Source organism: Marinobacter sp. LQ44 (assembly GCF_001447155.2).
Taxonomy (GTDB): domain Bacteria; phylum Pseudomonadota; class Gammaproteobacteria; order Pseudomonadales; family Oleiphilaceae; genus Marinobacter.
Map to the genome: position 1 here is coordinate 2,345,564 of NZ_CP014754.1, position 57,671 is coordinate 2,403,234.

The 57,671-nt window shown below is 57.7% G+C and carries 49 protein-coding genes and 1 riboswitch (1 of these 50 cut by a window edge); of the genes, 36 read left to right on the plus strand and 13 right to left on the minus strand.

Annotation, left to right across the window (positions count from 1 at the left end):
- Positions 1 to 562: 562 nt before the first annotated feature.
- The 6 genes from rpmH (at position 563) to ASQ50_RS10855 (ending at position 5,414) form a co-directional block, all read left to right on the plus strand.
- Positions 563 to 697: a 50S ribosomal protein L34 gene (gene rpmH, locus ASQ50_RS20515; protein WP_008172542.1), complete on the plus strand. Its 135-nt coding sequence runs from the start codon at positions 563 to 565 to the stop codon at positions 695 to 697.
- A gap of 15 nt (positions 698 to 712) precedes the next feature.
- Positions 713 to 1,111, plus strand: a complete 399-nt coding sequence (gene rnpA, locus ASQ50_RS20520) for a ribonuclease P protein component (RefSeq protein ID WP_076657213.1) — start codon at positions 713 to 715, stop codon at positions 1,109 to 1,111.
- A complete protein-coding gene (yidD, locus tag ASQ50_RS10840; RefSeq protein WP_058090922.1) occupies positions 1,111 to 1,365 on the plus strand; it encodes a membrane protein insertion efficiency factor YidD in 255 nt (84 codons plus the stop codon). Before rnpA ends, yidD begins: the two co-directional genes overlap by 1 nt.
- A gap of 5 nt (positions 1,366 to 1,370) precedes the next feature.
- On the plus strand, positions 1,371 to 3,065 hold the full coding sequence (gene yidC, locus ASQ50_RS10845) for a membrane protein insertase YidC (RefSeq protein ID WP_058090921.1): 1,695 nt from the start codon (positions 1,371 to 1,373) through the stop codon (positions 3,063 to 3,065).
- A gap of 73 nt (positions 3,066 to 3,138) precedes the next feature.
- Entirely contained in the window at positions 3,139 to 4,509 is a 1,371-nt protein-coding gene (mnmE, locus tag ASQ50_RS10850; RefSeq protein WP_058090920.1) for a tRNA uridine-5-carboxymethylaminomethyl(34) synthesis GTPase MnmE, read from the plus strand.
- A gap of 155 nt (positions 4,510 to 4,664) precedes the next feature.
- Entirely contained in the window at positions 4,665 to 5,414 is a 750-nt protein-coding gene (locus tag ASQ50_RS10855; protein ID WP_058090919.1) for a substrate-binding periplasmic protein, read from the plus strand.
- A 63-nt stretch (positions 5,415 to 5,477) separates the two neighbouring features.
- On the opposite strand, the gene thpD is transcribed toward ASQ50_RS10855, so the two are convergent.
- Positions 5,478 to 6,413 (minus strand): ectoine hydroxylase, encoded by a 936-nt coding sequence (gene thpD / locus ASQ50_RS10860; protein ID WP_058090918.1) that lies wholly within the window; start codon positions 6,411 to 6,413, stop codon positions 5,478 to 5,480.
- Positions 6,414 to 6,623: 210 nt separating this feature from the next.
- The gene (locus tag ASQ50_RS10865) at positions 6,624 to 8,444 is read right to left on the minus strand and encodes an acyl-CoA dehydrogenase C-terminal domain-containing protein (RefSeq protein WP_058090917.1); all 1,821 of its coding nucleotides are present in this window, start codon (positions 8,442 to 8,444) and stop codon (positions 6,624 to 6,626) included.
- A 298-nt stretch (positions 8,445 to 8,742) separates the two neighbouring features.
- On the opposite strand from ASQ50_RS10865, the gene ASQ50_RS10870 reads away from it, so the two are divergent.
- From ASQ50_RS10870 to ASQ50_RS10880, 3 genes are read left to right on the plus strand one after another with little or no spacing between them, the layout of a single operon-like run.
- The gene (locus ASQ50_RS10870; RefSeq protein WP_412535740.1) at positions 8,743 to 9,258 is read left to right on the plus strand and encodes a DUF3833 domain-containing protein; all 516 of its coding nucleotides are present in this window, start codon (positions 8,743 to 8,745) and stop codon (positions 9,256 to 9,258) included.
- A 29-nt stretch (positions 9,259 to 9,287) separates the two neighbouring features.
- Positions 9,288 to 10,382, plus strand: coding sequence for an efflux RND transporter periplasmic adaptor subunit (locus tag ASQ50_RS10875; RefSeq protein WP_058090915.1), 1,095 nt, complete (start codon positions 9,288 to 9,290; stop codon positions 10,380 to 10,382).
- 3 nt (positions 10,383 to 10,385) lie between these two features.
- Positions 10,386 to 13,532, plus strand: coding sequence for an efflux RND transporter permease subunit (locus ASQ50_RS10880; protein ID WP_058090914.1), 3,147 nt, complete (start codon positions 10,386 to 10,388; stop codon positions 13,530 to 13,532).
- A gap of 25 nt (positions 13,533 to 13,557) precedes the next feature.
- On the opposite strand, the gene ASQ50_RS10885 is transcribed toward ASQ50_RS10880, so the two are convergent.
- Entirely contained in the window at positions 13,558 to 14,823 is a 1,266-nt protein-coding gene (locus ASQ50_RS10885) for an EAL domain-containing protein (protein WP_058090913.1), read from the minus strand.
- Between the two features lie 222 nt (positions 14,824 to 15,045).
- Here ASQ50_RS10885 and ASQ50_RS10890 point away from each other — a divergent pair, with 222 nt between their 5' ends.
- The 16 genes from ASQ50_RS10890 to glmS all read left to right on the plus strand — a co-directional run bounded on the left by ASQ50_RS10890 (position 15,046) and on the right by glmS (position 31,696).
- Entirely contained in the window at positions 15,046 to 16,341 is a 1,296-nt protein-coding gene (locus tag ASQ50_RS10890) for an MFS transporter (protein WP_058090912.1), read from the plus strand.
- 350 nt (positions 16,342 to 16,691) lie between these two features.
- The gene (gene mnmG / locus ASQ50_RS10895) at positions 16,692 to 18,578 is read left to right on the plus strand and encodes a tRNA uridine-5-carboxymethylaminomethyl(34) synthesis enzyme MnmG (RefSeq protein WP_058090911.1); all 1,887 of its coding nucleotides are present in this window, start codon (positions 16,692 to 16,694) and stop codon (positions 18,576 to 18,578) included.
- Between the two features lies 1 nt (position 18,579).
- Entirely contained in the window at positions 18,580 to 19,215 is a 636-nt protein-coding gene (rsmG, locus tag ASQ50_RS10900) for a 16S rRNA (guanine(527)-N(7))-methyltransferase RsmG (RefSeq protein ID WP_058090910.1), read from the plus strand.
- 31 nt (positions 19,216 to 19,246) lie between these two features.
- Positions 19,247 to 20,041: a ParA family protein gene (locus ASQ50_RS10905; protein ID WP_058090909.1), complete on the plus strand. Its 795-nt coding sequence runs from the start codon at positions 19,247 to 19,249 to the stop codon at positions 20,039 to 20,041.
- Between the two features lie 60 nt (positions 20,042 to 20,101).
- Complete coding sequence (locus ASQ50_RS10910) at positions 20,102 to 20,977, plus strand: ParB/RepB/Spo0J family partition protein (RefSeq protein WP_058090954.1); 876 nt, start codon at positions 20,102 to 20,104, stop codon at positions 20,975 to 20,977.
- Positions 20,978 to 21,180: 203 nt separating this feature from the next.
- Positions 21,181 to 21,588, plus strand: a complete 408-nt coding sequence (locus ASQ50_RS10915) for an ATP synthase subunit I (RefSeq protein WP_082888475.1) — start codon at positions 21,181 to 21,183, stop codon at positions 21,586 to 21,588.
- 18 nt (positions 21,589 to 21,606) lie between these two features.
- Positions 21,607 to 22,476: a F0F1 ATP synthase subunit A gene (gene atpB, locus ASQ50_RS10920; protein ID WP_058090907.1), complete on the plus strand. Its 870-nt coding sequence runs from the start codon at positions 21,607 to 21,609 to the stop codon at positions 22,474 to 22,476.
- Between the two features lie 85 nt (positions 22,477 to 22,561).
- Positions 22,562 to 22,789 carry a F0F1 ATP synthase subunit C gene (gene atpE / locus ASQ50_RS10925; protein WP_058090906.1) on the plus strand — a complete coding sequence of 76 codons (228 nt, stop codon included), beginning with the start codon at positions 22,562 to 22,564 and terminating at the stop codon, positions 22,787 to 22,789.
- Between the two features lie 96 nt (positions 22,790 to 22,885).
- On the plus strand, positions 22,886 to 23,356 hold the full coding sequence (locus tag ASQ50_RS10930; RefSeq protein ID WP_058090905.1) for a F0F1 ATP synthase subunit B: 471 nt from the start codon (positions 22,886 to 22,888) through the stop codon (positions 23,354 to 23,356).
- A gap of 12 nt (positions 23,357 to 23,368) precedes the next feature.
- A complete protein-coding gene (locus ASQ50_RS10935; protein ID WP_058090904.1) occupies positions 23,369 to 23,905 on the plus strand; it encodes a F0F1 ATP synthase subunit delta in 537 nt (178 codons plus the stop codon).
- Between the two features lie 28 nt (positions 23,906 to 23,933).
- Positions 23,934 to 25,478 carry a F0F1 ATP synthase subunit alpha gene (gene atpA, locus ASQ50_RS10940; RefSeq protein WP_058090903.1) on the plus strand — a complete coding sequence of 515 codons (1,545 nt, stop codon included), beginning with the start codon at positions 23,934 to 23,936 and terminating at the stop codon, positions 25,476 to 25,478.
- 70 nt (positions 25,479 to 25,548) lie between these two features.
- A complete protein-coding gene (gene atpG, locus ASQ50_RS10945) occupies positions 25,549 to 26,409 on the plus strand; it encodes a F0F1 ATP synthase subunit gamma (RefSeq protein WP_058090902.1) in 861 nt (286 codons plus the stop codon).
- A 54-nt stretch (positions 26,410 to 26,463) separates the two neighbouring features.
- Positions 26,464 to 27,858 carry a F0F1 ATP synthase subunit beta gene (gene atpD / locus ASQ50_RS10950; protein ID WP_058090901.1) on the plus strand — a complete coding sequence of 465 codons (1,395 nt, stop codon included), beginning with the start codon at positions 26,464 to 26,466 and terminating at the stop codon, positions 27,856 to 27,858.
- A gap of 38 nt (positions 27,859 to 27,896) precedes the next feature.
- Positions 27,897 to 28,319: a F0F1 ATP synthase subunit epsilon gene (locus tag ASQ50_RS10955; RefSeq protein ID WP_058090900.1), complete on the plus strand. Its 423-nt coding sequence runs from the start codon at positions 27,897 to 27,899 to the stop codon at positions 28,317 to 28,319.
- Positions 28,320 to 28,469: 150 nt separating this feature from the next.
- Positions 28,470 to 29,834 carry a bifunctional UDP-N-acetylglucosamine diphosphorylase/glucosamine-1-phosphate N-acetyltransferase GlmU gene (gene glmU, locus ASQ50_RS10960; protein WP_058090899.1) on the plus strand — a complete coding sequence of 455 codons (1,365 nt, stop codon included), beginning with the start codon at positions 28,470 to 28,472 and terminating at the stop codon, positions 29,832 to 29,834.
- 29 nt (positions 29,835 to 29,863) lie between these two features.
- Positions 29,864 to 31,696 carry a glutamine--fructose-6-phosphate transaminase (isomerizing) gene (gene glmS, locus ASQ50_RS10965; RefSeq protein ID WP_058090898.1) on the plus strand — a complete coding sequence of 611 codons (1,833 nt, stop codon included), beginning with the start codon at positions 29,864 to 29,866 and terminating at the stop codon, positions 31,694 to 31,696.
- Positions 31,697 to 31,793: 97 nt separating this feature from the next.
- Here the strand turns inward: glmS and ASQ50_RS10970 are convergent, their stop codons facing one another.
- The 8 genes from ASQ50_RS10970 to ASQ50_RS11005 all read right to left on the minus strand — a co-directional run bounded on the left by ASQ50_RS10970 (position 31,794) and on the right by ASQ50_RS11005 (position 41,105).
- The gene (locus ASQ50_RS10970; protein WP_058090897.1) at positions 31,794 to 33,005 is read right to left on the minus strand and encodes an alginate export family protein; all 1,212 of its coding nucleotides are present in this window, start codon (positions 33,003 to 33,005) and stop codon (positions 31,794 to 31,796) included.
- An 82-nt stretch (positions 33,006 to 33,087) separates the two neighbouring features.
- On the minus strand, positions 33,088 to 34,443 hold the full coding sequence (locus tag ASQ50_RS10975; protein ID WP_058090896.1) for an FAD-dependent oxidoreductase: 1,356 nt from the start codon (positions 34,441 to 34,443) through the stop codon (positions 33,088 to 33,090).
- The gene (locus tag ASQ50_RS10980) at positions 34,440 to 35,579 is read right to left on the minus strand and encodes an acyl-CoA dehydrogenase family protein (protein ID WP_058090895.1); all 1,140 of its coding nucleotides are present in this window, start codon (positions 35,577 to 35,579) and stop codon (positions 34,440 to 34,442) included. Before ASQ50_RS10980 ends, ASQ50_RS10975 begins: the two co-directional genes overlap by 4 nt.
- Positions 35,580 to 35,607: 28 nt before the next feature.
- Positions 35,608 to 36,162 carry an OsmC family protein gene (locus ASQ50_RS10985; protein ID WP_058090894.1) on the minus strand — a complete coding sequence of 185 codons (555 nt, stop codon included), beginning with the start codon at positions 36,160 to 36,162 and terminating at the stop codon, positions 35,608 to 35,610.
- A 197-nt stretch (positions 36,163 to 36,359) separates the two neighbouring features.
- Positions 36,360 to 38,033: a sigma-54 interaction domain-containing protein gene (locus ASQ50_RS10990; protein ID WP_156510002.1), complete on the minus strand. Its 1,674-nt coding sequence runs from the start codon at positions 38,031 to 38,033 to the stop codon at positions 36,360 to 36,362.
- 140 nt (positions 38,034 to 38,173) lie between these two features.
- Positions 38,174 to 39,004 (minus strand): ABC transporter permease, encoded by an 831-nt coding sequence (locus ASQ50_RS10995; RefSeq protein WP_058090893.1) that lies wholly within the window; start codon positions 39,002 to 39,004, stop codon positions 38,174 to 38,176.
- The gene (locus ASQ50_RS11000; RefSeq protein ID WP_058090892.1) at positions 39,001 to 40,263 is read right to left on the minus strand and encodes an ABC transporter substrate-binding protein; all 1,263 of its coding nucleotides are present in this window, start codon (positions 40,261 to 40,263) and stop codon (positions 39,001 to 39,003) included. The genes ASQ50_RS10995 and ASQ50_RS11000 overlap by 4 nt, the downstream gene beginning before the upstream one ends.
- Positions 40,264 to 40,292: 29 nt before the next feature.
- Positions 40,293 to 41,105: an ABC transporter ATP-binding protein gene (locus ASQ50_RS11005; RefSeq protein WP_058090891.1), complete on the minus strand. Its 813-nt coding sequence runs from the start codon at positions 41,103 to 41,105 to the stop codon at positions 40,293 to 40,295.
- A 456-nt stretch (positions 41,106 to 41,561) separates the two neighbouring features.
- Between ASQ50_RS11005 and nhaB the strand changes: the two genes are divergently transcribed.
- Together nhaB and ASQ50_RS11015 are read left to right on the plus strand one after the other, a co-directional pair.
- A complete protein-coding gene (gene nhaB, locus ASQ50_RS11010) occupies positions 41,562 to 43,067 on the plus strand; it encodes a sodium/proton antiporter NhaB (RefSeq protein WP_058090890.1) in 1,506 nt (501 codons plus the stop codon).
- 83 nt (positions 43,068 to 43,150) lie between these two features.
- On the plus strand, positions 43,151 to 43,987 hold the full coding sequence (locus ASQ50_RS11015) for a substrate-binding periplasmic protein (protein ID WP_058090889.1): 837 nt from the start codon (positions 43,151 to 43,153) through the stop codon (positions 43,985 to 43,987).
- A 17-nt stretch (positions 43,988 to 44,004) separates the two neighbouring features.
- Here the strand turns inward: ASQ50_RS11015 and ASQ50_RS11020 are convergent, their stop codons facing one another.
- Positions 44,005 to 44,910 (minus strand): response regulator, encoded by a 906-nt coding sequence (locus ASQ50_RS11020; protein ID WP_058090888.1) that lies wholly within the window; start codon positions 44,908 to 44,910, stop codon positions 44,005 to 44,007.
- The gene (locus ASQ50_RS11025; RefSeq protein WP_058090887.1) at positions 44,897 to 48,280 is read right to left on the minus strand and encodes an ATP-binding protein; all 3,384 of its coding nucleotides are present in this window, start codon (positions 48,278 to 48,280) and stop codon (positions 44,897 to 44,899) included. The genes ASQ50_RS11020 and ASQ50_RS11025 overlap by 14 nt, the downstream gene beginning before the upstream one ends.
- Positions 48,281 to 48,590: 310 nt before the next feature.
- Here ASQ50_RS11025 and urtA point away from each other — a divergent pair, with 310 nt between their 5' ends.
- From urtA to ASQ50_RS11070, 9 genes are all read left to right on the plus strand, one after another.
- Positions 48,591 to 49,859, plus strand: coding sequence for an urea ABC transporter substrate-binding protein (gene urtA / locus ASQ50_RS11030; RefSeq protein WP_058090886.1), 1,269 nt, complete (start codon positions 48,591 to 48,593; stop codon positions 49,857 to 49,859).
- 80 nt (positions 49,860 to 49,939) lie between these two features.
- Entirely contained in the window at positions 49,940 to 50,866 is a 927-nt protein-coding gene (urtB, locus tag ASQ50_RS11035) for an urea ABC transporter permease subunit UrtB (protein WP_058090885.1), read from the plus strand.
- A gap of 9 nt (positions 50,867 to 50,875) precedes the next feature.
- On the plus strand, positions 50,876 to 52,081 hold the full coding sequence (gene urtC, locus ASQ50_RS11040; RefSeq protein WP_058090884.1) for an urea ABC transporter permease subunit UrtC: 1,206 nt from the start codon (positions 50,876 to 50,878) through the stop codon (positions 52,079 to 52,081).
- Positions 52,081 to 52,839: an urea ABC transporter ATP-binding protein UrtD gene (urtD, locus tag ASQ50_RS11045; RefSeq protein WP_068351485.1), complete on the plus strand. Its 759-nt coding sequence runs from the start codon at positions 52,081 to 52,083 to the stop codon at positions 52,837 to 52,839. The genes urtC and urtD overlap by 1 nt, the downstream gene beginning before the upstream one ends.
- A gap of 2 nt (positions 52,840 to 52,841) precedes the next feature.
- Entirely contained in the window at positions 52,842 to 53,531 is a 690-nt protein-coding gene (gene urtE, locus ASQ50_RS11050) for an urea ABC transporter ATP-binding subunit UrtE (RefSeq protein WP_058090882.1), read from the plus strand.
- A 28-nt stretch (positions 53,532 to 53,559) separates the two neighbouring features.
- Positions 53,560 to 54,606: an aliphatic amidase gene (locus ASQ50_RS11055; protein WP_014423120.1), complete on the plus strand. Its 1,047-nt coding sequence runs from the start codon at positions 53,560 to 53,562 to the stop codon at positions 54,604 to 54,606.
- A 15-nt stretch (positions 54,607 to 54,621) separates the two neighbouring features.
- Complete coding sequence (locus ASQ50_RS11060; RefSeq protein ID WP_058090881.1) at positions 54,622 to 55,665, plus strand: AAA family ATPase; 1,044 nt, start codon at positions 54,622 to 54,624, stop codon at positions 55,663 to 55,665.
- A 135-nt stretch (positions 55,666 to 55,800) separates the two neighbouring features.
- Complete coding sequence (gene fmdA / locus ASQ50_RS11065; RefSeq protein WP_058090880.1) at positions 55,801 to 57,033, plus strand: formamidase; 1,233 nt, start codon at positions 55,801 to 55,803, stop codon at positions 57,031 to 57,033.
- A gap of 3 nt (positions 57,034 to 57,036) precedes the next feature.
- Positions 57,037 to 57,390 (plus strand): zinc ribbon domain-containing protein, encoded by a 354-nt coding sequence (locus ASQ50_RS11070; protein ID WP_058090879.1) that lies wholly within the window; start codon positions 57,037 to 57,039, stop codon positions 57,388 to 57,390.
- 118 nt (positions 57,391 to 57,508) lie between these two features.
- Positions 57,509 to 57,671, plus strand: a riboswitch (cobalamin riboswitch); it runs 35 nt beyond the window's last position.

Sequence of the window (57,671 nt, forward strand, 5' to 3'; positions counted from 1 at the left end):
CCGCCGCGGCCCACAGTAAAAGGCCAACAATCACTGTCATAAACAGCCTGTGGAAACATTTCTTTTGATCTTTCATAAAGTTCCAGACCTATCTACAGGCTTGTGTACAGAAATGCCCTGAAAAAAAGTTACCCACAGTTCGTTGTGTACAGACCACCCCCAACCCTGTGTGAAAGCCTTGGACCAAACCATGAATAACTCAGGTCCAGTCCGAAACACCGGGTTATTCACAATTCCACACCCACTCGTCCACAGGGCTCACCGCCACCTGTCACCGTACTTGTCATTCATTCAACCTCCTGTTGCTAAGAGAAAAAACCGACTTTCCCACAGATATCAAGGTGCCTAATAACAGTAATAAATAATCTTTGAAAGAATATAAAAAAGACCTATAGATTTTATTAGCCGCCCCTTCGGCATTTACCCCCACCGAAAATTTCACTTCCCCCATGCGCAGTCATTGAACTTACTAGCAGATTTGACTAGAATGCCGCTCCTGTTTTGGCTGTCTATTTTCCAGCCAACGACCAATGTCCATTGACGAATTTGTGAGAACATCACCATGAAAAGAACATTCCAACCGAGCGTCCTGAAGCGCAAGCGTGTTCACGGCTTCCGTGCCCGTATGGCGACTGCAAACGGCCGTAAGGTAATCTCTCGTCGCCGTGCCAAGGGCCGCGCACGCCTGTCAGCGTAACCTGATGTTTGCCTCATGAAGGCCTTGACGTTTCCGAAGTCACACAGACTGTTGCGGCCTTCGGACTACAGCAAGGTCTTCGATGATGTGCAGCTGAAAGTTCCGCACAGGAATTTTCTGATCCTGGCAGCTCCAAATAATCTGGGCCATGCCAGGGTCGGACTCATATTCTCCAAAAAGAATCTCAAGCTGGCGGTCCAGAGAAATCGGATAAAACGCCAGGTTCGAGAAACTTTCAGGCATCAGACGGATCTACCGGACCTCGACATTATTGTTTTTGGTCGGCAAGGACTTGCTCAACTGGATAACGCCTCAGTCATATCGTCGCTTAACGATCTTTGGCGCCGTCTCAGAAAGAAGTACCATCAGTCCTCAGTTGATCAAACGACTGTGAATTCAAAAGGTACGGGTTAATGCGACAGATTCTGTTACTGCCTATCCGGTTCTATCAGTACGCCATCAGTCCCATGATGGCCAGCCATTGCCGGCATTTCCCAACCTGCTCCCAATACGCGGTTGAAGCCATTCAACACCACGGAGCAGCCAAAGGCTGTTATCTGGCAACCCGCCGATTATTAAGGTGTCATCCCTGGGCCGAAGGCGGTTATGATCCCGTACCGGGCACCGAAGCCCAACATTTTCCGACCAACACTCAAACCAGAAACTAACGTTTATGGATATTCAACGCATCGTTTTGTTTGCCGGCCTGGCTATTGTCAGTTATCTGATGGTGCTTGCCTGGAATGAGGACTACAACCAGCCCCGTACTGAACAGGTCACCCAGGTAGAAACCTCGGGATCAGGCGCGTCGGTTGATGACATGGTTCTGCCGGAAAGTGCTTCCCGGACAGACGATGAGTTTGTCACACCGGAAACCGGTGAACTCCGGTCCAGCTCATCGGACGGCGAACAAAGTGTCGGCGACCAGTTCGTTACAGTGGTGACCGATGTACTGGAACTGACCATCGACCGTGTTGGTGGCAATGTCATCGCCAGCTCCCTGCTCCAGTACGATGAATCCCTCGACAGCGAACAACCTTTGACGCTTCTGACCAACACCCAGAATCGTACCTACGTGTTGGAAAGTGGTTTGATTGGCCGAAATGGTCCCGATGGTCGAAACGCCGGTGCTACCCCGGTGTACCAGGTGGAAACCAACCGTTTCGAACTGTCGGAAGGACAGGATGAGCTGATCATCGATCTGACGCTGACCAACGACGACGGCATTGAGATCATTAAACGGTATACCCTGGCCCGCGACAGCTATGAGATTGGGGTGCGTTATCTGATCAGCAATCAGTCCGACTCCGATTGGCAGGGCAATTTCACCGGCAAGATCGTTCGAGATGAGGCTCCCGACCCAACTTCCCAGAGCACGATGGGCATCAAAGCCTATCTGGGCCTGGTGATCAGCACACCTGACGATCCTTACGAAAAATACGACTTCAGTGACCTCGGTAAACAACGGGTTAACGAAGCGGTCACCAACGGCTGGTTGGCGTTCCTGCAGCATTACTTCATCACTGCCTGGATTCCCGACCGTGACCAGACCGCCCAGTTCCAGACCACCCGCCGGGACCAGCTGCATGTTATGGGTTTTGTCTACCCCGCTACCGCGGTCGCCCCTGGGCAGACCGTTGAGGTAGGTGCTACAGCTTATGTGGGTCCCAAGATTATTGATCGTCTGGAAGCCCTGGCGCCCAATCTGGACCGCACCGTTGACTTTGGCTGGCTGTTCTTTATCTCCCTGCCGCTGTTCTACATCCTGGAATGGTTCTATGGTCTGGTGGGTAACTGGGGTGTGGCGATCATCCTGCTGACCGTGCTGGTAAAAGCGGTGTTCTTCCACCTGTCGGCAACCAGCTATCGCTCCATGGCAAAAATGCGGGCTGTTGCGCCACAGCTCACGCGCCTGAAAGAACTCTATGGTGATGATCGCCAGCGTATGTCCCAGGAAATGATGGCCCTGTACAAGCGGGAGAAAATCAATCCGCTGGGTGGCTGTTTGCCAATTCTGGTACAGATGCCGGTGTTCATTGCACTCTACTGGGTACTGTTCGAGAGTGTTCAGCTGCGACACGCACCGTTCATGCTGTGGATAAACGACCTTTCACAGATGGATCCGTACTTTATCCTGCCGATTCTGATGGGTATCAGCATGTTCATCCAGATGAGCCTGAACCCGACACCGCCAGACCCCATGCAGGCGAAGATCATGAAGCTGATGCCACCGATCTTCACCGTGTTCTTCCTGTGGTTCCCGTCTGGTCTGGTACTTTACTGGCTGGTGAACAACATTCTTTCGATCTCCCAGCAGTGGTACATTACCCGCAAGATCGAAGCGGAAACGGCAGGCAAGAAATACTGACTTATCAGTTGCTCTGACCTGACAAAGGCTCCCTTGCGGAGCCTTTGTCATTTCCAATCAGGAAAAACACAGCATGCAGGCGACCACAGACACCATCGCAGCCATTGCCACCGCACCGGGCCAGGCGGGTGTGGGTATTGTGCGGGTTTCAGGACCAAAAGCCCTTGAGATCGCCCGAAACATGCTCGGCTTTGAGCCCCGGCCCCGCTACGCCCATTACGGTCCGTTTCAGGATCACCGGGGCGAGCTGATCGACGAGGGCATAGGGCTGTATTTTCCGAACCCTCACTCGTTCACCGGTGAAGACGTGTTTGAATTGCAGGGGCACGGCGGTACCGTGATCCTCGATATGCTGTTGCGGGAAGTCTGCAGCCTGGGCGCCCGTCTGGCACGGCCTGGTGAGTTTTCCGAGCGGGCCTTTCTCAATGACAAACTCGACCTGGCTCAGGCCGAAGCCATCGCCGACCTGATTGAAAGCAGTTCGGAACAGGCTGCCCGTTGCGCCGTGCGCTCCATGCAAGGGGTATTTTCCCGGCGCATAGATGAGCTGGTAACTGCGGTGACCCATTTGCGCATCTATGTAGAAGCGGCCATCGACTTTCCGGAGGAAGAAATCGATTTTCTCGCCGATGGCAAAGTGGCTCTTGATCTGCAAGGCCTGTTGCAACAGGTGGAACAGATTCTGTCGGAAGCCCAACAGGGTACCATTCTTCGGGACGGCATGAAGGTGGTGATTGCAGGGCGCCCCAACGCCGGAAAATCCAGCCTGCTCAACGCCTTGGCCGGCCGCGAAGCGGCCATTGTCACCGCCATTGAAGGCACCACCCGGGATGTGCTGCGAGAACATATCCACATTGATGGCATGCCGTTGCACATCATCGACACCGCCGGCCTCCGGGACAGCCCGGATGAAGTGGAGCAAATCGGCATCGCCCGGGCCTGGGATGAAATTCGCCAGGCGGATCGTATCCTGTTGATGGTAGATGCCACCACCACCGATAAAACCGAACCCCATGAAATCTGGCCGGACTTTATCGATCAGCTCCCGGCCAGTGCGCCGGTTACGGTTATCCGCAACAAGGTAGACCTTACCGGCGAACGGGTTGGCATAAGCGCCGAACCCCACCAGACGGCGCCGGTTATTCGCCTGGCGGCCAAAGGGTCGGAAGGCCTGGACACCCTCCGTACTCACCTCAAGGAATGCATTGGCTTTGCCAGTACCACCGAAGGCGGCTTTCTGGCCCGCCGACGCCACCTGGATGCCCTGGAACGGGCTCGGGATTCCCTGCTTCAGGGACAGACCCAACTGGAAGGCTATGGAGCCGGGGAACTCCTCGCTGAGGATCTTAGGGCGGCCCAGGACGCCCTGGGTGAAATCACCGGCCATCTCACGCCCGATGACCTGCTGGGCAAGATCTTCAGCAGCTTCTGCATAGGTAAGTAAGCCGCTGATGCTGCATCGGCGGCGCCAACAATTCCCTTACGAAAACAAACACTTTAGTTGTAAAACAACGTCAAAGCGTCGGGTAAACTCCGCCTACGTCTATTGGTGCCGCCGGTTTGGCGGTTTCATGCCATTCGAGTTAAAGGAGATAACCTGTGCGTAACCTGCTGTGCGTTACTGCGGTCGTTTTTGCCCTGTTTACGGCACCATTGCCGGCCGTGGCGTCTGAGCGTATCTATATCTATACCGAGAACTTCCCTCCCTACAACATGAGTGCCACGGGTCGTGCCTTCGAGCATAACGAAGATGGTATTGATGGTCTGTGCACAGAAATGGTCAAGGCCATTCTCGAGCACTCCGGGCTGGATTACGTGATCAAGCTGCGCAACTGGGATTTCGGCTATAACCGTGCGCTGAACAAGAAGAATCATGGCATCTACTGCACCACCTACACGGAAAACCGGGCTTCCCAGTTCAAGTGGGTAGGGCCGCTGACCACCAACCTGTGGACGATTTTTGCCCCCCCAGGTACCGATTTGAAAATTGACAGTCTGGAAGATACCCGCGGCATGCTGTACGCCGGCTACCGGGGTGATGTGATGACCGAGTACCTGTTGGAGCGCGATTTCCGGGTATCAGCCATGGACAGCGATGACCTCAACCCCAAGCGTCTGGAACTGGGCCAGGTTGATCTGTGGATTGCAGACCGGCTGGCAGGACCTTACTTCGCCTCCCAACAGGACGTTGAAGGCCTGGAGCCGGTGTTTTCGTTCAATAACACCGAACTGTACCTGGCAATGAACCTCGAGACTTCAGAGGAAGTGATTCGCAAGCTGCGCCAGGGATTGGAGACCATTCGCAACAACGGGATGTACGAGGCCATAGAGACCAAGTGGGGGCTGTGACACCCTCGGCGGATCTATCGAGACAGGGGGGAGCCACAGGCTCCCCATTTTGCGGATATAGCCTCAACCGGTTCTCAGCAAATCCGGAGTCGCCAGTGGCTTGAGGGCCCGGGTGTTGGTGCGGTTTCCCAGAAATTCCGGTCTGGGCTTGTTGCCACAGAAGGGCTGTTGCAACTGGTTTTCCACACTGTTGTATACGAAGAACAGATTACTGCGCGGCCAAGGCGACATATTGGCGTTGGATGCGTGCAAGGTGTTGCACTCGAAAATGATCAACGAGCCGGCGGGACCCGTGGGTGCCTGGATACCGTACTGGTCCGCCATTTTCTGCAGATCCTGGTGATTGGGCACGCCCAGTTCCTGCTTCTTCAGCGACGACTGGTAGTTGTCTTCCGGGGTTCGGCCGACACAGGGCACAAAGGTTTTGTGGGAACCCGGGATCAGCATCAGCGGGCCGTTGAACGGCGTATTGTCGGTCAGGGCGATGGAGAAGCTGACCGCGCGCATGCGAGGCATGCCATCTTCGGCGTGCCAGGTTTCGAAGTCGGAATGCCAGTCGAAGCCCTTGCCGTGAAAACCGGGTTTGAAGTTGATCCGGGACTGGTGGATATACGCCTCGCTACCCAATAATTGATGCACCATATCGAGAATGCGAGGGTCCCGTGTCAGCCGGTCAAAACGGTCTGACAGTTCGTGAATACCAAAGACCGATCGAATTTCCTGCTTCCCCGGTTCGGTAATGGTGCCCTCGGAACGGAGAATGCTGTCGTCGTTTTCATAGGCGCGCAGATCGTCACGGAAACGTTTGACCGTGTCTGCATCGAGAAAGTTGTTGAACATCAGGAACCCATCCCGTTCATAACGCGCCAGTTCGGTCTCACTTAGCGGACCTTCAGTACGGGCCTTTCCGGAGCTGTGGATAACCGGGTCTCTCCGGTCAAATGCTGGAACAGGGCGTTCCAGTCGGGTGGGATAAAAGTCGTCAGCACGAGTTTCCATATTCGAACCTCCTTCTTTTATACACAGTATCGATCTGGTCAGGTCTTGCCCGGCTGTGGGAAAGCCTGAAAATACTAGATTCCTCAAAAGGTTATTGGATTGATGCAAAGACTTGCACCAGAGAGGGTAAGGGCGGGAACCGGGATTTCAAGGCCCCGGTTCCGGAATAAAAAAGTCCCGGCAGGCCCGGGACTGGAAGTGACCGGATAATTACCCGGTAAAGGCCATATTTTCCGGCTCCACCTGCATCAGGTTGCGAGTCGGGCTGAGCATGCTGGTGGCGTGGGCCTGGGCCCGTGGCAGCAGACGCTCGTAGTAGAACTCGGCGGTTGCCAGCTTGGTCTGATAGAAGGCTTCAGACTCGTCGCCACCGTTTTCCAGCTTGTCGGCGGCCACCGCGGACTGGCGCAACCACATATAGGCCATGGTCACGTAACCGCTGTACATCAGGAAGTCGTTGGCGGCAGCGCTGACCACATCGCGGTCTTTGCGGGCCGCCAGCATCACCCGGACAGTCAGCAGGTTCCACTGGGCCGTCAGTTTCAACAGCTCGATGGCCATCGGCCTCAGCTGTTTGTTGGTCAGCTGCTTGCGGGCGAAGTTGGCAATCTTCAGGGTGAATTCCCGTACCGCGCCGCCCTGGGTCATCAGCAACACTTTGCGGCCCAGCAGGTCCAGTGCCTGGATGCCGGTGGTGCCCTCGTACAGCGTGGCAATCCGGGTATCACGAACGATCTGTTCCATGCCGTGTTCACGGATGTATCCGTGGCCACCGAACACCTGCACACCCAGATTGGCGGCTTCATTGCCCAGTTCGGTAAGGAAACCTTTGAGAATCGGGGTCAGGAAACCCAGTTTGTCGTCGTATTTCTCGGCCTTCTCGTCGTCGCCCACGGTGTGCGCCTCAACCATGTGGTCCGCCAGCCTGGCGGCGTAATACAGCATGGCGCGGCCGCCTTCGGCGATGGCTTTCTGGGTCAGCAGCATGCGCCTTACATCCGCGTGGTGAATCAGGCTGTCGGCCACCTGGTCTGGCTCTTTCTTGCCAGACAGCGCGCGCATGGAACGGCGTTCCTTGGCGTAGTCCAGCGCCCACTGGTACGACAGTTCAGCCGGGCCAACACCCTGGATGGCAGTACCAATACGAGCGGTGTTCATAAAGGTGAACATGCACTCCAGGCCCTCATTTTCCGGGCCGATCAGGTAGCCGGTGGCACCGTCGAAATTCATCACGCAGGTGGCCGAGGCCTTGATGCCCATTTTCTTTTCCAGGCTGCCGCAGTTCACACCATTACGCTCGCCCACGCTGCCATCTGGCGCCGGCAGAAACTTGGGCACGATGAACAAGCTGATACCCCGGGTGCCCTTGGGCGCATCCGGCAGGCGTGCCAGCACAATGTGAACAATGTTTTCAGTCAGGTCATGCTCACCGGAGGAAATGAAGATCTTGGTACCGGTCAGTTTGTAGCTGCCATCGGCCTGGGGTTCGGCCTTGGTCTTCACCTGGCCCAGGTCAGTGCCGCACTGGGGCTCGGTGAGGCACATGGTGCCGCCCCAGCGGCCCTCCGTCAGCGGCACCAGGTAGGTTTGCTTCTGGTCTTCGGAGCCGTGCAGAAAGATGGTGTTCATGGCGCCGAGCGACAGCCCCGGATACATGGAGAACGACCAGTTGGCGGTGCCCATCATTTCCTGTTTGAACAGGCCCATGGACGCCGGCAGGCCCTGGCCGCCGTATTCCTCGGGGGCTGACAAGCCCTGCCAGCCGCCCATTACGTACTGGTTATAGGCTTCTTTGTAACCCTTGGGCGTGGTGACCTCGCCGTTTTCCAGGCGACAGCCCTCTTCGTCACCGCTCTGATAGATTGGGCTCAGCACCTCTTCGCAGAATCGCCCGCACTCGGTCAGAATGGCATCAACGATGTCGGGAGTGGCGTTCTCGCCGGAGGCCAGAGTCTGGTAGTGGCCTGGGTAGTCGAATACGTCGTTCAGCAGAAATTTCATGTCACGCAATGGCGCTTTATACACAGGCATAGCCAATCCTCGCAGTCGTTTTTTGCAATCCGGTCGGGCCCAAGGCCCGTTATGCATGTTGTTTTACGGGATTCCCCGACGGCTGCCATTGACGGAAAGCGCTTGTCCGGCTGTCAGAATGGACAATTGGCTCAAATGACGCATTTAAAATCTGCCTGATCGGATATTGCGCCTGGCCCGTAAATCACAACTCGACGACGCCTTAGCCAAGGCCATCTAGCGGAGTGTAAAAGTCATGCAAAACAGGGAAATTCGACGTAAAGCCGGTGGTGTCTGGTCAGCGGCTCTTATACTGTTGATGGTATCTGTGCTGGCAGGCTGTGCTGGCCCTTCACTGGACGACTATCGCGACGCGCAACCGGAGCTGATTCCCCGGGAATTTTTCCAGGGCGAACTTTCAGCCCGTGGCGTGGTCAAGAATTTCTCCGGCAAGGTCATTCGTACGTTCGATGCCGATATCAGCGCCTCCTGGGACGACGCCGGAGTGGGTACTCTGGACGAGGTGTTCAGGTTTGATGACGGAGAAGTCCAGACCAGAGTCTGGACCCTGACGCCGGCCGGCGACAGTTACCATGCCGAAGCCGGTGATGTGGTCAAGCCCGGCACTATGCGCTGGCAGGGCAACGCCATTCATATGAATTATGTACTGAGGGTGTCATATGGCGATGGCACCATAGACGTCCGGATGGACGACTGGATGTACCTGATCACGCCAGATACCTTGATCAACCAGACCACCATGAGCAAATGGGGCGTTGAGGTTGGTGAGGTGGTTCTGGTTATCCAGAAACTGGGGTACGGGGTCGACTCGTAGCACTTATATCTGAAAGGTTAGTAAAACCCATGTGGAAACAATGGCTGATCGCTGTCGTTCTGGTTGCGGTGGTGGCTGCAGGCGCTGGTATTTACCTGAACCTGGAGTCAGGAGACAGTGGCCAGAGCGGTGGCAAGAGCCAGGCCAGTGCCGTGAACGTGGTAACTCCGGAATGGCAACGAGTTCGGGACACCGTTGGTGCCGTGGCAAACTTGCGGGCTTTGAACTCGGTAGAGCTGACCACCGAGGTGAGCGGCCGGGTGATGGAACTGAATCTGCAGCCAGGCGCTGCGGTAGCCCAGGGGGCGGTGCTGCTTCGGCTGGATGATCGCCAGGCTCGGGCTGACCTTGCGGTTATCGAGGCTCAGCTGGCCGATGCCCGGCGTCAGTACGAACGGGCTCAGAGGCTGCGAGCCAATAACAGCATCTCCCAGTCCCAGGTTGATGAACTCAGAACCGCAGTCGACGTTGCCATTGCCCAGCGCGAGGCAGCAAGGGTCCGGTTACAGAACCATCGGATCGAGGCGCCCTTCGCCGGTGTGGTCGGGCTTTCGGATATCAGCGTCGGGGCATTTCTCCAGGCAGGCACCACCATCACCACCCTGGATACCAATGACAAGATGGAGCTGAACTTTGCTGTTCCCGAGCGATTCATCGGCCAGGTCAGGATCGGCCAACGGGTGCGGGCTACCTCCCATGCGTTTCCCGGAGAAATCTTTGAGGGTGAGCTGGTAGAACTGGCCACCCGGATCAATGAGCTGAGCCGGACGCTGTCGGTTCGGGCATTGATCGACAACTCTGAAGGCCGCCTGCGACCCGGCCAATTCATGTCTGCGTCGTTGACGTTGCAGGAACGAGAAGGCCTGGTCATACCGGAACAGGCAGTGATGATCCGGGGTGATCAAAAGTACGTGTTCGTTGCGGAGGACGGCGCAGCCCGCCGTGTCTCTGTTCGGACCGGCTCGAGAATGCCGGGAATGGTAGAGGTAGTCGAGGGCCTGTCGGCTGACGACCAGGTGGTGGTAACCGGTCAGGATCGCCTGAGTACCGGTGATCGGCTCAGGCTGTTGGAGTCTGATCTGGCGATACCGGATAACCGGTTTATCTCCAGCCGGGAGTCCTGATTTATGGTCCTCTCTGACATTTCCATCAAGCGCCCGGTATTTGCCACGGTCCTGAGTCTGCTGATTGTGGTGTTTGGGGTAGCGGCACTGATGGGGCTGCCCGTTCGGGAATATCCGGACATCGACCCACCGATTGTGTCGGTGTCCACCGACTACACCGGCGCTGCCGCTGAAGTGGTCGATACCCAGATTACCCAAGTGATTGAAGGTGCGATCAGTGGCATTGAGGGTATTCGCTCCATAGAGTCATCCACTGAGCAGGGTGAATCCCGAACGTCGATCGAATTCAACACTTCTCGCGATATCGATGTTGCAGCAAATGATGTCCGCGATGCAGTTGCCCGTGTGGCCAACCAGTTACCCGATGAAGCAGATGCCCCCAGGGTTCGCAAGGCGGACTCCGATGCCCGGCCGATGATGTGGGTAACGCTGCTCAGTGATGTCTGGGACAGCGCGGAGTTGAGCGATTTCGCCGATCGGGTGCTGGTCGACCGATTGTCTGTGCTGGATGGCGTAGCCGATGTTCGCATTGGTGGCGAGCGTCGATACGCCATTCGGGTGTGGCTCGACCGCGAGCGCCTGGCAGCCAGAAACATCACGGTGGCGGAGGTTGAGCGCGCACTTCGGGACAACAACGTTGAGTTACCGGCGGGCCAGGTGGATTCGTCTACCCGCAATTTCACGGTCAGGGCGGAAGGGCGGTTGTCCAGTGTTGAAGAGTTCCGCAACCTGGTGGTGCGCCGTGACGGCAATGATTTGCTGCGGCTGGGCGAAGTAGCCAACGTCCAGATGGGGGTGGAATCCGACATCAGCCGGTTGCGGGCCAATGGGAAAACCGCCATCGGCCTGGGCATTATCCGGCAGTCCAAAGCCAATACCGTGGCGGTATCGGATGCGGTGCGTGCCGAACTTGAACGGATTCGGGACACGCTGCCGCCGGAAGTCTCGCTTGCCGAAAGCTACGACGAATCGATCTTTATTCGTGCTTCCATCAAAGAGGTTTTGATCACCCTGGGCATCGCGGTGTCTCTGGTGATTCTGGTGATTTTCCTGTTCCTGAGATCCTGGCGGGCCACCTTGATACCGGCCGTGACCATACCGGTGGCGGTGATCGGGGCGTTCATCGGCCTGGGCTTCCTCGGTTTTTCCATCAACGTGCTTACGTTGCTGGCGATTATCCTGGCCATCGGCCTGGTGGTGGATGATGCCATTGTGATGCTGGAGAACATCCAGCGGCGCATCGATGAAGGCGAACCGCCACTGCTGGCAGCCTACCGCGGCGCCAAGCAAGTGGCCTTCGCCATCATCGCCACCACACTGACGCTGATTGCCGTGTTCGTGCCCATTTCCTTCATGGGCGGCAACGTTGGCCGACTGTTTGCCGAGTTTGGCTTTACCCTGGCGGCTGCCGTGATCTTTTCCAGTCTGGTTGCACTGACACTAGCCCCGATGCTGTGCTCCAAATGGCTCCAGCACAGCCCGGAATCCGAAGAAGGTCACCGCTTGTGGGCCTTCAGCGAGAAAGTGCTCAATGGCCTGACCAATGGCTATAAAAAGCTGCTGACATTCTCCCTGAATCAGCCGGGTTTGTTGTTGGGCCTGGGAGTGGCCGGCCTGATCATCGCCACCGTTATTTTCCCACGCCTGCCACAGGAGCTTGCCCCTACGGAAGATCGGGGGGTAATCATCATGCTCACCAGCGCCCCCCGGGGGTCAACGGTTGAATACACCGACCACTTTGTCCGCCAGGCAGAGACGCAACTGCTTCCCTACCTGGACGAAGGCATTGCGGCGCGTTTCCTGTCGATTGTCGGTTTCCGGGAGGAAGAAGATAACGCCTTTATGATTATGGGCCTGACTCACTGGGATAACCGCGACATCAAACAGCAGCAGGTAACCAGTGAAATCCGGCAGAAGCTGGCGGATATCTCCGGGGTCCGGATTAATGTGATCAATCCACCCGGTCTGGGCCAGCGGGGCTTCAATCAGCCGGTGGAATTTGTAGTGGCGGGCCCGGATTACGAGTCGGTGCAGGCCTGGAGTGAGGAAATTGTCGAGCGGGCGAGGGAGAACCCGAACCTGATCAATGTGGATACCGATTTTGAGCTGACCCGACCGGAGTTACGGCTGAATATTGATCGGGACCGGGCGGCAGACCTGGACATCACCGTTCAGGACGTGGGCCTGACCCTGCAAACCATGCTGGCTTCCCGCAACGTGACCACCTATGTGGATCGTGGCCGCGAATACGATGTCATCATTCAGGCTGACGACGCTGACCGGGCAACGCCGGGGGATCTTGAACAGATCTTTCTGCGGCCAAGAGAAGGCGGTGAGCTGATTCCGATCAAGGCCTTGGTATCGGTGGAGGAAATTGGCGCCAATCCGGATCTACGGCGCATTGATCGGTTGCCGGCGGTGGTCATCAGCGCGTCCCTGGCGGATGGCTATGATCTGGGTTCAGCGCTCACCTATTTGAACAATCTGGCTGTGGATAACCTGCCGCCGGAGGCCCGGCTCAGCTACAAGGGCCTGTCCCGGGAGTTTCAGGATTCGTCCGCCGCCATCTATCTGACCTTCGGCCTGGCCTTTGTCATCGTGTTCCTGGTGCTGGCAGCCCAGTTTGAGAGCTGGATCCACCCGCTGATCATCATGTTGTCCGTTCCGCTGGCGGTAACCGGCGCATTGATTGCCCTGGCCTGGTCCGGCATCAGCCTGAATATCTACAGCCAGATCGGCATCATCATGTTGCTTGGGTTGATGGCCAAGAACGGCATATTGATCGTGGAATTTGCCAACCAGCTGCGTGATAAGGGCTATGAGGTCCGAGACGCGATTCTTGAAGGTGCCACCTTGCGTTTCCGCCCGGTGTTGATGACCACCATTTCCACGGTGTTTGGCGCCATACCACTGGTCATTGCCACCGGCGCTGGCGCGGAGAGCCGGGCCGCTATCGGTATGGTGATTCTCGGCGGGCTAGTGTTTGCCACGACGTTGACGCTGTTCATTATTCCGGTGTTGTACAACCTCCTGGCTCGATTTACCAAGTCGTCCAATGCGGTGGAAAAAGAGCTGGAGCGTCTGGCGTCTGGGTCCGCTGGCGGTTCCAGCCCTGCCGCGGCGCCGGCAAGCAAGGCTGATGATTTCTGATAGCGCCGCATGCGCTGGTCTTGCCTTAAAGTACGGTTGGGAAGACCAACTGTCCGCCCAGAACCTCGTCTGGATGGATATCAATGCAAAAAATGTGATGGCCCGACGCACCGGCAAGTCCTGTGGACAATGTGACGGTTCGTCGGGCATCCGGAAGTGCTACATAGGGCCGGCAGCTGTTGATTTGTTGTGGCCTTTCCAAAGCGTTCCGGAAGTATTCCCGGTGGCTCCAGCGGGCACCGGCGGAGTAATAAAGCGGGTTGAAATGATCGCCTCTGAGCCTGTCCACCTGGGCCAGTCTGCCTTGCTGAACGCCGTCGTTATCCAGAACGAAACAGCGCTTGACGCCTTCCATGAGTAACAGGTTTCTGCACACTCGCTCGACTGGTTCGCCCCGGGCGATTCGGTGGCACACATCCATGATTTCAAAGCGGAGCAGCTTCAGGTAGGTTTCCTGGCTTTGATAATCCTGCAGGCTCCACTGGTGGGACCGGGACATGACCTGTTGCAGGGCTCGCTCAGCATTGACCGTGCATTCCGGTGAGCTGTGCTTGGGCCGGGCGAACAAAAAGCCCTGCAGAAGATCTGCTTCGGTATCCAGCGCAATCCGCGCCTGGTTCTCGCTCTCAATGCCTTCCAACAGCACCAGGCTGCCGCTTTCGCGGATCATCCGAACCAGACTGTGCAGCAGTACCCGGGCACGCTGATGCGCTTCCGCATTGGCCAGAAGGCTGCGATCAATCTTCACAATCAATGGATTGATTCGCCACAACCGCTCGAAATTGGAATCGCCCATACCGAAGTCGTCGATGGCGATCTGAAAGCCGAAGTCTTTGGCTTCCTGGATGAATTCCAGCAGAGCATTGGTGTCTCGTGTGGCGGTTTCCACCAGCTCCAGAACAATCCTCTCCGGTGGAACCCCGGCACTGTGGCAGTGGTCCGCAAGCTGGCTGAGGTAACCCGCGTGGTGAAGCAAGGTGTCCGGGTTGATGTTGATAAACAGCCAGACCGGCTCGTGTTTCAGGCCGAAGTTGGTCAGGTGCAGGTTGAGCAGGTGCTGGTCGACACCGGTGGTGACGCCCTGAATGGACGCCTGCTCAAACAATTCGGGTGGGGCAATCGGCCGGTTATCCCGATGAACCCGCACCAGCGCCTCGTAACCTACCAGTTTCTGGTGAGTTGGGCTGAGAATGGGTTGATACACAGACTGGAAATCATGATGCTTTATGAATCTGGCACATTTACCAGCTACCTTGCCTCTATGGTCTGCAAGGCTTAACACACTTTTCATGGTCAGGAGCCCTATACTGCTATGGCTTAGCCGTCCTGGCCGTTGATGAGGTCACTGGGAAAAGTTAAAGCCAATTCCGTGCCATTGGTATCTGGTTTGAGAAAAACGAGGCTTGGCCTGGCTTTAAGAGGCACAAGTGCTCCGAGGTTTGTCACGGTTCGCACCACAAGGGTGCTGAAATATCAGACAACGGCAGTTATTCGCACCAGGAAACAACCATCTATGAGTCAACACAGTCAGTTCCGGTTATTGGGCCAACGGCGGTTTTTGCCCTTCTACCTGACCCAGTTCTCCGGCGCCTTCAACGACAACCTCTACAAAAACGCCCTGTTGCTTCTGATTACCTTTCAGGCCGGTGGCCTGATGGGGTTGTCGGTGAATGTGGTGGTCAACATTGCCGCGTTCCTGTTCATCCTGCCGTTCTTCCTGTTTTCCGGTATCGCCGGCCAAATGGCTGACCGCTATGAGAAGGCGGTGATTATCCGCAACGTTAAAGCAGCGGAAATCGGCATCATGCTGGTGGCGGCCACGGGGCTTTGGTTTGGTTGGTATGAACTGCTACTGGTGCTGTTGTTCCTGATGGGGGTGCAGTCCGCCTTCTTCGGCCCGGTAAAGTACTCGATCCTGCCCCGAGTGCTGACCGACGACGAACTGGTTGGTGGCAATGGCCTGGTCAGCATGGGCACCTTTGTCGCGATCTTGCTGGGCACCATCGCCGCCGGTCTGATCATGGGTGCTGAACAGGCGGCGAAAGTCACAGCCGTTGGTGTGGTGGTGATGGCGGTGCTGGGCTACCTGGCAGCCAGGCAAGTGCCCAATACCCGGGACGAATCGCCGGGGGTGCGGGTCCGGTTCCGGCCATTGCTGGAAACCTGGCGGTTGATGTCGGTGGCGGCGGAACGTCGGCAGGTGCTGTGGGCGATTCTGGCCATCTCCTGGTTCTGGTTTCTCGGAGCCGCCTACCTGACCCAGTTCCCCAACTTCGCTAAAACCTGGCTGGCCGGGGATGAAACCGTAGTCACCCTGTTGCTGGCGATGTTTATCGTGGGTATCTCCATCGGCTCCATGCTGTGTGAGCGGCTGACCAAACACCGGATAACCCTGTCGCCGGTACCCTGGGGCGCCCTGGGCCTGACGCTGTTGGGCATCGACCTGTTTTTCGCGGTACCCGCAGAGCCAAGCCCCTCTACCTGGCTGAGCCTGATCACCGAGCCTGTGTATATCCGGGTATTGCTGGATTTGGTGGGGATTGGCATCTGTGGCGGGTTGTTCATCGTGCCGCTGTACGCCTTTATCCAGCACGAAACCCCGGATCACAAGCGGGCGCGCATCATTGCCGCCCTGAACGTGATCAACTCCCTGTTCATGGTCTGCAGTGCCCTGGCAGGCATCGTGGTTCTGGGGGTGTTTGAGCTGGGAATTCCCGGGTTTTTCCTGATGCTGTCCCTGACGAACGGCCTGGTGTGGATGAGTGTGCTGGGGTTGCGGCGCCGGGCCGAAAAATCTGTGGATAATTAATGGGAAAACCGACAGATAAGCCACGAACAAAACTTTACATTGCCATAAAAAACAAACAGTTACCTTGTTTTTTGTGCGTTGGAAAAGTGATCAGAGATGTGGATAACTTTCTTGAAAACTTTTCTAAGAAGCTGCTGACAACTGACTGAAAAGCCGAAAGTTTCGGTTTTTACCTAGCCGGAATGTCGGATTTATCCGCGGAATTCCGGGCACTGGTCATCAGGATCCTTTTCGTGAAGGCGTTATCTGGTTAAAATTTGCACATTCGGACTGCAATTTCGCCGGCGAGGCGTTATACTCGCCGCCCTGTTTTCATACCCTTTTTTAAAGCCCGATTTCCGAGGTGTAGTGTGGAGTTTCCGACCCGTTTCGATGTCATTGTCATTGGTGGTGGCCATGCCGGTACTGAAGCCGCCCTGGCAGCCGCGCGCATGGGTTCGCAAACCCTGCTGCTGACCCACAACATTGAGACCCTGGGGCAGATGTCCTGTAACCCGGCCATCGGGGGCATTGGCAAGAGCCACCTGGTGAAGGAAATCGATGCCCTGGGCGGCGCCATGGCCCGAGCTACTGATCAGGCGGGTATCCAGTTCCGGGTACTGAACAGCCGTAAGGGCCCGGCGGTGCGGGCCACCCGCGCCCAGGCCGACCGGCTTCTGTATAAAGCGGCCATTCGCCATACGCTGGAAAACCAGCCCAACCTGACCCTGTTCCAGCAGGCCGCCGATGACCTGATTGTAGAAAACGACCAGGTGGTTGGTGTGGTTACCCAGACGGGTATTCGCTTCAACGCCAAAACCGTGGTGCTGACCACCGGTACTTTCCTGGGCGGCGTTATCCACATCGGGATGCAGCACCACGCCGGCGGCCGCGCCGGCGATGCCCCAGCCAATGCCCTGGCCAAGCGCCTGCGGGAGTTGCCGTTCAACGTTGGCCGGCTGAAAACCGGTACACCGCCGCGCATCGATGCCCGTACCGTGGATTTTTCGGTCATGCAGCAGCAGTGGGGCGACGACCCGACACCGGTGATGTCCTTCATCGGCAGCCGTGACGAGCACCCGGAGCAGATTTGCTGCTATGTCACCCGTACCACCGAAGAAACCCACGACATCATCCGCAGTGGTTTTGACCGCTCACCGATGTTCGCCGGTAACATCGAGGGCGTGGGCCCGCGCTACTGCCCGTCCATCGAGGACAAGGTCAATCGCTTTGCCGACAAGGATTCGCACCAGATCTTCGTGGAGCCTGAAGGCCTGACCACCAACGAGCTGTATCCGAACGGCATTTCCACCAGCCTGCCGTTTGATATCCAGCTCAAGGCCGTGCGCTCCATTCCCGGTTTTGAAAACGCTCACATCCTGCGTCCGGGTTATGCCATTGAATACGATTACCTGAACCCCCAGGACCTGCGCCACACCCTGGAAACCAAATTTATCCAGGGCCTGTACTTTGCCGGCCAGATCAATGGCACCACCGGCTACGAAGAAGCCGGCGCCCAGGGTTTGCTGGCGGGCATCAACGCCGCTTTGCGGGCCCAGGAAAAAGCCGAATGGTATCCGCGCCGAGACGAAGCCTACCTGGGCGTACTGGTGGACGACCTGATCACCATGGGGACCAGCGAGCCCTACCGCATGTTCACCAGCCGAGCCGAATACCGTTTGATCCTGCGGGAAGACAACGCCGACCTGCGCCTGACCGAAACCGGCCGCAAGCTGGGTCTGGTGGATGACGACCGCTGGCAGAAGTTCAGCGACAAGTGCGAAGGCATCGCCAAGGAGCGCAGCCGTCTGGAAAGCACTCGCATTCATCCGAACACCGAGGCCGGTGAGCGCGCCAACGGCTACCTGAAACAGCCGATGACTCGGGATCAGTCCCTGGCCGAGCTGCTTCGTCGCCCGGAGATTGTTTACGACCACATCGCCGAGATCAGCGCTGAGCGGGCGGACGACCCGACTGTGGCCGATCAGGTGGAAATCGAGATCAAGTACGAAGGTTATATCTCCCGCCAGGCCGATGAGATCGAGCGCCTGCGCCGAAATGAGAACACCGCACTGCCGGTGGACCTGGACTATGAGGTGATCGGCGGCCTGTCCAACGAGATAAAGCAGAAGCTGCAAACCGTAAGACCGGAAACCGTCGCCCAGGCTTCTCGAATCCAGGGTGTTACGCCGGCCGCGGTGAGCCAGATTCTGGTGCACCTGAAAAAGCGGGACCTGCTCAGAAAGCAGAGCGCCTGAGATGACTTATCCACAATGGCCAGGCCAGCTGAGCGACGGCCTGGCGGCGATGAACCTGGCCCTCAGCGAAAGCCAGCAGCAACAGTTGCTGGCTTTTCTGGCTCTGCTGAACAAATGGAACAAGGCCTACAACCTGACCGCCGTGCGGGATGAGCGGGTGATGGTGTCACGGCAGTTACTCGACAGCCTGAGTATCCTGCCGTGGATAACCACCGATCATCTGCTGGATGTTGGCGCCGGTGGCGGTCTGCCCGGTATCCCTCTGGCCATTGTGTTCCCCGAAAAACGCTTTACCCTGCTTGATAGCAATGGCAAGAAAACCCGGTTTCTGAACCAGTGTGTGCTGGAACTGGGGCTGAGCAATGTTGAGGTGATTCATGGCCGGGCGGAAGACTGCCAGCCTGATCAGCCCTTCACTCAGATCAGCAGCCGGGCCTTTACCGCCCTGGACAACCTGGTGACCTGGTGCGGCCAGTTGCTCGCCGGTGGAGGCGAGTTTCTTGCCATGAAAGGCCAGTATCCGGATGATGAAGTAGCTGCCCTTCCGGCCGGCTGGCAGGTAGAATCCAGCCATTCCCTGAAGGTGCCCGGTGCAGATGGCGAACGGCACTTGCTGATCGTCACCCGGGCTGAGTAACCCCGGCAACCCCAAGAGCAGGAGGCAAAGCATGGCGCGCGTGATTGCTGTGACCAATCAGAAAGGCGGTGTGGGCAAAACCACCACCTGCGTCAATCTTGCCGCGTCTCTTGCCGCCACCAAACGCCGGGTGCTGCTGGTGGATATGGACCCTCAGGGTAACGCCACCATGGGCAGCGGTGTCGACAAGAATAGCCTGCAGTTGTCCGGTTACGACGTGCTCACCAAACGTGCCAGCGCTGCCGAAGTGATTGTCAGGGCTGAGGCCTCCGGTTTTGACATACTGCCCGCCAACGGCGACCTGACCGCGGCGGAAGTGGAACTGATGAACGAAATCGGTCGGGAGCACCGGCTGCGCCTGACCCTCAATACCGTTCGCGAGAATTACGATTACATCCTCATTGATTGCCCGCCGTCCCTGAACCTGCTGACCGTCAATGCCCTGTCGGCGTCGGATTCGGTGCTCATCCCCATGCAATGCGAATACTACGCACTGGAAGGCCTGGCTGCGTTGATGAACACCGTGGAGCAAATCAAGGAAACGGTGAACCCGAATCTTGAGGTGGAAGGCATCCTGCGCACCATGTACGACCCGCGCAACAGCCTGACCCTGGATGTCTCCGGTCAGCTTAACGAGTATTTTGGTGACAAGGTCTACCGGGCGGTGATTCCCCGCAACGTGCGCCTGGCCGAAGCGCCGAGTTACGGTATGCCGGCGCTGGCCTACGACCGGGCCTCCAAAGGCGCCATTGCCTATCTGGCCCTGGCCGGAGAGATGGTGCGCCGGCACGGATCGAAAAAGACATCCGCCGCGGTTGCGGTGTAACATAGTTCGCCGTCAGGCGACCATGCATCCACCATTTCAACAGGAAGAATGACAACCACCATGGCGGCGAAGAAACGAGGTTTGGGCGAACGCGGTTTGGGAGCACTGCTTCAGGGTTCCAAGGTTAACCTGAACCAGGAAACCAGCAATCACGATGGCGAGCTGCGGGACATTCCCGTTGATCTGATCCAGCGCGGGCGTTATCAGCCCCGCCGTGACATGGACCCGGCTGCCCTGCAGGAACTGGCCGACTCCATTCGCCAGCAGGGCGTGATGCAGCCGGTGGTGGTTCGCCCCATCGCGGAAGGCCGTTATGAGCTGATTGCCGGTGAACGCCGCTGGCGTGCCACCCAGATCGCCGAACTGGACCGCATTCCCGCCATTATCCGCGATGTCCCCGACGAAGCCGCCATTGCCATGGCGCTGATCGAGAACATCCAACGGGAAAATCTCAATCCGATCGAAGAAGCCTTCGCCCTGCAACGCCTGCAGGAAGAATTTGGCCTGACCCAGGCCCAGGTGGCAGAAGCGGTGGGTAAATCCCGCACCACCATCACCAACCTGTTGCGCCTGATTGGCCTTACCGAAGATGTCCGCACCATGCTTGAGCACGGTGATCTGGAAATGGGCCATGGTCGCGCCATGCTCACCCTGCCGCCGGAGCAGCAGATGCAGGTGGCCCGACAGGTGGTGGCCAAGTCACTTTCAGTACGCCAGACCGAAGCCCTGGTGCGCCGGATTCAACAGGAAAAACCGCAGGCCGAAAACACCCCAAGCAAAGGCCTGGACCCGAATATTCGCGCCCTGCAGGATGATCTTTCCGATCGCCTTGGTGCCCGGGTAGCGATCAACCATGGCAAACGGGGTAAAGGCAAAGTGGTGATCGAATACAGTTCACTGGATGAGCTGGATGGTATTCTGGGCCATATCCGCTAAGTCAGCCGAATAATCGGGAAAAATCATCCTAAAGTCCCGCTTTTCGCATTAAACACCACATGTGGTTGCTCCGGAGGTTGCAGAACACAACTTGTGTTATCTGCTATCAAATCTTGAATCGATCTGGTTAAAGCTTGGCCAATTTTTCCGCCGAGTTGTGTTGAACAGCTATCGGTTAACACATATAATTCCGCGCGCTTGGAATGACAGCTGGTGACATGACACGTTCGAAGAAAGCCATCATGCGTTTGCCGCTCCTGAAGTGGCTGGTTATCGAGATGGCGGCTCTGGTCACGATCAGTCTGTTGTGGTTGTTTGTAAGTCGTTTGGCCGGGTATTCCGCGTTTATCGGCGGTCTTATTTTTGTCATACCAAACGCGTATTTTGCTCACCGGATGTACCGGTACCAAGGCGCCCGACACGCGCGCCTGATGGTGGGCAACATGTTCAGGGCAGAAGGCATCAAGCTCGCCCTTACCGCAGTGGGTTTTGCGGCAGTTTTCATCTTGATGGAGCCAGTACATGTGCCGGCTCTGTTATTCACTTTTGCTGTAATGGTTGTTCTCAGTGGCGTGCTGCGCTTCCTGATTCAACCACAAAGACAGCTATAGACTGGACGTGAGAGCAGTATGGCAGCTGATACCCCAGTAGAATATATACAACACCACCTTCAGAACCTCACTTACGGCAAGCTCCCCGCCGGTTATGAGAGGGTCGACCCCTACACCAACGATGTCACCGTGTTGCAGGAGGCTTCCTGGACGTTCGCGCGTACCTCGGCCGAAGCAACCGACATGGGCTTCATGGCGTTCCACGTGGACACCCTGGGCTGGTCCATTTTTATGGGCATCCTGTTCCTGACCATCTTCCGTATGGTTGCCAAGCGGGCCACCAGCGGCGTGCCCTCCGGGCTGCAGAATGTGGTCGAAATGACCGTCGAATTTGTTCAGACCATCGTTCGTGATGGCTTCCACGGCAGGAACCCGGTCATCGCACCGCTGGCCCTGACCATGTTTGTCTGGATCTTCCTGATGAACAGCCTGAAGCTGATCCCGGTGGACTTTATTCCCCAGATCGCCCAGGCGCTGGGTCTTGAATACTTCAAGATTGTACCGACCACCGATCCCAATGGTACCTTCGGTATCTCCATCGGTGTGTTCCTGCTGATCATCTTCTACAGCATCAAGGTAAAAGGTGCTGGCGGCTTCGCCAAGGAACTGTCCTTCACACCGTTCAACCACTGGGCGCTGGTACCCTTTAACCTGGTACTGGAAATCCTGGGCCTGCTGACCAAGCCGCTGAGTCTTGCACTGCGTCTGTTTGGTAACATGTACGCCGGTGAGGTAGTGTTCATTCTTATCGCGATTCTGCCGTTCTGGGTGCAGTGGACGCTGAACGTGCCCTGGGCGATCTTCCACATTCTGGTGGTCACGCTGCAGGCCTTTATCTTCACAACGCTGGCGGTGGTTTATCTGAGCCAGGCACACGAAGATCATTAACGGACAGTACAGAAGAAGTTTCGTAAAACCTGGATTGTGAAATCCCTAATTAACCTTTAATAAACTGAAAGCTAAGGAGTTTTAAATGGAAATCGTATTCATCGCAGCTGCTATCATCCTGGGTTCTGGCGCTCTGGCCACCGGTATTGGCTTCGCTCTGCTGGGCGGCAAACTGCTCGAGTCTTCTGCTCGTCAGCCTGAAATGGCTCCGCAGCTGCAAACCAAGACCTTCATCATGGCTGGTCTGCTTGACGCTGTTCCGATGATCGGTGTTGGTATCGCGATGTACCTGATCTTCGTTGTAGCTGGTTAATTACACCCGAGAAGCCAGGGCGCTGCTCACTTGAGTTGAGGACGCGCCCGGTTTTCCGGAAACCAGGACGCAACGAATAGCAAGAGGTATATTGCCGTGAATATAAACCTTACGTTGATAGGGCAAGCGATTGCCTTCGCTATTTTCGTCTGGTTCTGCGTCAAATATGTGTGGCCGCCAATCACGGCTGCCATGGAAGCGCGCCAGAAGAAAATTGCCGACGGCCTTTCTGCCGCAGATCGGGCTTCCCTCGATCTGGAACTCGCGCAGGAAAAAGCCTCCAAAGAATTGCAAAAAGCAAAACAGGAAGCTGCAGCCCTGATTGACCAGGCCAACAAGCGTGCCGCCCAGATTGTGGAAGCGTCTAAAGACGATGCCCGCAAAGAAGGCGAAAAGCTTATTGAGCAGGCCAGGGCCGAAATTCAACAGGAGCGTGTTCAGGCTCGCGACGCACTGCGCAAAGAAGTGGCGGTTCTTGCCGTTGCCGGTGCCGAGAAGATCCTGGAAACCTCTGTAGATGCCAAAGCTCACAGCGAGATGCTGGACAAGCTGGCCGCAGAACTCTAAACGAGGGTCATCATGGCACAACTGACTACGTTAGCCCGACCCTACGCGAAAGCCGTATTCGATGCCGCTAAAGAACAGAATGCCGTTGATCAGTGGGATCAGGCACTGGCTTTTGCAGGTCTGGTCGCGGCTGACCAAGAGGTAGCGAACATCCTGGCCAATCCCGGCCTGTCTGAGCAACGCAAGGCGGAACTCTTCGCCGATTGTTTCGAAGAGCCCCTGCCTGAAGCACTCAGAAATTTCCTGTTGATTCTTGCTGAAAACAAGCGTCTGGCGCTGTTGCCGGAAGTTGCTACGCTGTTCAGTCTGTATCGCGCGGATCTCGAGCGCACCGTCAAACTGGCGGTGAACACAGCGTTCGAACTGTCTGCCGACGAACAGCAGAAGTTGATCAAAGCACTGTCCGAAAAGCTGGAGCGCAAGGTTGAGCTTGAAACCGCGGTGGATCAGTCCCTGATCGGCGGCGTGGTAGTACGCACAGGCGACCTGGTTATCGACGCTTCAGTCCGTGGCAAGCTGGCCAGAATGGCCAAGGCTCTGGGCTCCTGATTTCAGCACAAGGTTTGAGGACAAAGGCATGCAGCAACTGAATCCATCCGAGATCAGTGACATCATCAAGAAGAGAATCGAGAAACTCGACATCTCTTCCGAAGCAAAGAACGAAGGTACGATCCTGTCAGTATCTGACGGCATCGTATTGATCCACGGTCTGGCCGACGTTATGTACGGCGAGATGATTGAATTTGCCAACGGCACCTACGGCATGGCTCTGAACCTGGAGCGTGACTCTGTTGGTGCAGTGGTACTGGGCGACTTCGAAGGTCTGGCCGAAGGTCAGAAAGTTCGTTGTACCGGCCGTATCCTGGAAGTGCCGGTTGGTAACGAACTGCTGGGCCGTGTGGTTGACTCCCTGGGTAACCCGATCGACGGTAAAGGCGAGCTGGGTAACAGCCTGACCTCTCCGGTTGAGAAGGTTGCACCTGGCGTTATCGCCCGTCAGTCCGTTGACGAGCCGGTACAGACTGGTCTGAAAGCCATCGATACCATGGTTCCCATCGGTCGTGGCCAGCGTGAGCTGATCATCGGTGACCGTCAGATCGGTAAGACCGCTGTAGCGATTGACGCGATCATCAACCAGAAGAACACTGGCATCAAGTGTATCTACGTTGCCGTCGGCCAGAAGCAGTCTTCCATTGCCGCGGTTGTGCGCAAGCTGGAAGAGCACGGCGCCATGGACCATACCATCGTGGTTGCCGCCGGTGCCGCTGATCCTGCCGCCATGCAGTTCCTGGCTCCGTACTCCGGTACCTCCATGGGTGAATTCTTCCGTGACCGCGGTGAAGACGCTCTGATCGTATACGACGACCTGTCCAAGCAGGCTGTTGCTTACCGTCAGATCTCCCTGCTGCTGCGTCGTCCACCAGGACGTGAAGCATTCCCGGGTGACGTTTTCTATCTGCACTCCCGTCTGCTGGAGCGCGCTTCCCGCGTTAACGCTGACTACGTTGAGCAGTTCACCAACGGTGAAGTGAAAGGTAAGACCGGTTCTCTGACCGCGCTGCCGATCATCGAAACCCAGGCCGGTGACGTTTCTGCGTTCGTACCGACCAACGTGATCTCCATCACCGATGGTCAGATCTTCCTGGAAACCAACCTGTTCAACTCCGGTATCCGTCCGGCTATGAACGCCGGTATCTCCGTATCCCGGGTAGGTGGTGCAGCCCAGACCAAGATCATGAAGAAGCTCGGCGGTAACATCCGTCTGGCCCTGGCCCAGTATCGGGAACTGGCGGCATTCGCCCAGTTCGCCTCCGATCTTGACGAAGCAACCCGTCGTCAGCTGGAGCACGGTCAGCGCGTTACCGAGCTGATGAAGCAGAACCAGTACAGCCCGATGACCGTTGCGGAAATGGGTACTGTACTGTTCGCAGCAAACGAAGGCTTCCTGGACGATGTTGATGTAAACAAGGTTGTGAAGTTTGAAGCACAGCTGCTGGACTGGATGCGTTCCGAGCAGAAAGAGCTTCTCGACAAGATCGGCCCCGAGGGCAACTTCAACGACGACATCACCGCTGGCCTGAAAGCTGCTCTGGAGAAATTCAAGACCACTCAGAGCTGGTAAATCCACTGGGCCCGCCATTGCGCGGGCCTGCTGGTCCCTTTGAGTGTCTAACTTGAAAAGGCAGTGACTTATGGCCGTCGGAAAAGAAATACGTAACCAGATCGGAAGCATCAAGAGCACGCAGAAGATCACGTCCGCCATGGAAATGGTGGCGGCGAGCAAAATGCGCAAAGCTCAGGACCGTATGCAGGCAACTCGCCCATACGCCGAAAAGATGCTGCAGGTAATCGGACACATTGCCAAGTCCAACAAGGATTACCGTCATCCGTTCATGCAGGAGCGTGAGGTCAAGCGGGTAGGCTACATTGTAGTTTCCTCCGACCGTGGCCTGTGTGGTGGCTTGAACACCAACCTGTTCAAACTGCTCGTTCGCGAAATGCGTGAATGGAAACAAAAGGGTGTTGAGACCGACATCTGCGCCATTGGGCAAAAAGGCGCGTCTTTCTTCCGTAACTACGGTGGCAACGTTGTAGCGGCGATTACCCATATGGGTGATAACCCGTCTGCAAGTGAGCTGATTGGTAGCGTCAAGGTGATGCTCGATGGTTTCGAGCAGGGCAAGATTGATCGCCTGTACCTTGTGAGCAACGAGTTTGTGAACACCATGACTCAGAGCCCGCATTCGCTGCAGCTGCTGCCATTGCCGGAAGGGGATGACGAAGATGTAGGTCACCAGTGGGATTATCTCTATGAGCCGGATTCACGTCCGATTCTTGACGGGCTACTGCCACGTTATATCGAATCCCAGGTGTATCAGGGTGTGGTAGAGAATCTGGCCTGTGAACAGGCTGCCCGGATGATTGCCATGAAGAGCGCGACAGACAACGCCGGTGGCATCATCGATGAGCTTCAGCTGGCCTATAACAAGGCCCGCCAGGCAGCCATCACCCAAGAGATTTCGGAGATTGTGAGCGGCGCGGCATCTGTTTGATAACGCTCACAAACCTACTGGTTTTATTGACTACTAGATAACGAGGAACCGAGCATGAGTAGCGGACACATCGTTCAGATCATTGGCGCGGTTATCGACGTGGAATTCCCACGTGACTCCGTGCCAAGCGTTTATGACGCACTGCTGCTTGAAGGTGGCGAAACAACTCTGGAAGTCCAGCAGCAGCTGGGTGACGGCATTGTTCGTACCATCGCCATGGGCAGCACCGAAGGCCTCAAGCGTGGCCTGAAAGCTGAGAATACCGGCAAGCCGATTTCAGTACCCGTGGGCACCCAGACTCTGGGCCGCATCATGGACGTACTGGGCCGTCCGATCGACGAGCAGGGCGACATCGGTGAAGAAGAGCGTTGGGCTATCCACCGCAAAGCACCGGGCTACGCCGACCAGGCAGCGTCTGCTGACCTGCTGGAAACCGGCATCAAGGTTATCGACCTGATCTGCCCGTTCGCCAAGGGTGGTAAGGTTGGCCTGTTCGGTGGTGCCGGTGTAGGCAAAACCGTCAACATGATGGAGCTGATCAACAACATCGCGAAAGAGCACTCCGGTCTCTCCGTATTCGCCGGTGTTGGTGAGCGGACCCGGGAAGGTAACGACTTCTACTACGAAATGAAGGAGTCTAACGTTCTCGATAAGGTTGCCATGGTTTACGGCCAGATGAACGAGCCCCCAGGAAACCGTCTGCGTGTGGCCCTGACCGGTCTCACCATGGCCGAGAAGTTCCGTGACGAAGGCCGTGACGTACTGTTGTTCGTTGACAACATCTACCGTTACACCCTGGCCGGTACCGAAGTATCTGCCCTGCTGGGCCGTATGCCTTCAGCGGTAGGTTACCAGCCGACTCTGGCCGAAGAGATGGGTCAGCTGCAGGAGCGGATCACCTCTACCAAGAACGGTTCTATCACCTCTATCCAGGCGGTCTACGTACCGGCGGATGACTTGACTGACCCGTCTCCGGCCACCACCTTCTCGCACCTTGACGCGACCGTGGTACTGAGCCGTGACATCGCCTCCAAGGGTATCTACCCGGCGATCGATCCGCTCGACTCCACCTCCCGTCAGCTGGACCCGCTGGTGATCGGCGAGCAGCACTACAACGTTGCCCGTGGTGTTCAGAACGTTCTGCAGCGTTACAAGGAACTGAAAGACATCATCGCGATCCTGGGTATGGACGAGCTGTCAGAAGAAGACAAGCTGACCGTAGCCCGTGCCCGTAAGATCGAGCGCTTCCTGTCTCAGCCGTTCCACGTAGCGGAAGTATTTACCGGTTCCCCGGGTAAGTACGTGTCTCTGAAGGAAACCATCGCCAGCTTCGAAGGCATCCTGAACGGTGACTACGACGACATGCCGGAGCAGGCCTTCTACATGTGCGGTGGCATCGAAGAGGCAATCGAGAAGGCTAAGGCAATGAAAGCGAAAGAAGGCAAGTAAATTACCTTCTTCCCTTTCTGACCCAAGAGGCGTAAGAAATGGCTATGACCGTACATTGTGACGTCGTAAGTGCCGAAGAAAAAATCTACTCGGGCCTGGTGGAGATGCTGATCGCCACCGGTACCGAGGGTGAGCTAGGCATCCAGCTTGGCCATGCTCCGCTACTGACCGGGCTCAAGCCCGGCTCAGTGCGGATCATCAAGCAGGGTGGTGCTGAGGAAATTCTGTACGTTTCAGGTGGCTACCTGGAAGTGCAGCCTAACCTGATCACCCTGATGGCTGATACCGCAGTTCGTGCCAAGGATGTGGACGAAGCGGCAGCTCTGGAAGCCCAGAAGCAAGCCGAGAAGGCACTGGCGAACAAGACAGGCGAGTTCGAGTACTCCCGTGCTGCCGCCGAGCTGGCAGAAGCCGCCGCTCAGCTGCGCACCATCCAGAAACTGCGCAAGCACCTGCGCTAAGCAGGGTTTGTGTCAGGGCCCGGACTGGCCTGACCGTGAACCGCATCCGCAGGTGGATAACCAGCCACACCCGCAAGGGCAAGGCCGGTTATTCACCGGGACGCGGTTTTTTATTTTGAGATTCACCACCAGATTGGAGCGTACCGCCCCATGAGCCCATTACACGTTGTGATCCTGGCGGCCGGCCAGGGCTCCCGAATGAAATCGGCGCTACCCAAGGTATTACACCCGGTGGCCGGCAAGGCCATGCTGCATCACGTGATTGATACCGCAAAGCAGCTGGGGGCGGAGAAAATTCACACGGTAATCGGCCACGGTGCAGATCGGGTGCGGGCATCACTGCACGAACCCTCGGTGAACTGGGTGATGCAGACCGAGCAACTGGGTACCGGCCATGCCGTGGCCCAGGCCTTGCCGGATCTGCCGGACGACGCCCGGGTACTGGTGCTCTACGGCGATGTGCCGTTGACCCGCAAAGACACCCTCGACGCCATGGTCAGTGACCTGGACGATGGTAATCTGGCCCTGCTGACTGTGGATATGGACAACCCTCACGGCTATGGCCGGATCGTTCGTAACGCCGAGGGCCAGGTGCAGGCGATTGTGGAGCAGAAAGACGCCACCGCCGAGCAGCAAGATATCCAGGAGGTAAACACCGGTATCCTGGCCGTTTCTGCCCGGCACCTGAAAAGCTGGCTACCCACGCTATCCAACAGCAACGCCCAGGGTGAATACTACCTGACCGACATCATCGCTATGGCTGTTGACCATGGCTTGTCCGTCACGGTGTCTCAGCCCCTGAACCCGTTTGAAGTGCAGGGCGTGAATAACCGCCTGCAACTGGCGGAGCTGGAGCGTTGGTACCAGCGCCAGCAGGCAGAAAGGCTGATGACCGAGGGAGCTACCCTGGCAGACCCGGCCCGGGTGGATGTACGCGGTGAGCTGACCATTGGTAACGACCTGTGGATTGATGTGAACGCGGTGTTTGAGGGTAAAGTCAGCCTTGGCAGCAACGTGGTGATCGGTCCGAACTGTGTGATCAAGGATTCCACCATTGCTGATGGCGCTGAAATCAAAGCCAACAGCGTGCTTGAAGGTGCGATTGTAGGCGCCAATGCCCAGATTGGCCCGTTCGCCCGCCTGCGCCCGGGTACCGAACTGGCCGCCAATACCAAGGTGGGCAACTTTGTCGAAACCAAGAAAGCGGTAGTAGGTGAGGGCAGCAAGATCAATCACCTGAGCTACGTGGGCGATGCCTCACTGGGCCGTAACGTGAATGTGGGTGCAGGTACCATCACCTGCAACTATGATGGGGTGAACAAGTTCAAAACCGAGATAGGCGACGGTGTGTTTGTAGGCTCCAACACCTCGCTGGTTGCACCGGTGACGGTGGCGGCCGAGGCTACCATTGGTGCGGGGTCTACCATCACCCGCAACGTCGCGGAAAGCGAACTGGCCGTGGCCCGGGGCAAGCAACGGAATATCGCGGGCTGGGAACGGCCGAAAAAAGCGTAACGATCGATTAACGAACAGGTGACAACAGCATGTGTGGGATTGTAGGAGCGGTATCTGAACGGGACGTCCAGGGTATTTTGCTGGAGGGCCTGCGCCGCCTTGAATACCGGGGTTACGACTCCGCCGGCATGGCCGTGATCAACGGCAAGCCGGAAGTGCAGCGTGCCCGGGAAGTCGGTAAGGTTGCTGCCTTGGCCGATGCCATCAGCGCCAACCCCCTGGCCGGGCATCTCGGTATCGCCCATACCCGCTGGGCCACCCACGGTGAGCCATCCCAGGTGAACGCCCACCCGCACATGTCTGGTGACCGCCTGGCCATTGTCCACAATGGCATCATCGAGAACTATCAGGAACTGCGGGAAGAGCTGAAAGCCGAAGGCTTTGAGTTCACCTCCCAGACCGACACCGAAGTGGTTGCCCATCTGATTGGCAAGAACTACAAGGCCGGCGGCAGGCTTTACGATGCCGTGAAAGCCGCTATCAGCCGCCTGCGCGGTGCCTTTGCCCTGGCGGTCGTCCATGCCGACGAGCCGGACCACCTGGTGGTGTGCCGTGAAGGTAGCCCGCTGGTGGTGGGCGTGGGTATCGGCGAGAACTTCATCGCCTCTGACCAGCTGGCCCTGCTGCCGGTGACCGACCGCTTCATGTTCCTGGAAGAAGGCGATATTGCCGACATCCGCAAAGACAGCATCGAGATCCACGACCGCGAAGGCAATGCGGTAGAGCGCGCTATTACCCGTTTCGAGCACGGTGCCGATTCCGCCGACAAGGGTGAATACCGCCACTACATGCTCAAGGAAATCTACGAGCAGCCGAAAGTGATCAAGGCCACCATGGAAGGCCGGATCACCGACAGCCGGGTACTGGAACAGGCCCTGGGCACCGATGCCGCCAACCTGCTGGAGAACGTGCGCCACGTTCAGATCATCGCCTGCGGAACCTCTTATCATGCCGGCATGGTGGCCCGTTACTGGATTGAAGACCTGGCCGGCGTACCCTGTTCCGTGGAAGTCGCCTCCGAGTTCCGCTATCGCAAACACGTGATCCAGCCGGATACCCTGTTCCTGTGCATTTCCCAGTCCGGCGAAACCGCCGACACCCTGGCGGCCCTGCGCCAGGCCAAGAAAGCCGGGTTCCGCGCGGCGTTGGCCATCTGCAACGTACCGGGCAGTTCCCTGGTGCGGGAATCCGACCTGGTGATCATGACCCAGGCCGGCCCTGAAATCGGTGTAGCCTCCACCAAAGCGTTCACCACCCAGCTCACCGCCTTGCTGATCTTCACCCTGGCCCTGGCCCGCCACAACGGCCTGAATGCCGAGCGGGAAGCCGACATCGTGAAGGCCATTCACCTGTTGCCGGGCCAGGTCAACGATGTACTGGCTCTGGATGGCGAAATCGAGGAGATGTCCAAAGCCTTCATGGACAAGAACCACAGCCTGTTCCTCGGCCGGGGTTCCCAGTACCCGGTGGCCATGGAAGGGGCTCTCAAACTCAAGGAAATTTCCTATATCCACGCCGAAGCCTACCCGGCCGGCGAGCTGAAACACGGCCCCCTGGCCCTGGTAGACAGCGAAATGCCCGTGGTGACCGTGGCCCCCAACAACGACCTGGTGGAAAAGCTGAAGTCCAACCTGGAAGAAGTACGGGCCCGCGGCGGCGAATTGTTTGTATTCGCCGACAAGGCCGCAGACGTGAAGCCGGAAGAGGGCCTGCACGTGATGCAGATTCCCTCGGTACACGAAATCACCGCGCCGATCGTCTACACCGTGCCCCTGCAGTTGCTGTCTTACCACGTGGCGGTGCTCAAGGGCACCGATGTGGACCAGCCGCGCAACCTGGCCAAGAGTGTGACGGTGGAATAATCGCCTGGCTTGGAAAACTGAAAGCCAAGTGGGTTAACGAAAACAGGGTTGAAACGCTGGCGGTAACAGCCGCATTTCAACCCTGTCCACGTCATCCTCAGAAGGTCACGCCCAGGGTCAGCCAGAGTTTGTTGGTGTCCACTTTGCCGGCGGCACTGTCACCGGCGGAGTACCGGGCGTACTTGATGCCCGCAGTGTAGTGTTCAGCAAAGCCTCGGTTGTAAGCCACGCCCCATTCGTCGCCCAGGTCATCCACGGCCGGGGTTGATTCGTTGGCACTGAAGTCATGATAGACAAACGCCCATCGACCACCCGCGAGAGCGCCAGATACCGTCAGCGAAATATCTTCCAGGCCACCAGCCGGTGTTGCCAGGAACTGGTCCGTCCAGCCGTTGAATGCGTGTAGCGTGGCCAGCGGCGTGGCGAATCCATAATTACCATCGTCGGAGCCCAGGACCTCATAGGTCAGGGCAATGGTGATGCCTTTAACGCCCGCCCCCGCCTTCAGCGAGTAATAGTCAGCGTCAAACTCGGTGGCGCCGGATTTGGCTTCCTGCCTGGCGTATTCGGCGGCGTAGATCAGTTTTACTGATTCCAGGTCGTAATCACCCGCAAACCGCAGACCCACGGTATCCAGGCCGTTGTTTGTGCCGTCGTCCACTTCCAGCAGATAGGCATAGGCGCTGAGCTTGCCGAAGCCGGTCTGATAGCCCAGGTTCAGCAGGTGATCTTTGGTGGCCAGGTCCTGAGCCTCCGCAAAGATCCGATTGCGCTGGTTGAGATAGGCATAGTCCAGCGTCAGCAGGCTCGTGGGTGCATAGGTCAGGCGCACGCCATCAAAGGTCTGCCGGTCCTGTCGCCAGCCGACATGACCCACATGGCGCTGATTGTCATAGACAATGACCTGGCGACCGGCGCGCGCAGTGACGTCGCCGCCGCTGTATTGCAGGTAAGCCTGATCGACTTCGGTGGTCTCCGGATCGGCAATGACCGAATAATCGGTATTTTTACCCTGAGTGTTGTTGTAATCGTCCAGGCCCATCACCGTGCGGGAATCCTCAAACTCCAGAACTCCGGTCACGCCATGGTAGCTGCCGGTGGTGTAGCCCAGCCGGGTGCGGATGGTCAGGGCATCGGCGTCTTTGAGGGCGTTGTCCTGATCCACCGCCTCATACCGCAAACGGACATCGCCGGAGACTTGCCCGTTGCTCAGGGCATCGTGCAGGGAGTGTTCCGCTGCCAGCGCGGGAGTGGCCAGCGCCAGGGAGCCCAGCATACAGGCCGAATGTCGGATCAATCGTGCTTTCATAGTTGCTTCCTTTTCCGTTAATGACAAAACGTTCTGTTGGCCGGTTGATGCCGGAGTTGGTATCGGCGACGGATCGCAGGGGTCAGGCCGCCTGGCTTTGATTAGACGAGCCGACCGTCAGATGACAGATCGATTGATCGCCCAGGCATTGCTCCATCACCAGTTGGTCGGGCGTGTCGTGAACGGTCTTCCAGGTTCCCTCAGCCGAAGGTTGACCGCGCAGAACCACCGGCATGGCTCGGGTTTTCAGCCTGATCACCGGCGGGTTATGTTCATAGGTCACGGCATCCAGGCCCATGACCGCATGGGCAATCGCTTGTGCCTGATGTTTGATCGGTTCGATAAAGCGGCAAGGCATGCCGTCGATACTGATGCAATCGCCGAGCGCATAAATGTCCGGGTCACTGGTACGCAGTGTGTGTGGATCGACCGCAAGGCCCCGTTGAAACTGCAGGCCGGCGTGACGGGCCAGCCGGTTATCGGTGGCCAGGCCTGTCGCTGCCACAACGTGATCGACTTCAAGGGGCTGGCCCACCTGGCGGGTGATTGAGCGCTTGCCATTGTCGTGTGCGGCCACGCCGGTCACATCCACGCCGCCAAGGTAGCTGATGCCGAGTTGGGTAAAGCTGCTGACCAGGCGGGACGCGGCCTTGTCGGGCAGCAGCCCGGCCAACGGTGCGTTATTGCGGTCGAGCAGGGTGACCGTGTGCCCGGCGCGGGCAAAGTCCTCGGCCAGTTCACAGCCGATCATGCCGGCGCCGACAATAGCGATGGACTGTTTACCCTGCGCCAGCGCCTGTTGCAGTCCAGACCACCCGGCCAGATCATTGACCCGCCAACACAGGGGCGCCGGCAGTTGCGCCGGCAGTATCGGTTGCGCGCCCTGGGCCAGCACCAGCTGGGTGTAGTTGAGCGATCCGCGGGTTGTGCGTAATTGCTTTAACGTCGGGCTCAAGCCAACCGCAAAGGTTTGCGCCATCAGCTGGACACCAAGCCGTTGTGCGGCCTGGTAACCGGTTTCCCGCACCAGCGTGGTTTTATCCGCGCCGCGACTGATAGCCACCGAAAGCTCGGGCTTGTGATAGGTATCGCCACTGCAAGCCGTGACCAGGGTGATGGGAACCGTGGCGTCCAGTGCGCGCAGCGCTTCCACAGTGGACCAGCCGGCAATGCCGGCGCCAATCACCACCACGCCGGGTTTGCGGTTGAAGTGCATCGGCTGATCGCAAACCGTGATTTCCTGCCGTTTCAATAGCTCGAAATCGGTCTTGGTGACGCCGCACAGCGGGCATTCCCAATCGTCCGGAATGTCTTCAAAGCGGGTGCCCGGCGCCAGACCGCTGTCCGGGTCGCCTTGCTCCTCGTCATAGATCAGCCCGCAGGCGAGGCAAATGTATTGTCGCCAGGGCGTGGTTTGATCGACACTTTGCTCACTCATGCCGGCACCTCTGCACGCATCTGTTTGGCCATCTCCCAGCGCAGGTGTTTGAGGGCCGGTGTAACGATGGCGACGAAATGGGCCTCGCGTATGCGGCGTTGGGGTGCCGATGTCATCAGGTAACCGCGCGCGCCTTGATGCAGTAGCGCCGATTGGGACGCCTTAAGCGCCATTTCGGAACCCCGGGCGCGCAGATCCAGTACGTCCAGCAGGAAGTCTTTGCTGCCATCAAACGGGGTTTCGGCGAGTTTGGCGGCCTGAGCTTTGATGTCGTCAAATTCCGCCTGCAGCTCGTCCGGGCGGTCATGCAGATACTGGTTCACATGGCCAAGGGAGGGCTCCACCTCGCGGGCAGAGTCAATCGAACCCTGAATAACGCCAGTGGCCATGCCCACCTGTAACAGGATGAACGCTGTGCGAACGCGCTGAATAAAGGGCCGCACCGGATCGGCAATCATCTGATCCTCACTGACGAAATAGTCGACCAGAGGAACCGCCCAGGTGCTGGTGCCTTCCATCCCGGAAAACTCCGGGCATTTTCTGAGCGTTACCCGCTCATCCAGGTCCAGCAGAAACATGATCTCGTGGGAGCGACTGCCATCCTCCCGGTCGACCGCGGCGATAACGCCACAGTACTGCCCCGGAGCAATGTGGCTGACCCAGGGCAAGGTACCGTTAACCCGATAACCACCCGGTACTTTTTTGGCTTTCAGCGCCATCTTTTCGATACCGGTGAAGGCTTTCATCGGATTGGACAGGGCGGTTCCGCCGAAGGTTCTACCGGCGGCGTGGTCTGGCAAGCGGGCCAACAAAGCCGGATTGCCGGATTGCTCCATGTAGAGCCCGCAAACGTCGTGGCACCAGGTCATGAAACCGGTGGAGCCGCAGTGCCGGCTGATCTCATGCATGGAGTCGATGGCCAGGCCATAGCGAGAGCCGTACTGGTCGAGATGGCCGGCAAACGCGCCGGCCTGACCGAGTTTTGCCATGATATCGATCGGATAATAGCCCTCGTGATCGATACGGTAGGCGGCGGGAGCAAGCTGCTCCCGGGCTATCTGGCTGACATCCGCCAGCACCTGGACATCGTCTGCCCAGGGAAGAGCAATTGAGGGTGATACAGCAGCGCTGTTCATGGCTTACCTCTGGAGTCCGGGGGTGGGCTTATTCCATCAGGCTGATGCTGAACGGGATCGGATTGCGCATGGTGTTGGCCACCGGCGAGAAGTAGTTGGCGTGGCGGACGATTTCATCCAGCTCTTCACGCGTGGCGTCGCCTTCAACCAGTACCTTCACGCGGATATCCTGAAAGCCCATGTCTTCGGGTTTCTTTTCGGCGCCGCCGGCACCCCAGGCGGCCGGATTGCCGATGTCGCCTTCCAGGAAGATTTCCAGTTTGCTGAGTTTGATCTGCTTCCAGGTGGCAACGGCGGTAATGCCGACGGCCAGGCAGCCGCCCAGGCCAGACAGAACAATTTCGCCCGGGGCCGGGGCGGTATCTTCACCGAACAGGTGCAGGGGCTCGTCTACCACCACTTCGTGTTGATTGATGTGGCTGACGGTGCGGTACTGGCCATCGGTAACCGTGTGAACCTTGTTGGTGCCGCGAGTGGCCGGGTTGTTACGGCCTTTTTCTGCAAAGGCGAGCAAGCCGTCACGATCAATCGGGCGAAGGTAAGCGGTTACGGTTTCTGGTTGGCTGGCAGTGGCTGTAGTCATGATGTGCTCCGGTTGGGTTTGTCAGATCTGCCCGTTGTGTCCTGAGACGTTCGGGCTTGTATCTGTACCAGAGCAGCTTGTGTGCCACCTTCTGAAATATGCTATTAATCTGTTTAAAAACAAAAAGATAAAATTAGTTTGTCGAGGTCGATGGTCGCTTGGCTCTTGCCTTTGTCAGGTATCAAAATCCGACAATGTCAGACATTGTCGGGGCCTGGCTCCGCTCCATTGTTCATGTTCAGCTTCTCCAGTCGGTACCGGAATTGTCGGGGTGTCATGCCCAGCAGAGCCGCTGCCCGGGTTTTATTGCCGCCGGTTTGCTGCAGGGCGTCGGTCAGTTCACTGGCCTCGTCCGCCCGCACCCAGCTGTAAGGGCGCCCGGGCCCGGGACTGCTTGTGTTTTGGGCCCCGCCGCTGCCCGGTGCTATCGCGCTGTTGAACGACGTCGGGCCGGCGGGATCCGCAGAGCTCTGCTGGCCGGCCTCAAGGTGCCGGCTGATGGTGGATTCCTGGCGCAGGATCGCTTCAATGTCCATGATGCTGATGGTGCCGTCTTCGGCCATCAGCACGGCCCGTTTGATGACGTTTTCCAGCTGGCGGATATTGCCGGGCCAACTGTAACTTTCCAGGCGCTCCATCACGCCATTGCCCAGCAGGGTATAGCGGCCGTACTCCCGGTTGGCACTTAACAGGAAATGCCGGGCCAGAATGCGCACATCGCCCTCCCGGCTTCGTAACGGGGGCAGGTGGATTGGGAACACGTTGAGCCGATAGAACAGATCGAGGCGAAACTCACCCCGGTTGACCGCATCCTGCAGATTTTTATGGGTAGCGGTGACGATTCGGACATCGACCGGTATGTCTTTGTTACCCCCGACGCGCTGGATCACCTGGCCTTCCAGAACCCGCAGCAGTTTGGGCTGCAATTCCAGGTTCAGGTCGCCGATTTCGTCCAGAAACAGGGTGCCACCACTGGCCAGCTCGATCTTGCCGGGTTTGGTGGCAGACGCGCCGGTGAATGCGCCCCGCTCGTGGCCAAACAGCTCGGATTCCAGCAATTGATCGGGAATGGCCGCGCAGTTGATGGCGAGGAAGGGTTGCTCCTTACGGGCGCTATTCAGGTGCAAGATCTGGGAAAAGCGCTCCTTTCCGGTGCCGGATTCGCCCGTGAGCAATACCGTCACCTGGGTTTTGGCCACCCGGGTTACCTGAAGCAATGCATCCTGCACCGCCCGGCTGTCGCCGAGTATGCCGTGATTGGTTTGCTGGTTTTGCAGGGCGTCTTTCAGCTCCTGGTTTTCAGCCTGGAGGTGGTTGGTACGCTCTTCAATGAGGGAATTAATCTTGATGATCTGGGCAATAAAGGTCGCCAGAATCCTCAGGATAACCAGATCGGCACTGAACGATCTGGGCCGCATGCGCAGCCGGTTGACCGCCAGCACACCCACGGGGGTATTGCCCTCCAGGATGGGAATGGCGATGTAGGCCACCACCCCGTCTGGCAGGGTCATCCGGTCGACCGCCCGGAACAGGTAGCCGGGCTCCTCATCGATGTTCTGAACCACCGCCAGCTGGCCCTGGCGCATTACCCGGCCGGTGATGCCCTCTTCAAAGCTGTACACGCCGCGCTTCCGCTCTTCGGGGGTCAGGCCGTAGCTGTATTGAATGTGCAGAGCGCTGTCGTCCGGTGTCGACAGCAGTACCCGGCCCCGGTTGAGGCCCAGCATTTGCGACATCAGGCGCAGTATGCCGGTGATCGCAGATTCGGGAGAGCCGGAGTGGCCGATCAGTTTGGCGGCCTCTTGCACAACCGTAAGGTCGGTCTCGGCCTTGATGACATCACTTTCGAGTGGTGACGAGAGATTTTCCATGAGCAGTATGCCATTCCAGGACATTGTCAGAGATTGATACAGCAATCTCTGTGCCTGATTGTCCGTTGGACTGACATTGTCGCTTTCATAACAGAACAAGGCCGCCCCTGAGGACGGCCTTGTTCCGGGCGACTCAACCGTTATTCTACGTGCCAGTTAAAGCGTTTTATCAGCAGGCTACAGATGGAGTCCAACCCGTAGCCGATCAGGCCAATGACTACCACGATAGCGGCCAGCGTATCGTAGGAGAGGGTATCCCGGGCATCGTTGATGGCGTAACCGAGGCCGCTGGTGACGCCCAGATACTCCGCCGGTACCAGTACCACCCAGGCCACGCCAACGGCCAGCCGGATGCCGGCGAGCACATCACTCATGATCGCAGGCATGATGATGCGTCGCAGCATGTGCAGTTCCGAGGCGCCCAGGTTGCGGGCGACTTTAAACCAGTTGGGATCGATCCGGCGCACGCCGTGGGCGGTCGAGAAGATGATCGGCCAGACCGCTGCCATCACGATCAGGAAGATAATGGCCGAATCCCAGGTAGGGAAGGCCAGAACCGCGATCGGCATCCAGGCCAGGGGGCTGATCATCCGCAGGAACTGAAACGGCACATTGGCAATCTTCATGGCACTGCCCACGTAGCCGATCAGCACGCCGACCGGCACCCCGATAACAATCCCCCAGAACAAGCCATAGAGAATCCGATACAGGCTGGACAGGACGGTGGGCCAGATAGCACCACTGGCCACAAGACCATAAAGCGCGTGGAAGGTAGGTGCCGGGGCAAAGTTGGCGAACGCCCACATGTCTGGGTCATTGGCCACCAGGTAGCCGCCGAACCACCAGGCGGCCAGCAGACTGGTGATGCCCAGGGCCGGGTAGCGCAGGCTGCTGAGCATGCTTAGCAGCGGACTGAGCCCGTTGAAGCCGGATGACGGTGCGTTCAGGGCAGAGGAGGTTTTGGTACTCATAGTTTGACCACCTCTTCCCGATCAAACGGGTTGTCTGCGTCAAAGCCCGGCGCGTCTTTCCAGCCGGGGTGTTTATCCATGGCCGCTTTGACAAAGCGGTAGTCCACCAGGTCATCCACCACAAAGTCTGGGTCCAGGTCCTGCAGGAAGGTGGTATCGCCACCGACCAGGGTCTGCTTCAGCTCGTTGACGATAAGCCGGGTGGCGGAAGGGAACGGCCACGGCTGGAAGTCGATGCGTCCGCTGCCCCAGTTGGCGTTCTGAATCGCGTTGGGATCGGCGTAGCTTTCCTGGTCATAGAGCGTCATCGCCTGTTCAACCACATTGGCCGCCATGGGCAGATAGCCCTTACCATCGCGCGACAACAGGTGAGCGACTTCTTTCTTGTTCTGCTGGGAATAGATCTGGGCTTTAACAATCGCGTTCATCACCTTCTGGGTCCACACCGGGTTGGCGTTAACCTGGTTCTCGTTCATGCAGACCACGCAGCATGGGTGATTGCGCCAGATATCCCCGGTGAAACGCAGCATCTTGCCGCCGGCCAGCATTTCGCCCACCGCATTGAAGGGTTCCGCGACAATAAAGGCGTCGATCTTCCGGGCCGCCAACGCGGGGGGCATATCCGGCGGCGGCATGATCTGCAGGTTCACCTCGTTGGGCGCCAGGGTCTCGCTTTGCGACTTGATGACCGGTGTCAGCCCGGCGTGGCGCAAGCCCATCTGCAGCACAATGTTGTGCATGGAGTACCAGTAGGGCACCGCAACCTGTTTGCCGCCAAGATCCGCAAAGCTTTTGGCATCGGTATGGCGACCAACCACCAGGCCCGAGCCGTTCAGGTGCGCCCACGACATGATCTTCACCGGGAAGTTGTTGTTGTAGCGCATCCAGATCGGAATCGGCTTAAGGAAATGCACCAGATTGAATCGGCCTGCGGCAAACCCCTCCACAAGCGGTGACCAGCCACGGATCAGTGTGGGCGGTTCGGTTTTCAGGCCTTCCTCTTCGAAAAAGCCTTTGGCGTGGGCCACCAGCAGAACAGTGGCATCGGTGATGGGCAGGTAACCGATACGCACGACTTCATCGGCCGGAGGTTGGATACTGCCCCAGGCAGCCGTGCTGGCGGACATCCCGAACGCAGCGGCCAGGCCGCCAAGGGCCAAGCTGTCGAGCATGAAATCCCGCCGGCTCATTTCGTGTTCCTGGAGGTATTCCTGATCGGATTGCCTGGTGGTGGGCTTGTTGCGTTTCGGCTTTTTCATCGTGTCTTCCTCATTAAGATTGGGCGTTTTCAGGCGGCGCTTTCGGCTTTCGAGTCGGCGGGTTGGCTGGACTGGGCATCCCGTCCGGACAAGCCGGTGTCGGTGCCTTTGAATTGCTGCATCAGTTCGTCGCGCAAGGTCTGAAACCCGACATCCATGTGCCGGCGAGGCCAGGGCAGCTTGACCGGAAGTTCACTGACGATTCGCCCCGGGTTTTGAGACATCACGAGCACCCGGTCCGCCATGGTGATGGCTTCATCAATATCGTGGGTGACGATCACCATGGTGATGCCGCGCTCGCGACAAATAGCGGGCACCTCCTCCTGAAGGGCAGAGCGGGTGAACGCGTCCAGTGCAGAGAACGGCTCATCCAGAAGCAGCACCTCGGGGTTGGTGGCCAAAGATCTTGCCAGTGCAACCCGTTGTTGCTGCCCGCCAGAGAGGCTCTGAACGTTTTCCTTTTTCTTGTCGTGCAGGCCCACCATGTCGAGCAGCGCATCAACCTGCCTGGTCGCTTCGCGCTTGGAGTGGCCTGCGAACAACAGGCCCAGAGCGGCGTTTTCCTGAACGGTCATCCAGGGGTACAAAGAGGCTTTCTGGAACATCATGTTCCACTTGGCACTGGGCGAGGATATCTGGTGACCGTTGACCCGCACGCAGCCTTCCGACGGAATCAGCAGCCCGGCCAGCATATGCAGCAGCGTCGACTTGCCGCAGCCGCTACGGCCGATAAGAGCCGTCATCTGACCCGGCTCAATTCGGGCGTCGATGTCTTTCAAGGTAGGTTCGGCTGAGGGTGAAAACCTGTGGGTGACGTAGTCGATCGACAGTGATGCGCCCATGTCTTTGCTCCGATTCAAAGAAATATTGACCTGAACCTAAGCAGTATGTGTGCCACCAAAATTAAGCTAATAAAATCAATAATTTGTGATTTTTTCCGAAGATTGTCACCGGTTGCTTGTTGTTGCCAATGTCGGACAATGGCAAGGATTATTCGCCATTGCTGAGCTTTGCTCAGATAGACGGATGGTGGAGGACGTGGCTTGGGCAGTAATGGCATCAGTGATGAGTTGGGGATTGCCCGGCATTTAGGTCTTTTTCTGATCGGGGCTCGTGTAAAAAACTGGTGATTTACTCTATAATCTCGGCCCTGTCCCGGGGCGCGCGTACCCCCATATACGCCTAATTACTGACCTGATTGCTACCTTCTGGCCATTACCCGGTGCACAAATATCAAGGAAGATTGCGGCCCTCTGCCGCATACTTTCATGGCGTCCACCCCTCAGAAGAATAGAGCAATGCCTACCACCGTGCTGTCTGGCTTTACCCATAACTTTCTTGGCAAAGCGCCTGTCTGGTACAAGCAAGTTATCCTGCTTTTTCTGATTGCCAATCCCATCGTAATGTACGTGTTCGGGCCGGGTGTGACAGGCTGGCTGTTGATTGCCGAGTTCATCTTTACACTCGCCATGGCGTTGAAATGCTACCCGCTGCTACCGGGTGGATTGCTGGCAGTCGAGGCATTGCTGATCGGGCTGACCACGGCAGACGCCGTGTACCATGAGGTTCTGGTGAACTTCCCGGTGATTCTGCTGCTGATGTTCATGGTGGCGGGCATCTACTTCATGAAAGACCTGCTGCTGGTGACTTTTACCCAGATTTTGGTGGGGGTTCGCTCCAAGTCGGCGTTGTCGTTATTGTTCTGCAGTGCCGCCGCCTTGCTCTCTGCGTTTCTGGATGCTTTGACGGTGACCGCCGTCATCATCAGCGTGGCGGTGGGCTTTTTCTCGGTTTACCACAAAGTGGCTTCTGGCAAAGGCTACCAGCAAAGAGATCACAACGCTGGCAGCGATGAAGAAGTGATCGAGCTGCACCGGGAAGACCTGGAAAACTTCCGGGCGTTTCTGCGTAGCCTGTTGATGCATGGGGCCATAGGTACCGCACTGGGTGGTGTTGCCACCATGGTAGGTGAGCCCCAGAATTTGCTGATTGCCAAGGTAGTCGGGTGGGATTTCGTTGGCTTCTTTCTACACATGGCGCCAGTCAGCGTACCGGTGTTTTTTGCCGGTTTGGCAACTTGTTGGGCGTTGGAGAAGCTGCGCTGGTTCGGCTACGGCGGACGCCTGCCCAAGCCGGTTCGCCAGGTGCTGGAAGAGTTCGCAAAGAACGAGCGGGCCCGCCGCACCAAAGCCGACCAGGCATCCCTGTGGATTCAGGCCATCGCTGCCGCCATTCTGGTGATCGGTCTGGCGTTTCACATTGCGGAAGTGGGCCTGATTGGCCTGTTGGTGATCATCCTGATTACCTCGTTTACCGGCGTCACAGACGAGCACCAGATTGGCAAAGCCTTCCAGGAATCCCTGCCGTTCACTTCTCTGCTGGTAGTGTTCTTCGCCGTGGTGGCGGTGATTCATGAGCAGCATCTGTTCAAACCGATCATCGATTACGTACTCAGCCTGCCGGAGCACCAGCAGCCGGGCATGTTCTTTATTGCCAACGGCCTGTTGTCGATGATCAGTGATAACGTGTTCGTGGCGACGGTGTACATCAGCGAGGTCAAGCAGGCGCTGGATGCCGGCGCCATCAGCTATGAGCACTTCCAGACCCTGGCGGTTTCCATCAACACCGGCACTAACCTGCCCAGCGTGGCAACTCCTAATGGCCAGGCGGCGTTTCTGTTTCTGCTGACTTCCGCCATCGCGCCATTGGTGCGGCTGTCGTACGGCAAAATGGTGATCATGGCGTTTCCGTACACCATCGTGATGGGGGGAGTGGGTCTGTACATGGTGACCCATTCATTCTGAGTACACGTTTTTTAACGTTTGGCCCCACAGTGTTTCGCCTATCTGTTACTCTCTAGGGAAACAGATAACGATAAGCGGTATACATGCGCAGTTGCCAACGTTACTCCACTGATCTGCCTCGTGGCGCCTGGGCGCTGACGGGGCTTTTTGTTGTTCTGGTCGGACTTTTCTATACCGCTCTGGTTCATGCTGACGACCAGAATCCATATAGCATGAAGGCCGTGCGAGTTGCCTATGTGGAGTTTCCGCCCATCACCTACCGCACAGCTGAGGGTGAACCAGCGGGTGAGTTTGTGGAGATTACCAGGAAGGTTGCCGCTGAGGCCGGCTACGAGCTGGAATTCATCTATCTGCCTGTGGCACGTACCTACCTCTACCTGAAAGACGGCACCGTTGACCTCTGGTTGGGATTATCTGCCACGCCAGTATTGAAAGAGGCGGTTCTGGAAAGCTGGATCAGCCCGATTCCCGTGGAGTTGAGTGCCTGGTATCGCCAAGACACAGAACCGCTTGAACACATGGACCAGTTGCATGGCAGCATGGTGATATTGATCGGTGGCTACACCTATGGAGGCCTTAGGTACTGGTTAGAAGACCAGCCAGACATTCGCATCACCGAGGCGCCGAACCATCGCTCGGCGGTGGACATGCTGAAACGAAAGCGGGGTGATTACCTGCTCGATTACCGCCAACCGGTGCGAGAAATCCTGACCCACCCCTCAGATGCCATTATCCGGGAATCGGAAGTACGAAGCCGCAACAGCGCCTGGATGTTCTCGCTGGCCAGCTCCCGGGCCGCCATTCTTCGAGAGGCGTTTGATGATGCCTATCTGCGGTTGGCCGAGCGTGGTGAGGTGCCGCCGGTGCGCCGATTCGAGAAAACCTTTGTATTGCCGGGGTTTCCTGACGAGTATCGTTGAGTGATTAAGACGGGACACTAGCTGATGGCCAGCACCCGTATCGCGTTTGCAGCTGCGGCCGTCCGGTTTTCCACGCCCATTTTCCGAAAAACCTGTTCCAGGTGTTTGTTCACCGTGCGTGGGCTCATGTCCAGAATCTGACCGATTTCCCGATTGGTTTTGCCGTTGGCAATCCACAACAGCACATCGGATTCTCTGAGTGTGAGTTCAAAGGCCTCTCGTAGTGCAGTCGCCGAACTGTGCGGGTTCTGGGGTGTTTTAATCCTCAGCAGGTATTCTCTCTCATCAATCAGCGCCAGGAACTCGATGGAACGCGGAGTATCCGCAAGCCGGATGGGGAGGGCATGCCCCGGTTCCGGTTGGCGAGTAAGCCAGACTTCAATCTGTTTTCGCAGGGACTCCTGTTCCGGGTCTTCGTTCCCCGGCAGTATTCGGTAAACCTGGGGCGTTCCCCAGAGCAATTCACCGCTGGCATTGACGGAAAACAGATTCTGGCCGGCCCGGTCCAGTGCTGAGCGAGCACTTCGTGTCATGCGTGCGTTCGCCAGATGCACTTGCATACGGGCCAGCAATTCGGTGGTATTGATGGGTTTGGTAATGTAGTCGACGCCGCCGGAACCAAGCCCCATCACTACGTGTTCGGTATCGCTGAGACCGGTCATGAACACGATCGGAATGTCGGCGAATGCCGGATTTTCCTTCAGCCTGCGACAGGTCTCAAAGCCGTCCATGTGGGGCATCAGGGCGTCCATAAGAACGATGTCTGGCACGATGTTCTGACTGATGGTAAGTGCCTGCCCACCCTCCAACGCTACGAGAACCGTCATGCCTGCTTCCTCCAGGGCGTCACTGATCATCCGGATCGAATCGACGGCATCATCCACGACCATGACCACGGTTTTTTTCTGTTCAGGAAGATTCATGTTCGGGTACCTCAAGTAGCGCGAGAATTTTCTCAAACTGAAATTCGTTAGTGAGTTTCGTCAGTTCGGTTGTGAAATGGCTGTCGGCTTTGCCGCTGTGTTTAAGCTCGTTCAAAGCCTCAAGCAGCCCCTTGCGGTGACCGATTCGGGCCAGCGACATCAGAGCCTGGCATTCCTCGAATCCTGGTAACGTCAGTTCAGCTTGCACCGGAGGCTCAAGTGCAGCGAGTGGGTCCGGGCTGGGTTTGAAGCGCCACTCTATGTTGAGCACTTTGCCGATCGTATCCAGCAGCAGATTCAGGCGAACCGGCTTGATGATGTAGCCGTTATGCAGGTGGGGCGAACCCGGTGAGTGCTGGCCTTCGTTGGCGTCGGCGGAGATCATGATGACTGGCATGTGGTGTTGGGCATCTCTGAGTTGTTGGAGGATCTCCCAACCGTTAAGCCCAGGCATGGATACATCAAGCAGGATCAGATCCGGCCGGTCGCTGCTGACCTGATGTGAGACCAACAGAGAATTCCCCATGTCGCCAACTTCAAACCCAAGGGGCGACAGCATGGCTCGAATGACCTGGCGGTGGGAAAGGTCATCATCAACGATAAGAACTTTACGCCGGGTGCCGTGGTAGCCATAGATCCGACGGGCAGGTGCGGTTATGGAGCGGGGGGTAACGTCATGCAGGCTGGATAGCATCAGGCTGACCTTGAAGGTGCTGCCTTTTCCGGGGGTGCTGGTAACCGATATGTCTCCTCCCATGATTTCGGTCAGCAATCGGGTAATGGTCAGCCCCAACCCTGTTCCGATCCGGCTCTGCCCCGCGGACCGAACCCGCTCGAACGGACGGAAAATCCGTTCGATGTCGGCTTCGGCAATGCCTTCACCTGTATCCTGCACGGTGAACTCTGCCACCTGGCTCCGATAGCGGAGTGTCAGGCACACTCGGCCGTGATCCGTGTATTTGATGGCATTCGACAGCAGATTGATCAGGATCTGGCGGAGACGTTTCTCATCGGCGGTTACCCGCTCAGGAAGTGGCAACGGGCAATGGTATTCAAAGGCCAGTCCTTTTTCCTCGGCCTGCAAACGGAACATTGTGACCAACTGCTCCATCAGAACTTCAATCCGCACCTGGTCCCGGTGCAAGTCCAGGCGGCCGGCCTCGATTTTGGAGATATCCAGCAGACCCTCGATCAGATCGGCAAGGTGTTCGCCGTTACGGTGGATCACACCCAGTGCCTCCTTGCGGTGGGCGGGGATGTCTTCATCGTTCGCCATCAGTTGGGCGTAACCCAGAATGGCATTGAGCGGAGAGCGCAACTCATGGCTGATGCCCGTGAGGTAACGGCTTTTCGCCAGGTTGGCCGCATCGGCCTGTTCCTTGGCCTGCTGCAGAGCCTGATCGGTTTTCTCGTGCGCGACAATTTCTTCGGTCAGCAATCGGGTTTGGCGCCGGGATTCCTCCTCTGCGACCACCCGGCTCTCGTGGGCCAGAACGAACAGCCAACAAATCACACCGGTCACGATGACCAGAATGAAAAAGACCTTCCAGAGCGTTACCGACAGCAGGATGCCTTCCGCGCTCGTCGCGACTGGGGTCTTGAAATAGATCAGAGATAGCAGCAGGCCCGACAAGCCGTTGATCAATAGCAACAAACTCAGAAAATGACCGAGGCGTGATCGCAGGCGGACCAGCAGGTAATCGGGAACGAATTTGCCCAGGAACAGCTGAAGCTGTTCCTTATAGCCCCCGCCGGGTTTGCAGACATCGTCGCATCGTGCGTCGAGTGAGCAACACAGGGAACAGATGGTGCCCGCGTAAGCGGGGCAGTGGGTTACGTCTTCCGGCTCAAAGCCGTGCTCGCAGATGCTGCACTGCACCAGCTGGTGATCGGTAGCGATCGGTGTGAATGGGCGCGCGGTATAGAAACGGCCGCCGGTTCGCCAGGCAATAACCGGGGCCATGACCAGGGCGACCGCCAGGGCGATGAAATGCGAGAGTGCCTGGGCATAAAGGCCAATCGCGCCGGAGTGGCAGACAACACCTACCAGGGAGGCGGTGATCATCGCCCCGACACCCACCGGATTGATATCGTAAAGGTGTGCCCGTTTGAACTCGATGTGGGCGGGGCTTAGCCCAAGCGGTTTGTTGATCGCCAGATCGGCCACCAGAGCACCTACCCAGGCAATGGCGACGATGCCGTAGAACCCCAGCGTCTCTTCCAGTGCCCGGTACACCCCCAGTTCCATCACCAGCAGCGCGATAGCCACATTGAACACCAGCCAGACCACGCGGCCGGGGTGGCTGTGGGTGAGCCGGGAGAAGAAATTCGACCAGGCAATGGAGCCGGCGTAGGCGTTGGTTACGTTGATCTTGATCTGACACAGAATGACGAAAATACCCGCGAACGCCAGGGAGATTTCCGGGGAATGGGTCACGTAACTGAACGCGACCAGGTACATGTGGGTAGGATCGGCGGCTTCGCCGGCGGGAATGCCCTGATTCAGTGCCAATACGGCCAAAAAAGAGCCTGCCAGGATTTTTATCATCCCGATCACAACCCAGCCAGGACCTCCGGCCATCACCGCTATCCACCAGCGGCGTTTATCCTTTGGCGTCTGGGGCTCGGGAATAAAACGCAGGAAATCAACCTGCTCGCCAATCTGGGCAATCAGCGAGAAAACCACGGCGGCGGCAGCGCCAAACATGAGCACATTAAAACCCTGACCTTCCGATACACCGACACCGCCAAACTGGGTCCAGTCACTGACCGATGACGCATCGGCATAAATGATGAAAACAAAGGGCAACAGTTGCAGCACGATAAAGGCGGGCTGAGTCCAGACCTGGAACCGGCTGATGGTAGTTATGCCATGGGTAACCAAAGGAATGATCACCACCGAACAGATCAGGTAGCCCAGCACCAGAGGAATGCCGAATAGCATTTTCAGGGCCATGGCCATAATGGCCGCTTCGATGGCAAAAAAGATGAAGGTGAAGCTGGCGTAGATCAACGAGGTAATGGTGGAGCCAATGTAGCCGAAGCCGGCGCCACGGGTGAGCAGGTCTATGTCGACGCCATATCGGGCTGCGTAGTAGCTGATGGGTATGGCGGTCAGAAAGATCACCAGGCTGACCGCCAGGATGGCCGCAACGGCATTGTCGAAGCCGTAGTGCAGTGTAATGGCACCGCCGATCGCTTCCATGGCCAGAAAGGATATGGCACCCAGGGCGGTATGACTGACCCTGGCAGCCGACCAGCGGCGGGCGCTCTTGGCGGTGAAGCGAAGCGCGTAGTCCTCCAGGGTCTGGTTGGCAACCCACTGGTTGTAACGTCGCCGGACCCGAAAAATATTCTGTCTTGCGGCCATAGTGCCTTGCCTTCTGGTACAGAGCGCGACTTTTTGGTGCAACTACCGGGTTGGCAGCACCGTTTTTGACAGCTGAAACAAGATCCATGCCATGTGATGGTGCGGATAAGGAATCGCGCCTGACATTATTGCTTTCGTATTCGCGTATTAGCCTGCTGAGCCCGTGACAGGAATGCGTCAAATGACGTAGGCCGCTGGGGTGATTGCCGAATGGGCTCTGTGTCAGTGCCTGAGCAGAATGTGTGTCGTGGGCGCTGTGCTTCGTTTGTTGAAGTGCGGTACCGGCATACCAACACTGCGAGGAATAACCATGGGCACGACAGATTCAACCGCCAACGGGCGGTCATTCGGCAAGGGAACCGGGCTTCGCAAGAAGCTCATGACGCTGGCAGCATCCATGATGCTGGCTACATCGGCACAGGCGGCCACACCCCCCACCTCCGAGGTGAATACCACCGGGCTTGCGGTGACAGACGACACCGTCAAGGTTGGCATACTGCACTCCATCACCGGCACCATGGCGATCAGTGAAATCGGTTCAGTACAGGCCGAGAAACTGGCCATTGAACAGATCAACGCCTCCGGCGGTGTGCTGGGCCGGCAGATCGAGTTCGTGCAGGAAGACGGCGCCAGTGACTGGCCCACCTTCGCGGAGAAAGCCCGCAAGCTGCTGCGCCAGGACAATGTCGCGGCCATTTTTGGTGCCTGGACCTCCGCTTCCCGGAAAGCCATCCTGCCGGTAATCGAACAGTTCAATGGCATGCTGTACTACCCCACGTTCTACGAGGGCCTGGAGCAATCACCGAACGTGATCTACACCGGGCAGGAAGCCACTCAGCAAATCCTGGCCAGTATCGATTGGGCGGTTGAAGAGAAGGGCGCCAAAACCTTCTACCTGCTGGGTTCGGACTACATCTGGCCCCGCACCTCCAACAAAATCGCTCGCAAACACATCGACAAGCTGGGATTGAAGGTAGTCGGCGAGGAGTATTACCCGCTGGGTCATACCCAGTTCAACTCGGTCATCAACAAGATCAAGTTGCGTAAGCCCGATGTTATTTTTGCGTCGGTTGTGGGCGGCTCCAACGTTGCCTTCTACAAGCAGATGAAAGCCGCTGGTATTGATTTCACCAAGGAAAGCCCGCTGTTGCTGACCATCTCTGTAACCGAAGACGAAATCCGGGGCATCGGTGGTGAAAACGTGGAGGGCATCTATGCCTCCATGAAGTACTTCCAGAGCCTGGATAACCCCAACAACCAGGAATTTGTGGCCGCGTTCAAAGAAGCCTGGGGTGATGACATGGTCATCGGTGATGTTACCCAGGCTGCCTACCTTGGCCCCTGGCTGTGGAAGATGGCGGTCGAGAAGGCCGGCTCTTTCGATGTCGACAAAGTGCGTGAAGCCTCACCGGGCATTGAGTTCACCAAAGCCCCTGAAGGTTATGTCCGCATCCACGAAAACCATCACCTCTGGTCCAAGACCCGTATCGGCAACGCCCAGCGCAATGGCCAGTACAAAGTGGTCTACGAAACAGAAGACCTGATGGAGCCAGATCCTTTCCCGGAAGGTTACCAGTAAGCACGGCTGGCCGGTGCCAAGGGGCGCCGGCCGCCGGTTTTCCAAACGGTTGGGTGCGTTATCTCTAGGGAGTAAGGGTCATGTTTGATGGCTACACCACCAGTGAATTGATGTCGATATTTGCCATGCAGGGGTTCGCCGGGCTGTCCCTGTTCTCAGTGTTCGTGCTGATGGCACTCGGCCTGGCGATCATATTTGGTCAGATGGGGGTGATCAATATGGCCCACGGGGAATTCATGATCCTCGGTGCCTATACCACCTACCTGACCTCCAGTGCGTTTCAGAGTTATCTGCCGGGTCTGTTCGGGGGCTATTTTTTCGTCGCCATGCTCTTCGCCTTTCTGGTGTGCGCGGCGCTGGGGGCCTTTATCGAATGGGCCATGGTCAGGCATCTGTACAGGCGGCCGCTGGATACGCTGTTGGCGACCTGGGGCCTGAGCCTGATTCTCCAGCAAGCCTACCGCACGATTTTCGGAGCCCGGGAAGTGGGGGTCACGCTGCCAGACTGGATGATGGGATCAATCCAGGTCACCGACATGGTTGATCTGCCCATCAACGGGCTGTTTGTGATGATCATCGCGCTGTCCATCGCCATAGCCGTTTACTTCCTGATGTACCGGTCCGGTTGGGGCAAAAAAGTCCGGGCGGTGGTGCAGAACCGTCCCATGGCCGAAGCGGTGGGCATCAACAGTGCCGGTGTCGACAGGGCCACGTTTGCCCTGGGCTGCGGGATTGCCGGCATTGCCGGCGCGGCCTTCACCATGATCGGCTCCACTGGCCCATCGTCCGGCCAGGCCTACATCGTGGACACCTTCCTGGTGGTGGTCTTTGGCGGTGCACAGAGCCTGATTGGCACCATTGTATCTGCGTTCGGCATCTCCCAGGCCCAGTCCACCCTCGAGTTCTTCCTGAGTGGTTCGATGGCCAAGGTACTCACGCTTCTGGTGGTTGTCGGCATTCTCATGCTGCGCCCGGAAGGACTCATGGCCCTGAAGATTCGTCGCTAGGAGACCGTCATGAAAGACTCACCCGTTGTTAAATGGTTTACCTCCCGAGAGGGGTTGTACTACCTGGCGTTGGCGCTGTTACTGGTGGTTGTTTTGCCGGTCATGCTCGATGCCTTCCGATTGAATATGGTCGGCAAGTACCTGACCTACGCCTTTGTGGCCATTGGCCTGGTGATGTGTTGGGGTAAAGCAGGCATTCTCAGCCTGGGACAGGGCGTTTTTTTCGGGCTTGGCGGCTACTGCATGGCGATGTACCTCAAGCTTGAGGCCTCAACGCCGGAAGCAACGGCCATACAGTCAACGCCCGGCATCCCGGACTTCATGGACTGGAACCAGATTACCGCTTTGCCCTGGTTCTGGGAGCCGTTCAACAGTTTTGCCTTCACCCTGATTGCCGTGATTGGAGTGCCGGTTTTACTGGCCTTCATTATTGGCGTTGCCATGTTTACCCGACGTGTGGGTGGCGTCTACTTTGCCATCATCACCCAGGCCATCGCCGCCATCCTGACCATTCTAATTATTGGTCAGCAGGGTTACACCGGCGGCATCAACGGCATCACCGACCTGAGAACCCTGATGGGTTGGGACATCCGTACCGATGAAGCGAAAACCGCACTCTATTTCGTAACGGTTGCGCTGTTGTTCGTCTGCCTGTTCTCTGCCCGCCTGATCCAGAAGCGCAAACTCGGGCGCATCCTGGTGGCGATGAATACCCAGGAGACACGTGTTCGGTTTTCCGGCTACGACGTGGCCGCGTTCAAGATCTTCGTGTTCTGCCTGGCTGCGGCTTTTGCCGGCATCGGCGGCGCGCTGTTTACCTTGAGCGTCGGCTTCATGTCGCCCTCGTTCATCGGCATCGTGGCTTCGATCGAGATGGTGATCTTCTGCGCCCTGGGTGGCCGTCTTTCCATCCTTGGAGCCGTCTACGGTGCGCTACTGGTCAACGCCGCCAAGAGTGGGTTTTCCGAATCCTTTCCGGAACTGTGGCCCTTTGCCATGGGTGCGCTGTTTATTGGCGTTGTTCTGGCCTTCCCCAATGGTCTTGCAGGCTTGTACCAGACTTACGTGATGCCTCTGGAGGAGCGTTTGTTCAGGCGCAAGCCAAAGACCGATGGTAGCCAGAAAGCCAAGGCAACAGCGCCGGCCCAAACCCCTGGGGAACGGGGCAAGAAATACGACCCGCTCATTGACCAGTTCAGCCCGGAGAAATCCTGATGAAAGCAGCCAAAAGCAAAAGTAAGGACTTCTTGTTGGCGGTAGAGGGACTGACCGTATCGTTCGACGGCTTTAAAGCGGTAGACGACCTGTCCTTCTACCTGGACCCAAACGAAATCCGGGTGATCATCGGCCCCAATGGCGCCGGAAAAACCACGGTGCTGGACCTGATCTGCGGGAAAACCCGGGCCACGTCAGGCTCCATTCGCTTCCAGGGGCGGGAGCTGACAAAGATGAAAGAGCACCAGATTGTGCATTCTGGGGTTGGGCGTAAATTCCAGACCCCCTCGGTGTTCGAGGACCTCACCGTGTTCGAGAATCTCGAAGTGTCTTATCCGCAGGGCCACTCGGTGATGGGCGCCCTGGCGTTCAAGCGGGATCTTGCGGTGGTGGAGGAAATTGAAGCGGTTGCCCGGACCATTTTTCTTGAAGACATGCTTGAGCAGCCGGCGTCTCTGCTCAGTCATGGTCAGAAGCAGTGGCTTGAAATCGGCATGCTGCTGATTCAGAAGCCGAAGCTGATCATGTTGGATGAACCCGTAGCGGGCATGTCGGTGGTGGAGCGCAAGAAAACTGCCGAATTACTGAAAGTGATTACCCATGAACACACGGTTCTGGTGATCGAACACGATATGCAGTTTGTGGGTGACATTGCTGACCGGGTAACGGTGATGCACCAGGGCAAGGTGTTGTCGGAGGGGTCCATCGAGCACGTGAAGTCGGACCCGAAAGTCATCGAAGTCTATCTGGGGCACTGATCATGCTGAGCGTCAAACAACATTCGGTAGCCTATGGCCAGAGCAGCATCATCCAGGACCTGAACCTGGAGGTGGGCAAGCAGGAAATCGTGGCGGTGGTTGGCCGCAACGGTATGGGTAAAACCACCCTGATGAAATCCCTGGTGGGCATGACTCCAAGCCGCGGTGGCCAGGTCACTCTGGATGGCACGGACCTGTCGAACCTGAAGAGCTTCCAGCGGGTGAGGGCCGGCATCGGGTTTGTGCCCCAGGGGCGAATGATTTTCCCGACCCTGACGGTGAAGGAAAACATCGAGACAGGCCTGGCCGCGGTGGGCGAGAAGAAGATCCCGGAAGACCTTTATGAGCTGTTTCCGGTGCTGAAGGAAATGCAGCACCGCCGGGGCGGCAACCTCTCGGGTGGGCAGCAGCAACAACTGGCCATTGCCCGCGCCCTGGCGACCCGGCCCAAGGTGTTATTGCTCGACGAGCCGACCGAGGGTATCCAGCCCAACATCATCAAGGACATTGCCAAGACCCTGCGGCGGATTCGCGACGAGCGGGGCTTGTCGATTGTGGTGTCGGAGCAGGTGTTGAGCTTTGTGATGGATGCGGCAGACCGGATTCTGGTGATCGAGAAGGGAGAGATCGTGCACGAGGAGCTTCGGGAAGAGGCCGATCAGGAGAAAATTGCCAGTTACCTGGCTGTTTAATTAAGAAACAATCGCTTAGGAGTTAACGATGAGACACGGTGATATTTCCAGCAGTAACGATACCGTCGGTGTGGCGGTGGTGAACTACAAGATGCCCCGGCTGCATACCAAGGCCGAGGTGCTGGACAACGCTCGCAAGATCGCGGACATGATCAAGGGTATGAAGGTGGGGCTGCCGGGCATGGACCTGGTGGTGTTTCCGGAATACAGCACCATGGGAATCATGTACGACAATGACGAGATGATGGAAACCGCCGCCACCATTCCCGGAGACGAGACGGCGATTTTCTCGGCGGCCTGCCGGGAGGCGAATACCTGGGGGGTGTTCTCCCTGACCGGCGAGCGCCATGAAGATCATCCCAACAAGGCGCCCTACAACACCCTGGTGCTGATCAACAATGAGGGTGAGATTGTCCAGAAATACCGCAAGTGCATTCCCTGGTGCCCGATAGAGGGCTGGTACCCCGGCGACACCACCTACGTGACCGAGGGGCCGAAGGGGATGAAGATCAGCCTGATCATCTGCGACGACGGCAACTACCCGGAGATCTGGCGCGACTGCGCCATGAAGGGGGCGGAGCTGATTGTGCGGTGCCAGGGTTACATGTATCCGGCCAAGGAACAGCAGATCATGATGGCCAAGAGCATGGCCTGGGCCAACAACTGTTACGTGGCGGTGGCTAATGCCTCCGGCTTCGACGGGGTGTATTCGTACTTCGGGCACTCCGCCATCATCGGCTTTGATGGTCGTACCCTGGGTGAATGTGGTGAGGAGGACATGGGAGTGCAGTACGCCCAGTTGTCTGTCAGCCAGATCCGTGACGCCCGCGCCAACGACCAGTCCCAGAACCACCTGTTCAAACTGCTGCACCGGGGCTACACCGGCGTCCACAACTCAGGTGACGGCGATAAGGGCGTGGCCGATTGCCCGTTCGAGTTCTATCGCACCTGGGTGATGGACGCCCAGAAAGCCCAGGAAAACGTCGAGGCCATGACCCGAAAAACCGTGGGCACGGCGGAGTGCCCGGTGGGTGAACTGCCGTTCGATGGCAAGGAAAAAACTGCAGGGGCCTGAGCCCGGGAGACCGCGATGCCGTTTATTAATGAGCGGCTGGAAGCCAACCGGGAAACACTGGCAAGGAACCGGGCCGACTCAGGCCCGGTTCGTGTTTCCCGGTTCCGCTTTGAGCCGGATGCCGTGATGGCGAGCCTTCGGGCTAATATTGTCGGTCAGGAGCAGGCCCTGACAGCCATGGAATCCATGTTGGTTCGGGTAAAAGCCGACATCGGTGAAGAGAACCGTCCGCTGGCGGTTCACTTGTTTCTGGGGCCGACCGGTGTGGGCAAGACTGAAACCGTTCGGCTGATTGCCGAGGCCATTCATGGCAGCCGCGATGCCCTGTGCCGAATCGACATGAACACCCTGGCCCAGGAGCACTACGCGGCGGCGTTGACCGGCGCGCCGCCCGGTTATGTGGGCAGCAAGGAAGGCCACAGCCTGTTTGATCTTGAGAAGGTTCAGGGATCGTTCAGCAAACCGGGCATCGTCTTGTTCGACGAACTTGAAAAGGCCAGCAAGGAGGTCACCCGGACCCTGCTCAATGTGCTCGATACCGGCCGGCTGGTGTTCCCCTCCGGCAACCGGGAAATCGACTTCCGCAACACGCTGATCTTTATGACCAGCAACGCCGGAGCCCTGGAAGCGGAAGCGCACCATCACCGCTATCAGCGAGGCTGGCGCCGCTGGCTGGGGCTGGAGCCGGGCCCGCAGGAGAACATTCGGGACAAGGCCCTGCGCCGCCATTTCGACCCGGAGTTCCTGAACCGGATTGACCAGATTCTTACGTCCAACCCCCTGACAGACCAGTGGCTGTATGCCCTTTTGGACATCGAACTGGCCGGCTTGAACAAGCGCCTGGCCCGCAAACAGGCCTCGCTGGATTTGTCGGTGGAGCTGCGCAGTGTGTTGTGCCGCGATTACGACAGCCGCTATGGCGCCCGCGAGATGCTACGGGCGTTCCGCCAGAAACTGGAGCCGGCGCTGGCCCGTGCGTTGCTGGCGCATCCTGAGCATTCCTCATTTCTGGCCGAGCTCAAGGGGCAGGAGATAGTGGTGCGCCAATACGTCGAATGACGTAGGTGCCGGGGGTAATTCGCGAATACCGCGCCGGTGGCGTATCGCGGATAGTGGAACGGTCAGCGCAGGCGCCGTCGGGCACTGCGTTCCCAAACTTAGACGCCGAACGCCAAGAACCAAGGAGCGACCGCTATGGCCGAAACACTCATCAAGATCGATTTGAGCAAGTCCGCGTACGAGAACGAGAACATACACAACCGCTGGCATCCGGACATTCCTATGGCGGCGATGGTCAAGCCCGGGGACGACTTCATCCTCGAGTGTTACGACTGGACCGGTGGCCAGATCAAGAACGACGACAGCGCCGACGACGTGCGCGATGTGGATCTGACCCAGGTTCACTTCCTGTCTGGCCCGGTGGGCGTGGAGGGCGCAGAACCCGGCGACCTGCTGGAAGTGGACATCCTCGACATTGGTGCCTTCAAGGACAGCCAGTGGGGCTTCAACGGTTTCTTCTCCAAGAAGAACGGCGGCGGCTTTCTGACCGAGCACTTTCCGGAGGCCCAGAAATCCATCTGGGACTTCAACGGCATGTTCACCAAATCCCGCCACATCCCCAACGTTGAATTTGCCGGCATGATCCACCCGGGCCTGATCGGCTGTCTGCCGTCCAAGGAAATGCTGGCGGAGTGGAACAAGCGCGAGAAAGAACTGTACGACACCGAGCCGGATCGGGTGCCCGGCCTGGCGAACCTGCCCTACGCCGATACCGCCCACTTGGGCAAGCTGGCGGGTGATGCCGCTAAAGAGGCGGCGCTGGAAGCCGCCCGCACTGTACCGCCCCGGGAACACGGTGGTAACTGCGACATCAAGGACTTGTCCCGTGGTTCCAAGGTGTATTTCCCGGTCTATGTAAAGGGGGCAGGCCTGTCGGTGGGCGACCTGCACTTCAGCCAGGGCGACGGCGAGATCACCTTCTGCGGCGCCATCGAAATGGCCGGCTGGATTCACCTGCGGGTGAACCTGATCAAGGACGGTATGGCCAAATACGGCATCAAGAACCCGGTCTTCAAACCCAGCAGCATCAAGCCGCGCTACGAGGACTATGTGATCTTCGAGGGCATCTCGGTGGATGAAGAGGGCCAGCAGCACTACCTGGACGTGCACGTGGCCTACCGCCAGGCCTGCCTCAACGCCATCAACTACCTGACGAAGTTCGGTTACACCCCGGCTCAGGGCTACGCGTTGCTTGGCTGTGCGCCGGTGGAAGGCCACATCAGTGGCGTGGTGGATGTGCCCAACGCCTGCGCCACCCTGTGGTTGCCGACCGAGATCTTCGACTTCGACATCAACCCCACGGCGGAAGGACCGACCAGGAAGGTCACGCCGGGCACCGACGTACCCCTTTCACCGGACAAGGAGTAAGCCATGCCACTGTACGACTACAAATGCCGGGAACACGGGCTGTTCCAGGAACTGGGGGCCATGGCCGAAGCCGGTAACCCGGCCCATTGCCCCACCTGCAAGGCGCTGTCACCCCGGGTGATTGTGCTGCCGCCGGAGCTCCTGGCCATGGACCCGGCCCGCCGCAACGCGGAGGCGCGGAATGAGAAGGCGAGGCACGAGCCCATCATCTCCACCGCCGACCAGCGGGCCCGGGACGCCGAGCACCGCAAGAGTTGTGGCTGCAAGAAAAAGTCGGACGGTAAACACATGCTGTTCTACACCGCCGACGGCAAGAAGATGTTCCCGTCTATGCGGCCCTGGATGATCAGCCACTGACCATTGCTTTCACGTGTTTGGCCCCCTTGAGGGGCCTTTTTTATGTGGACCTGTCCATCAGGTATTGTCTTGTTTGTAATACCCCTATATAGTGACCAAATCCTTGGTTAACTACCATATATTGTGATCAAACTCTGATCATTTTGATCGCAGGGTAGTCGGGAATCCGGTGAGAATCCGGAACTGACGCGCAGCGGTATTGGGGAACGAGCGTGGCAAGATGACACTGGCGCAAGTCGGGAAGTCGCCACGTTAGGCAGAGCTGAAAGGTTCACGCCCCT

Coding starts and splice junctions, on each gene's coding strand:
- rpmH (WP_008172542.1), top strand. CDS start 563: ATGAAAAGAACATTCCAACCGAGCGTCCTGAAGCGCAAGCGTGTTCAC.
- rnpA (WP_076657213.1), top strand. CDS start 713: ATGAAGGCCTTGACGTTTCCGAAGTCACACAGACTGTTGCGGCCTTCG.
- yidD (WP_058090922.1), top strand. CDS start 1,111: ATGCGACAGATTCTGTTACTGCCTATCCGGTTCTATCAGTACGCCATC.
- yidC (WP_058090921.1), top strand. CDS start 1,371: ATGGATATTCAACGCATCGTTTTGTTTGCCGGCCTGGCTATTGTCAGT.
- mnmE (WP_058090920.1), top strand. CDS start 3,139: ATGCAGGCGACCACAGACACCATCGCAGCCATTGCCACCGCACCGGGC.
- thpD (WP_058090918.1), bottom strand. CDS start 6,413: ATGGAAACTCGTGCTGACGACTTTTATCCCACCCGACTGGAACGCCCT.
- ASQ50_RS10865 (WP_058090917.1), bottom strand. CDS start 8,444: ATGCCTGTGTATAAAGCGCCATTGCGTGACATGAAATTTCTGCTGAAC.
- ASQ50_RS10870 (WP_412535740.1), top strand. CDS start 8,743: ATGGTATCTGTGCTGGCAGGCTGTGCTGGCCCTTCACTGGACGACTAT.
- ASQ50_RS10875 (WP_058090915.1), top strand. CDS start 9,288: ATGTGGAAACAATGGCTGATCGCTGTCGTTCTGGTTGCGGTGGTGGCT.
- ASQ50_RS10880 (WP_058090914.1), top strand. CDS start 10,386: ATGGTCCTCTCTGACATTTCCATCAAGCGCCCGGTATTTGCCACGGTC.
- ASQ50_RS10885 (WP_058090913.1), bottom strand. CDS start 14,823: ATGAAAAGTGTGTTAAGCCTTGCAGACCATAGAGGCAAGGTAGCTGGT.
- ASQ50_RS10890 (WP_058090912.1), top strand. CDS start 15,046: ATGAGTCAACACAGTCAGTTCCGGTTATTGGGCCAACGGCGGTTTTTG.
- rsmG (WP_058090910.1), top strand. CDS start 18,580: ATGACTTATCCACAATGGCCAGGCCAGCTGAGCGACGGCCTGGCGGCG.
- ASQ50_RS10905 (WP_058090909.1), top strand. CDS start 19,247: ATGGCGCGCGTGATTGCTGTGACCAATCAGAAAGGCGGTGTGGGCAAA.
- ASQ50_RS10910 (WP_058090954.1), top strand. CDS start 20,102: ATGGCGGCGAAGAAACGAGGTTTGGGCGAACGCGGTTTGGGAGCACTG.
- ASQ50_RS10915 (WP_082888475.1), top strand. CDS start 21,181: ATGACAGCTGGTGACATGACACGTTCGAAGAAAGCCATCATGCGTTTG.
- atpB (WP_058090907.1), top strand. CDS start 21,607: ATGGCAGCTGATACCCCAGTAGAATATATACAACACCACCTTCAGAAC.
- atpE (WP_058090906.1), top strand. CDS start 22,562: ATGGAAATCGTATTCATCGCAGCTGCTATCATCCTGGGTTCTGGCGCT.
- ASQ50_RS10935 (WP_058090904.1), top strand. CDS start 23,369: ATGGCACAACTGACTACGTTAGCCCGACCCTACGCGAAAGCCGTATTC.
- atpA (WP_058090903.1), top strand. CDS start 23,934: ATGCAGCAACTGAATCCATCCGAGATCAGTGACATCATCAAGAAGAGA.
- atpG (WP_058090902.1), top strand. CDS start 25,549: ATGGCCGTCGGAAAAGAAATACGTAACCAGATCGGAAGCATCAAGAGC.
- atpD (WP_058090901.1), top strand. CDS start 26,464: ATGAGTAGCGGACACATCGTTCAGATCATTGGCGCGGTTATCGACGTG.
- ASQ50_RS10955 (WP_058090900.1), top strand. CDS start 27,897: ATGGCTATGACCGTACATTGTGACGTCGTAAGTGCCGAAGAAAAAATC.
- glmU (WP_058090899.1), top strand. CDS start 28,470: ATGAGCCCATTACACGTTGTGATCCTGGCGGCCGGCCAGGGCTCCCGA.
- glmS (WP_058090898.1), top strand. CDS start 29,864: ATGTGTGGGATTGTAGGAGCGGTATCTGAACGGGACGTCCAGGGTATT.
- ASQ50_RS10970 (WP_058090897.1), bottom strand. CDS start 33,005: ATGAAAGCACGATTGATCCGACATTCGGCCTGTATGCTGGGCTCCCTG.
- ASQ50_RS10975 (WP_058090896.1), bottom strand. CDS start 34,443: ATGAGTGAGCAAAGTGTCGATCAAACCACGCCCTGGCGACAATACATT.
- ASQ50_RS10980 (WP_058090895.1), bottom strand. CDS start 35,579: ATGAACAGCGCTGCTGTATCACCCTCAATTGCTCTTCCCTGGGCAGAC.
- ASQ50_RS10985 (WP_058090894.1), bottom strand. CDS start 36,162: ATGACTACAGCCACTGCCAGCCAACCAGAAACCGTAACCGCTTACCTT.
- ASQ50_RS10990 (WP_156510002.1), bottom strand. CDS start 38,033: ATGGAAAATCTCTCGTCACCACTCGAAAGTGATGTCATCAAGGCCGAG.
- ASQ50_RS10995 (WP_058090893.1), bottom strand. CDS start 39,004: ATGAGTACCAAAACCTCCTCTGCCCTGAACGCACCGTCATCCGGCTTC.
- ASQ50_RS11000 (WP_058090892.1), bottom strand. CDS start 40,263: ATGAAAAAGCCGAAACGCAACAAGCCCACCACCAGGCAATCCGATCAG.
- ASQ50_RS11005 (WP_058090891.1), bottom strand. CDS start 41,105: ATGGGCGCATCACTGTCGATCGACTACGTCACCCACAGGTTTTCACCC.
- nhaB (WP_058090890.1), top strand. CDS start 41,562: ATGCCTACCACCGTGCTGTCTGGCTTTACCCATAACTTTCTTGGCAAA.
- ASQ50_RS11015 (WP_058090889.1), top strand. CDS start 43,151: ATGCGCAGTTGCCAACGTTACTCCACTGATCTGCCTCGTGGCGCCTGG.
- ASQ50_RS11020 (WP_058090888.1), bottom strand. CDS start 44,910: ATGAATCTTCCTGAACAGAAAAAAACCGTGGTCATGGTCGTGGATGAT.
- ASQ50_RS11025 (WP_058090887.1), bottom strand. CDS start 48,280: ATGGCCGCAAGACAGAATATTTTTCGGGTCCGGCGACGTTACAACCAG.
- urtA (WP_058090886.1), top strand. CDS start 48,591: ATGGGCACGACAGATTCAACCGCCAACGGGCGGTCATTCGGCAAGGGA.
- urtB (WP_058090885.1), top strand. CDS start 49,940: ATGTTTGATGGCTACACCACCAGTGAATTGATGTCGATATTTGCCATG.
- urtC (WP_058090884.1), top strand. CDS start 50,876: ATGAAAGACTCACCCGTTGTTAAATGGTTTACCTCCCGAGAGGGGTTG.
- urtD (WP_068351485.1), top strand. CDS start 52,081: ATGAAAGCAGCCAAAAGCAAAAGTAAGGACTTCTTGTTGGCGGTAGAG.
- urtE (WP_058090882.1), top strand. CDS start 52,842: ATGCTGAGCGTCAAACAACATTCGGTAGCCTATGGCCAGAGCAGCATC.
- ASQ50_RS11055 (WP_014423120.1), top strand. CDS start 53,560: ATGAGACACGGTGATATTTCCAGCAGTAACGATACCGTCGGTGTGGCG.
- ASQ50_RS11060 (WP_058090881.1), top strand. CDS start 54,622: ATGCCGTTTATTAATGAGCGGCTGGAAGCCAACCGGGAAACACTGGCA.
- fmdA (WP_058090880.1), top strand. CDS start 55,801: ATGGCCGAAACACTCATCAAGATCGATTTGAGCAAGTCCGCGTACGAG.
- ASQ50_RS11070 (WP_058090879.1), top strand. CDS start 57,037: ATGCCACTGTACGACTACAAATGCCGGGAACACGGGCTGTTCCAGGAA.